The following is a 56708-nucleotide window of genomic DNA, read 5'->3' on the forward strand; positions in this document are numbered from 1 at the left end:
CAGGCAGTGGAGAAGAAGGCGTGCGGATGACGCAAGAGCTGCGCCCGGATGTCGTTCTGATGGATTTGGTCATGGAAGGCATCGGTGGTGTGGAAGCGACTCGGCGTATTCGTGAAAGCTGTCCTTCCAGTAAGGTTATTGTTTTGACTAGCTTTATTGATGATGAAAAGGTATATCCGGTCATTGAAGCGGGGGCATTCAGCTACTTGCTGAAGACTTCACGTGCGGCCGAGATTGCAAAGGCAATCCGCTCTGCTGCGGCGGGTGAGCCAGTTTTGGAATCGAGGGTAGCAGGAAAAATTATGGCCCGTTTCCGTCACGGTCAAGAGTCCCATCCCCATGAGCAACTAACGCCGCGTGAATTGGAGGTTTTGAAGCTGATCGGTCAGGGCAAGTCCAACCAGGAGATTGCAGATGAGCTGATTATCGGGATCAAAACGGTCAAGACTCATGTGAGCAACATTCTTGCCAAGCTGAATGTGGAGGATCGCACGCAAGCGGCTATTTACGTGCATACACATAGCTTAGGCTAATCACATACCATCATGAATAGGTAAACGCGCCAAAAAGCTCCTCGGGTAACAGGGGCTCTTTCGCGCGTTTACTTGTTTAAACCGTTTTTCTTATACACAAGCCGTGAGTTTTTTTCGCAGATGTGGTAAAGATAGTAAGTAACGAATGATAGATGACGGAAAGGAGGGACGGGCTATGAGGCACAAACCTCAAACACGCTCCAAGGTGCTTTCGGCTGACAATGGTGTGGATATCGTCGGCGATGTTCACGGCTGTTACGACGAATTTATAGAATTGCTCAAACGCTTGGGATATGAACAAACCCGAGACGGTACATATCGCCATCCCCACGGCCGAAAGCTCCTTTCCCTCGGTGATATCACGAGTCGTGGGCCTTACTCAATCAAGATGCTGCAATTTTTTCACCATCATATCACGGCAGGTCTGGCTGAGATGGTAGATAGTAACCACGGATGGAAAGTAGCTCGCTGGTTGGATGGCAGACCAGTGACATTGGCTCACGGAGATGAAAAGGTAGAAGAGGAGATTCGGCTGTATCAGCAAGAATACGGACCGAAGAAGGCCTCCTTGCTGCGAGAACAGAGTCGCAGATTGCTATTTTCTTCGCCTTCGCACATGATCATCAAACGGAATGAAAAAATAGTAGCGGTCGCCGTTCATGCGGGGATTCGCGATGATTACATAGGAATGGATTCGCCTGCGGTATACACGTTTTGCCGATATGGCGATGTGGCAGGGACGGGACCGGATGGGCGCCCGATCCGTAGAGAATGGGCAAAAGAACGAAAAGTGACTTCGCCCATAATCGTATGGGGACATGATCCGCATCCAGAGCCAAAACGAAAAAATGGCACCATCAACATCGACCAGGGATGTGTCTTCGGCGGAATGCTAACCGCCTATCGCTACCCAGAGGACGAATTGGTGAGTGTGCCAGCAAAAAGAAACTATTCGGGCTTAGCGGATACGCCACTTACCCGTTTTAAGGCAGACGATTAAAGGGAGACGTTACGTTTTAAGCTTTTCGAATAAACGCTTCAGGATGACAGCTTGTGCCCAGAGTGGCAGAGGTTGGTCAGGCTGTTGACGCCATTGTTCGTCGGTTAATAAGCCTTGATCATACAGCCAGTTGACGGCTTCCTGCTTCCAGTCAGGCACATTCCCTCCTCCGTTTCCAGGAGAAGTGGTGGGAGCAAGGGTCGGTGCTGCAGTAGGTTTTGGAGTAGAAGTAGGAGTCGTAGGGGGCTGGTAAGGAAGTTTAGCGTACGTGCAAAATGCCCGGATTACCCCTTCCGCGAGATCTCGCCAATCCTGTTGCAGTTTATTTGCGTCCAAAGCATTGTCAGCAAAGCCGTATTCGACGATTACTGTCTCCACGCTGCCAGTCTCCCGGTGCATGAAGTAGTAATCGAGTCGCGGATTATCTGGCAGTGTCCGCGTAAAAATGCGTCGATTCGGCATCCCTTCCGCTGCCAGGGCATCCTGGATCAATTGGGGAAAGGTTGGGGGGCCATAAATCGAGTAAATGACCTCGGAGCCTCGGCCGCCACCTGAGTTAATATGGTTGGATATACAGTAGCGAGCGCCGCTGTTTCGAACCAGGGCAGTCCGATCCTCACTCGTCAGAGTCACATCGGTTGTCCGTGTGATCGCGACAGGAATATTTAAATCCAAAAAGCGATTATATTGGTAGAGCGATATTTGCAAATTCATATCTTTCTCGGTAAATTGCGTGTTGTTGCCTCCGCCTGGATCACTGCCACCGTGTCCAGCGTCCAGAATCACAATTGGAGCCATAGTTGCTTCACCTCTTGCTATTAGAATATGCTTGAAACAAAGATGTTGTTGAGGGCAGTGTTCTCATTTTCCAAGTTTTCTAATCACAATTTACAGAAGATAGCCCAACTATGGTACAATAAAAGAGTTCATAATTACGTATAGAGGATGGTAATGTATTGATGGCTTGGTACAACTGGGTAATTCCAATTGTTACATTGTTAATCGGTCTCGCTGGTGGATTTTATGGAGGGACTTATTTATTGAAAAAACAAATGTCCAACATGCAAATGGACGAAAAGCAGCTTCAAGCCATGGCCCGTTCAATGGGGATGAATCTCAACCAAAAGCAGCTTAAACAAATGAGCCGTACGATGAAAAACATGAAAATGCCAAATAAATTCGGGAAGTAGCGTGAAAGGGAGTGTCGTTTAATGGGGGCGACCCGGCTGCGCTACACGATGATCGGTTTTATTGTTGGAGTGTTTATCGTGTATTTGAAAGACCTGCCGCTTGCTGAAGGAACTCGGTTTGCGGCCCCTTTTTACGGAGCGGGGATTGGACTGCTCATTGACGGCATCATTTTACGTATGAAAAAAAGAAAGCAAGAGTAGGGGAAGAGCCTGGCGAATGATGCCAGGCTTTTTTCTGTTGGAAAAGGGCTTTATTTTTCAAGAGATTCAGCAAAATACCGGATGATAAAATCACAGAATTTGCGTGCTGCCAGGGAGAGATATCTTTTTTCGTGCCGAATCATTTGAAAATGTCGCTGGCAGATCGGGTGTTCGATCGGAATCATGACAAGGTGAGGGTCTTCCTCCCGACTGATACAACCGTAGAGGGCGATGCCAAGACCTGCGCGGACCAGCTTTTGGATAGAGCCGGGATCATCTACCCGACAGGCGAATTTGGGGGTAATCTCTGCTTTTTGAAAGAACTGATCGTACAGCATTTGGATGGGAAAGTCCTCTCTGTAGCCGATAAAGGACTCTTCAGCCAGCTCGCTTAGTCGAATACTGGTTTGTTTGGCTAGGTGATGGGTGCGGGGGACAGCTACGTGAATATCTTCTTTCAATACGGGCGTAGTCAAAATATCCGGCACCCTGATCGGCAAATGCGTGAAGCAAATATCCACTTCGCCTGACTCCAGGAGGGTTGCCATTTCTTCAATGGAGGCTTGCGTGATTTGGAAATGAACATCGGGATGGAGGGCGAGAAACTTGCCCAACGGTTCTGATAACAAATCCAAGGTCGACGTTGCCAGATGAATACGACCATGCTCCATTCCGGCCAGATCCGATACGACTTTTTGACCTTCCTCCAAGAGGTTCAGTGCTTTATCTACACGCTCCAAATACGCCTTCCCAAATGTATTCAGCCGAATACGTCCTCGCTCGCGGTCAAATAACGGAACCCCGACATCCTCTTCCAACCGAGCAATCGTTTTGCTGAGAGCAGGCTGAGCAATCCGCAGCTCTTGGGCGGCTTTCGTCATATGCTGCCACTTGGCCACTGTTCGGAAATAGTGCAATTGCAACAATTCCATTTGATTCAACTCCATATACTCAGGTATATCAACTACATGTCAAAAGATATATTTTTGTTTATTTTAAAATCATTATAAACTACAACAACAAGCAAGGCCAACAATCACCTTCCCGGGAAGAATCGGTGATAACGAGAGGTGTCTTTCCAATATGCAAACCGAACCACAACAACAATCTGCTGAAAAAGTTCTTCGCGTACTCGTGTTTACCCTCATGATTACGGTGATGAGTGCTACGATGTTCAATATCGTGTTACCGCAAATCAGGACAGAATTTCATTTATCTTTTAGCCAAGTAAGCTGGGTGACGTCTGCCTTTTTGTTAATCTATGCGGTTGGAACCGTGATGTACGGAAAGCTAGCCGATTCCTACAAGCTCAAACATTTGCTTACATTCGGATTGATTCTATTTGCCATCGGCTCCGTTATCGGGTTTTTCGCTCAAAATTATGGCATGGTGTTATTTGGGAGAATTGTGCAGGCAGCAGGAGCTGCAGTTGTTCCGGCGACGTCTTCCATTATTCCGGTGCGTTATTTTCCCCCAGAGAGTAGGGGGCGAGCTCTAGGGATCTCCATGACCGGGATGGCAATCGGTAGCGCATTAGGTCCTGTTCTTTCCTCTTTGCTGGTCAGTCTGCTCGATTGGAGATGGCTGTTCTGCATGCCGTTGTTCACGCTTTTTGCCGTGCCTTTTTTCCGTAAGTATTTGGAGGAGGAGGAGCGGGAGGCTGTCAAAATGGACTGGATCGGCGGTGGGCTTCTCGCCATAACGATTGCGTTGCTTTTGCTATCTATTACGAATCAGAGCTTGTTGCTCGCACTGGGGTGCATCCTCGCATTCCTTCTGTTCTTGGTAAGAATTCGGACGACCGCAGAACCTTTTGTTCGTCCTGGCTTATTCCGGAGCAAACGCTATTCGCTCGGGCTGGTTATTGCCTTTTTGATGATAGGGAGTGGTTATTCGTTCGCTTTCCTTAGTCCACAGTTGTTGGCCAATGTGAATCATCTGGCACCAGGGCTCATTGGCTTTGTCATGGTACCGGGAGCAATTGTGACCGCGTTCTTGGGGAAAAAGGCCGGGATTCTTGCAGATAAGAAAGGGAATTCGTATTTATTTTACACAGCGTCTGCGCTACTTTTGAGCAGCTTTGTCCTCTTCTCTTCCTTTGCGGGAGTATCCCCGTTCCTCATTGCCGTTTTTCTGATTTTTGGTAATGTCGGACTATCGTTTATGATGATTTCGATGTCAAACGCAATCTCGCAGTCGCTACCAAAGGAACAGATCGGCGTCGGTATGGGACTGATGGCAATGCTGAATTTTATTGCAGGTGCACTTGCCGCTACCTTGTACGGCAAAACGATTGATGGAGGAGCTGCTGTGAGCTGGAATCTGTTCAATAGCTATCCAGGAGCGTCCGTCTATAGCAATATTTACTCCGCTTTAGTGCTCGTGATACTGGGTCTCGCCGTCCTATATTACAGACAGTTCGGCCGCAGCTCGGTGAGAGAGATCAATTAATTGGGTTATTAAAATTAATTTTATTGATAGCCTCCATTGACAATCAGATATAAACCGAATAAAATTTCAAACAATAATAACAATAACGCGAAGAACGGGAACAGTAAGTGGACTGATCTGTTTAGAGAGCTGCGGGATGGTGCAACGCAGTCAGAGAAGCCAGTGAAGCTCGCCCGGGAGCGGCAGGACTGAACGAGATGTAGCGCTGCATCGAGCAGTAAGTTCTGACGGTTAACCTCCGTGATCGGGTTGTGCTGATCGACTAGGATCAGTACATGAGGTGGACTTCTGGCGAGTAGCTGGGGTCAACGAGAGTGGTACCGCGATAGACAAGGTCTGTCGTCTCTTCGATAGAGACGGCAGGCCTTTTTGATTTTCACAACGACATAGAACAAACGCGAAGAACGGGAGCTAGTAAAGCAAATTTCTTGTCCAGAGAGCTGCGGGTAGGTGCGACGCAGTCAGGAAATGCTCGAATCTCACCCGGGAGCGGCAAGGTTGAAAACATACAGTAGACCTTGACGGATCGTCCCACGTCATCGGGACAGCGAGGTGGATTCTCTTTTGAAAAAGAGGGGATCAACGAGAGTGGTACCGCGGCAGCCAAAAGCTTGTCGTCTCTTGTATATGGAGACGGCGGGCTTTTTTTATTACGGAAAATACGACTAAAAAAATTGAGGAGGCATTACCCATGACAAAACGAATCCATATTTTTGATACGACACTGCGTGACGGAGAGCAAGCGCCAGGAGCGTCTCTTTCGCCTGAGCAAAAAATCGTGATAGCAAAGCACTTGGCAGACCTCGGCGTAGATGTCATTGAACCGGGCTTCCCAATCTCCAGCCCTGGTGACTTCATGGCGGTGCAACGTATTTCGCAAGAGGTGCACGGCGTGGAGATTTGTGGCTTTGCTCGTGCGGTGAAAGAGGACATCGACGCTGCTGTTCGGGCTACACAAGCGGCCGAGCGTCGCAGACTCCACATGTTTCTGTCATCCTCCAGCATTCATCTGGACTTCCAACTCCGCAAGTCAAGAGAGCAGGTGATTAAGATTGCCCGCGAGATGATTGCGTACGGAAAACAGTATGTAGACCGGATTGAATTTTCCCCGATGGATGCGACACGTACTGGCGATGAGTTTTTGTTTGAGATGATCGAAGCGGCAATTGAAGAAGGGGCGACCATTATCAACATCCCCGATACAGTAGGGTACGCACTTCCAGAAGAGTATGGGGCCATGTTCACTCGTGTCATGAAAAACGTTCGTGGCAGCGACAAGGTGGAGTTCAGTGCCCACTGTCACAATGACCTGGGACTCGCGGTTGCAAACAGTTTGGCAGCGATTCGAGCGGGGGTCACTCAAGTCGAGGTAACAGTCAACGGGGTCGGTGAGCGGGCAGGGAACTGCTCCTTGGAAGAGCTGGTGATGGCAATTGAGACGCGAAAAGAAGCATTGGATGCCGAGACTGGCATCAGACCGGAGCACATTTACACCACTTCGCAAAAGGTGAGCCGTGCCATGAGCTTCCCGATTGCTTTCAACAAACCAATTGTCGGTCGCAATGCCTTTCAGCACGAAGCGGGGATTCATCAGGACGGTCTCTTAAAAGAGCGCAGCACGTACGAAATCATGGACCCGGAGAGCTTGGGGGTACCTCGCAACATGATCATTCTCGGAAAGCACTCCGGTCGCCATGCGATCAAGCACCGCGTAAACGAATTTGGGATACAGCTGACCGATGAGCAGATGGAGACACTGTACGTCCAATTTAAAGAACTGGCTGACAAGCAAAAAGTTGTCCAGGATCATCAGTTGCTTGAGCTGGTAGGACATACGGTGAACGCGGTACTGGAGCCATTCACACTGGTCAATGCGCAAGTGCTCACCGGCACATCCGGACATCGTATGGCTTCCTGCACGATTACGAACAATGCGACAGGAGAAGAACAAGCATACTCTGGCACCGGAGAAGGACCTGTTGAGGCATTGGTAGCGGGCATCAAGCAGGCACTGCCGTTCGACGTGGAGTTTACGGACATGGAGCTGTATTCATTGTCGTCGGGAGAGCATGCGACAGGCGAAGCGATCGTGACGGTCAGCGCCAATGGAAGTTATTTTAAAGGAGTTGCCGAGCATCGAGATGTACTGATGGCGGTCGCGCAGGCGTTTATGGCGGCGAGCAATCAGGCGGTGCGTGATCATCAGGCCAAAGCTGTAACAGTCGGGGCCAACTAAGAGCCAAACATAAAAAGTCAGCCTGTAGATGTTTGCAGGCTGACTCATCACGTGCTTATGGCTGTAGTGGGGAGAAGAATATTTCCAGTCTAGGCTCCAGGCTCCGTCCTGCTGGGGGATAAGACTGCCCGCTCCGAAGGGATTCGCGGGGAAACGCAAAAGTGGTAGCCGCTCCGTCGTATGGGCACGGTTGCGTTTCTTTTGCCCGCGAATCCCTTCTCCGCTCGGTAGGACTCCACAAGTCGCTACGTCTGGAAATATTCTTCTCTAGCGTTGCTGATGACATTCTTTCGTTCTTTTAAAGTCTTTAAAACCCGTTCAAGAACGGGACAGCTTGTAGAGGAAACAGGAGAAATAAGCGAAGATCTTAGGGACGCCGACCGAGACGGAATGCAAAAAGCGAAACACGGTCTTAAGCGTCCACCTCTGAAATTACTTCGGTGAATGGACTACTTTGGACGCGGTTTCGCTTTTTGCATGGAGTCGTGCAGAGAGTCCCACAGGGGGTGGCCCTAGAATCTGAGCGTTTTCTCCTGTTTCCTCCCCACCACTACAGTAACGTACAAGAAGTTCTTTAAACTAAGCTGTAAAAATCAACTCATACACCATCTTCACGATCAAGGTAATGGATACGACCAAGAACAACGGACGGACATAACGTACTCCCGTTTTGATGGCCATTTTGGCACCAAGGTTAGCGCCCAAAAGCATCGCGATCCCCATGATGAGACCAGTCATGAAAACGACCTTGCCTTCCATTGTGAAGACAAAAAGCGCAGAAATGTTACTGGCCAGATTCAAAATTCGGCCATTGCCGGCTGCAATCACAAAATCATAGCCAAACAACAGCACCATCAGAAAAACAAAGAACGAACCGGTTCCAGGCCCGAAAAATCCATCGTAAAAGCCGATTAAAAAGGTAAAAGGAATCCCGATGCCGAGCGTAAATTTGGTCAGCCCTTTGTAATTGGAATCTTGACCAAAACGTTTGTTGAAAAGGGTGTAAACGAAAATGAGTGCCATCATGATAACGACAAGGATCTTCAAAAACTCCTGAGGAACGAACAGTACTGTTTTCGCTCCGAAATAAGCGCCGATCAGCGAGACGGGAAATAAGATCAGCATGAGCTTCTTGTCAAATTTACCGCTCTTGATAAAGGTGTAGGAGCTGGTGGCAGATGAAATTGTGCCAGCCAATTTGTTCGTACCAAGAGCAAGGTACGGTGGCATTCCTAGACCAAGCAGGGCGGGGAGGGAGATGAGTCCGCCTCCACCAACAGTACTGTCAATGAATGCTGCAACGAATCCAAAGACGGCGAGAAGTACGATCGTTGATAAGTCCATTTCCACTAGATATCACCTGATTCTCTTCGTTTGTAATAATCCAAGTCTAGCACGCTCTGTTTTGTTTTCAAGATAGAAATCTTTGAAATAATAAATAGATTAATATACTTTGCATACCGATTTGTTGAAAAACTGTTTGGGTTACAGTATAATGAAGTCGTAAGCTTGACCTACATAATTTGAGGAGGAATGTTACAATGGCACATCAACTTCCTGCATTGCCTTATGCACACAACGCTTTGGAACCACATATCGACGCGCAAACCATGGAGATCCACCACGGACGCCACCATGCTACTTATGTTAACAACCTGAATGCAGCTCTGGAAGCACACGCTGACCTGCAAGGTAAAAGCATTGAAGAGCTGATCAGCAATCTGGATGCTCTGCCTGAGTCCATCCGCACTGCTGTTCGCAACAACGGTGGAGGCCACGCTAACCACACACTGTTCTGGGAAATCATGAGCCCGAATGGCGGCGGCGCACCAACTGGTGAACTGGCTGACGCAATCAACGCGGCTTTCGGAAGCTTTGACAACTTCAAAGCTGAATTCGCAAAAGCAGCTACTACTCGTTTCGGTTCCGGATGGGCTTGGCTGACTGCAGAAGGCGGAAAAGTAGCAATCAGCTCTACTCCTAACCAAGACAGCCCAATCATGGAAGGTAAAACACCTATCCTTGGTCTGGACGTTTGGGAGCATGCTTACTACCTGAACTACCAAAACAAACGCCCTGACTACATCGGCGCGTTCTGGAACGTTGTAAACTGGGATGAAGTTAGCAAACGTTTCGCAGCAGCGAAGTAATTGTAACTTTACCTGTCAAAAGGCTTGTCGTTCTTTAGGAGCGGCAAGCCTTTTTTGTTCAAAGGAAAGAAACGGCATCGATTCTGGATACACTTGTAACTGTGATGATTATGAGATATAATACTTACTAAAAGTAACTAAGTTTAGAAAGTATAGAGGAGAGTGTACGCATATGATGCCGTCTTTTTTCATTGCACATGGTGCCCCGTTACTTGCCATAGAAAACAATGCCTATACAGATGCACTGAACCAATTGCCTAGCATGCTCCCGCGCAAGCCACGTGCTATCGTCATATTTTCCGCACACTGGGAAGCACATGATCAAATGGTGGGAACCATGGACACCTTTCCGACCATTCACGATTTTGGCGGTTTCCCGCAAGCGTTATACGAAATCGAGTATCCGGCAAAAGGAGATCGTGAAGTAGCGGATGAGACAATCCGACTTCTTCAGGAAGCTGGTATTCCTGTCGCTTTGAACACGACAAGAGGCTTGGACCATGGCCACTGGGTTGTTTTGCGCCATATTTATCCGGATGCAGATATTCCTGTTGTTGCCTTATCGGTTAATCCAAACCTGACTGTAAAGGAGCAATATCAGATCGGCAAAGCACTCAGTCCGCTCCGCGAAAAAGACATTCTAATCCTCGGCAGTGGCGGAACCGTCCATAACTTTTCCTATATGAACCTGAGAGAGTCTGATAGTGAGACTTTTGAGTGGGCGGAACAATTCGAAGACTGGCTGCAAAAAACATTGACTGACTGGAATGTCGAGGATCTCGCCAACTATCGCGAGGTTGCTCCACATGCCGAAAAAGCTGTTCCCGCGTATGGAACTGAGCATTTTGTTCCGCTTGTGTACGTCATGGGAGCTGCCGATGATGAACGTACAGCGAAGCGTCTGCATATGAGCATCCGCTACGGAAGTCTCAGTCACACCCTTTGGCAGTTTGGTGATACGAAATAATGACCGTGCACATGGAGGATGTTTATCGGGAGTATAAATCATTATTGTTTTCCCTTGCGTACCGGATGACTGGTTCGGTAACGGAAGCGGAGGACATTGTTCAGGATACTTTTCTTGCATTGGCAGGTACCGACATCCAAGACATTCACCATGTAAAAAGCTATCTGTGCAAAGCTGTGACCAATCGCTGTCTGGACTTATTAAAATCAGCCCGTTGGAAGCGGGAGCAGTATGTAGGGGAATGGTTGCCGGAGCCGATGCTGGACGCTTCAGAAACCAATGATCCCCTGCAAACGGTGATTTCCGAAGAAGCAGTCTCGTATGGCTTGCTTGTTCTATTGGAGAATCTACCGTCGATGCTACGGGCCGTTTTTGTGCTCCGAACGGTACTCGACTACGAATACAGCGAAATTGCCGCGATGCTCGAAATGACCGAAGTAAATTGCCGGAAGAAGTTTAGTCTTGCGAGAAAAAAGCTTGCTGAAGCAGGATATCAGGCGATCGTCCCTCAGCCGAATCGGACTTCGGGCTTGGTAGAACAGCTAATGCAGGCCATCTCCAAGTCAGATGCGAAGTCGTTGATCGGCCTTTTGACAAAAGATGCTGTGTTTGTCAGCGATGGTGGCGGGAAAGTCCGTGCGGCTATTCATCCCATTTTCTCAGACGAGCGGATTACTGCCTTCTGGATGGGGGTATGGCCGAAGTGGGCTTCTCATGCTACCATGCAGATTCGCTCGATGAATGGCCAAGATGGAATCGCCGTCTACTCCGAAGGTCAGTTGAAAATGATCATCCAGATCACAATGAATGAAGAAGAAGATCGCATTGCACGCTTGTACATGATGGTCAATCCAGATAAGCTTGCCCATTTGCAAAAAGAAAATGAATGATTCGTCACAAGAAAGACGCTTCACTCGTCTTTGAGGTTGAAAGCAAATTCGAGTGGAGAGGACAGATGAATGATGCAAGCTAGACTCAATCATCGTGCAGCAAATCCCGAGGCGTATCAAACCATGCTCAAGCTAGAAGGTTTCGTGAATGGGAGCGGCTTGGACAAAAAACTAATTGAGCTGATCAAAATTCGTGCTTCCCAAATCAACGGCTGCGCTTTTTGCATGGATAGGCATACCCAGGATGCGCGCAAGCTCGGTGAAACAGAGCAACGCATTTATTTGCTCAGTGTATGGAGAGAATCCGCGGTTTACACAGAGGCAGAGCGCGCTGTCCTTGCTCTGACAGAAGCGGTCACGGTCATTACGGCAAACGGTGTTTCTGAAGAGCTCTACCAGCAGGTTCGCGAGCATTTTGACGAGAACCAGTACGTTGCCTTGATTATGGCAATCAATACAATCAACTGCTTGAACCGAATCGCGATTTCCACAGGAATGAGTGCTCCGTATAATAAGTAAAGATCAGTCAAGCAAAAGACACGCCTCTTATGAAAAGGAGCGTGTCTTTTTGCGTTGCTATACATCCATCTCGACTTTTCTGCCTGGATAGAACTGGTTCTCTTCGGAAAGAGGATTGCCTTTGGCGGTCAGCGCAGTAGGCGTAATCCGGAAAATGGCGGTTGTACTGCCCATCGAAGAACGATACTTGATGACATGCTGCAAAGGCAACGGTTCAGAATAGTAGCCGGGGACGTACTTGTCGATCATGGATTGCATCGCATCGCGCATCTCCTCAGGTTCAGAAACACGCTCAATGGTCCCTGCGATAAACACACTCATGTAAGCCGTATCGATATGGGCAGGCACAGGTGAGGCGACTGTGCCGTACTCCTCACAAACACTGAAGCATACGCGGTTGTTGCCATTGATCATTTCGATTTTTCTGCCAGAATCCGCGCCGTGAAAATAAATGCAGCCGTTCCACCAAGCAAAATTCAAAGGCAGGATGTACGGCTCGATTTCATTGGACAAGCCGAGATGGCCGACCTTTGCCACTTGCAAAAACTGGTCAATTTGCTGCTGATCAGTAATGGTACGTTTGGAATAACGAATTGGTATCATGTCGAGTCCCCCAGTCTGTCGTTGTTATTTTGATCGTAATGGGTAATTGACTAGGAGAACAGGTGCAATTTCGGTAAAAATGAACGGGTCAGATGACGAAAAATAACCGCCCTCTACTGGCAAGGGCGGCAGTCTCGTCGATTACGAGCGTTTGGAATCCAATTTTTTGGTAAGCTGGTCTTCTCCGCGGTGGATCCAGCCGACGAAGGAATCGCGAATGGTCAGATCAAAATCGAGGTAGACCACGGCGACGAACATGTAGTGACTTTTCCCTTGAAAACGGGAGCGGTAGCGCAGATCAATCCATTTGACCTCATAGCCAAAGGAACGCTCCTTTGTTTCTACATGCACATGATGGGTAAAGGCGAGGAAGGATTGGACTTTGTAACTTTTTTTGGCTGCCGCAATCCGCTCATTTTCCGGTTTGATGGAGAAGGTGTCCAGGATGACGACGTCCCCCGAAATGACTTCACCTACATACCAATGCTGGTCTGTCTTGGCTACGAAGGTCCAATACGTCCAGGAAAGAGTAGGGATGATGGTGAAGGTACCAGCTTTGCCGATTCGCTGACGAACCAGCTCGGTGGTTCGTTTTTGCGTCTGATAGCGCCAGTAGTAGTAACCCGCAATGATCACGTATATCCATAAAAAGACGTGTCCAGGATGCGCGCCTGCTGCCCATAGCATAAAGCCGACGAGATGAGCAGCGAAAATGAACGGATCGAAAATGAAAATGGCGTTGAGCGCCACCCATTTATCGCGAAACGGGTACAGGCCCTTTGTGCCATAGGAATTGAACAAGTCAACGAAGACGTGTAAACAGACGGCCAGGAATATCCAGCCGAGCAAATGCAGCCAATGGGGCTGTGGCATCATGGCCTGGATGAGAACGAAAATGGCTCCAGTCCAGAGAAATAGAGCGGGAACCGAGTGAGAAACGCCTCGGTGGTTGCGAATGTAGGCAGCGGTACCACGAAGGCGGACTAAGCCATCCAAATCAGGTGCCTGCGAGCCAATGACCGTACCAATCATGACGGCCACTGCAAGTGACGGAGTAGAAGCTACGACAGGATCAAGATAGGCGAGCCCGGCCAATCCAAAGCCCATGGCAAAATGTGTGGCTGTATCCATGGAATCGTTGTCTTCCTCCCTTCCTTCCACTTTTATTGTTTATTATAGCGTTTGCCTACGGTTAATTCCCGCCCGTTCTGAAAATATTTGTGTGCTTGTTCGCACGGGGTGGGAAGGGTATGATGAAAGCGTTGAATCGTTAAAGGAGGAACATGTCGCATGCTAACGGTTTTCATTGAATACAAGCTGGATATTGAAAAACGGAGTCACGCTCTGCAATTGCTCACCTCGATGGCTCAGCGAATGGAAGCGATGGGTGCACATCAGTATCGCTTAATGGAGGGCTTGGATCAGCCCGGTCTGTTCGTCGAAACGTTTGAGGTCGAGACTGTTCACGTATACGAAGAAATCAAGGCAAACCGATTGGCAGACCAAGACTTTTGCGACTGTATTTCCGGTGGAGCTGCGAAACTGCATGTGTGGGCGTTTCGTCCCGTGGAACTGGGTTGAAAAGGAGTAGAGTAAACGGAAATGGCAAGAAAAAAAGAAAGCTTGAAATATACACTTCCTGAACAATTTCATGTGTTTGGCTTTGCCCAGGATTTGCTGGCCTGGTACGACTCACAAAAGCGGGATTTGCCTTGGCGGATCAACAAAGACCCATATCGCATCTGGGTATCGGAGATCATGCTTCAGCAAACACGTGTAGAGACCGTTAAACCTTATTATGCGAATTTCATGGAGAAATTTCCGACGGTGAGTGATTTAGCGAAAGCGCCCGAGGATGATGTCTTAAAAGCGTGGGAAGGACTCGGTTATTACTCCCGCGCGCGCAATCTTCAAGCCGCAGCCCGCGAGGTAACGGTTCGCTATGGAGGAGTTGTGCCGGATACACCAGAAGAGATCGCTACACTAAAAGGTGTTGGTCCGTATACAGCAGGTGCCATTCTTAGCATTGCCTATGAAAAGGCGGAGCCGGCTGTGGATGGAAATGTTATGCGTGTTTTTTCACGCCTGCTGTATTTAACCGATGACATTGCCAAGCCTGCCACAAGAATCAAAATCGAGCATCTCGTACGCCAAGTCATTCCAGAGGGAAGAGCGGGAGATTTCAATCAGGCTTTAATGGAGCTGGGAGCGATGGTCTGTGTGCCGCGCACTCCGCAATGCTTGACCTGTCCGGTGTTTGACTACTGTATGGCGCGTCAGGAGGGAGTGGCAGAAGAGCTGCCGGTCAAAGGCAAAGCCAAACCTCCACGTCCTGTTGATCTGCAAGTAGGCATTATCATTCGCGACGGCAAAGTATTGATGAACAAACGCCCCGATCAAGGGCTTCTCGCTGGCATGTGGGAATTCCCTACTGTTGAAACCGAACAGGAAAGTGATGCTGCCAAGCAGGAGGCACTTGCAATCGGTTTGCGTGAACGATTCGGAATCGATGTAGAAGTCATGCAGCCGCTAGGCACGGTTCAGCACGTCTTCTCCCACTTGCAATGGAACATGCAAGTATGGTCCTGTGACTGGATCGAAGGGGAAGAGCTCCCCGCTCATGCAAGATACGCAGCTTGGGAGGAATTAGATGCTTACACCATTCCAATGGCGCATCAAAAAATTCGCGAGCTGTTGGGACAAAAATAACAAGTAGGCAACGCTGTCGAGCATTTCTCGGCAGCTTTTATTTATTTCATCAAACCGATGTGACGCAAGCCGTGAGATATCCCTCCATCATCGACGCGGCGCGTTACATAATTGGCATGCGGCAGCAAAGCCTCATGCGCATTGCCCATCGCGATCCCCATCCCGACATAGGAGAGCATTTCTTTGTCATTCAGACCGTCTCCAAAAGCAACTGCCTTGCTTGGCGCAAGCCCGATATGCGAGAGGAGCGCTTCAATACCGATGGCTTTTGAACCGCTTTTCGCAAAAACATCCATACAATATTCATGCCAGCGTATAAACGAGAGAGCAGGAATCTCTTCTCTGTACTGTCGTTCGTGTGTATCTGGTGTAAATAACAGTGCTTGATAAATATTTTCAGAATGGGCAAAGTCCGCATTGTGATCGGGGGAATCAAGCTTCAATTGCTGAAAGGTCCAATCCAAATACGGATGCTGCTTATGGGTAGAAAAGCCCGCCGTACTGCCTTGAAACACGATGGGATGGTCGTGCTGAGTCGCAATCTGCTGCAACTGTTCGAGTGTTTTGGTCGGGATGGGGCGATCATAAATGGTTTTTCCTTGATAGACGACATATGCGCCATTGCAACTGACATACGAGTCGATGCCGCATTGCTGGGCAAGCTCGTCAAAATAATAATGAGCTCTGCCTGTTGCTAAAACGACCTCGATCTTGTTTCTTTGCAGCTCTTGAATGGCTTCGAGTGTATCCGGTGGTATGATTTTCTCTTCATTGACAAGTGTTCCATCAATGTCTAAAAAGACGATTTGATACTCCATGATTTCACTCCCCACTTTTCTCTTTTGAATCCATTATAGAGCTTCGAGAGAGGGGAAGAGCAGTGGAAAATAAAAAGATCATGCCCCCGCAGACATGATCTTTGTAAAACTGTTTCTTTTTATCGAATCAAAAACTCTGGAAATTGTGTGACGATCTGATGCTTTTGTTCTTCGAGGCGTTTCAGCGCTTGTTGTTGCATGTATTTTGCTTCCATTTGCTTCGGTGTCAATTTCCGTCTCTCAATAATGATTGTGAAGAAAATCATTGGAATGTACATGAGTGTATCCCTCCCATCCCGTTAGTTTGGTGCAGTCAGCTGCCATCTATCGCTTTGACTCCTGTAAACCTCATCATCTGACGCCGTTGTTTGTTTTTCATACCAAAATCCCTCCTGTAGTCAAGTAATCGTGTTTCGTCCATTAAATGCGGCTCACAAATTGTGCTGCTTGAAAAGCATGTTCTTCGGCGCGTTCTTCGAGATAGCGACAGCGTGCAGATTCTGCGAAAAGTGTCTCCGCTTGTTCCTTGTTGCGTTCAATCTTGACTGTGAAAAGCAAGAAGTTCAGTACCATTACCAATCACCCCCTTTCAAGGTGGAAAATGTTAATTGATGAGAAAGAAAAAGACCACGGGCGAAAGCCTGCGGTCTTCTGGCAACAAAAACGGACATGCCGTTTTGAAGGACATAGAAAGACCACAAGCAACAACGCCTGTGGTCGGTAATAGACGAAATGGAATGTTGAAGAGTACGAATACTACTAGAATTCGTCGACCCAGGAGGCGCTGCTATATTTAGTTGGAACATCCACAAGACGATCAATAAGAGCTGGATTTAGATTCATTGCTATCATCATCATGGTGCTGCCTCCTTTCTTTCCGTAGTAGTAGTGTGTGGAACGTACTCTTAGAATATGGCATTTTTTTCTTGTTGTAAAGCGATTTTTTACCTATTTCTAGAAGAAAGTATATTCTGAATATAATAAAAAATAATAAATAATAAACGAATGTGCAGTTTGGTGGGTAAATGAAGGTTTGCAATGAGCATATAGCGGGTATCCATATAGGACAATCATGACAAGTAGAAAGGTGATGCTAGCGAATGAAAACACCCAGACTGACTGTAAAAACCAAGCTAATCGCTACATTTTCCACAATATTAGTGATCCCCATGCTCTTGCTCGGGTTGCTTTCTTACCAGAGTGCCAAGGCTGAGTTGTCAGATGAATTGCTTACGACTGCCTCTGAAAATGTTCGGCTGATAGATGCGCTTTTGAATCACACACTGATGGAGCAATCGAGGAATGTGGAATGGATTGCTTCTGATATTGTACGCCATGACATCTTAGAAGAGACCAAAATGGAGACGAAAAAGAAATTCAAGCGTTTTCTCGCAATGAACCCGGAAGTGAGTGAAGTGTATATTGGGGACGAAAATGGTGGCATGCTGACTGCGAATGATTCGAAGCTTCCAGAGGGATACGACCCGCGAAAGAGGGATTGGTACATAGCAGCCATGAAGCAACCAGGCAAGAGCATCATTGTGGACCCATACATTGATGCCATAACCGGAAAAATCGTGTTGGGAATGGCGATGTCCTTGCCAGATAAATCCGGTGTTCTGGGAATTGATATTCAACTGACAGCTCTGGACGCGACGGTCAAGCAAGCGAAAATCGGTACCCAAGGATATATGGCGATTTTGGATAAAAACCGAAAAATGCTAGTCAATCCAAATGGAGAGTCTGGTGTTGAGATTGCAGAGTCTTGGGTAGATACTGTATATGCAGAAGAGTCAGGTCGCTTACAATTTCAGCACGAAGGAAACCCTGTCCAAGCCGTGTTTACTACGAATGAAAATACGGGCTGGAAGCTGGTTGGCGTGATGTATGAAAGTGAAGCAGCAGAAGCAGCAAATCCGATTTTTTACACGATGCTCGTGATTATAATCGCTGCGTTGGTGGTAGCTGGCGGAGTCATTTACCTGATTTTGCGCTCCTTACTCCGTCCTTTGCGCATGTTGACAGAAGCAGCGGAAAAAATAAGCCAAGGCGATGTGACACAACAAGTAGATATACGAAGTGACGATGAGTTGGGTACGTTGGGCAAAGCCTTCAATCATATGGCGGTATCTCTTCGTTCCTTGCTCCATTCTGTGAATGATTCTGTTCAGCAACTGGCTTCATCGGCAGAGCAGCTCGCTGCAAGTGCGGATCAGACAAGCAAAGCGACAGAGCAGATTGCAGAGACCATGCAAGAAATGGCGGAGGGAACCGAGCAGCAAGTTTCCTATACGCAAGAGGGGAACGCAGCAGTCGAGCAAATGTCGGCAAGAATTGGTCAGATCGCAGAGCATACACAAAACGTATTCACTGCAGCCCAGGAATCGTCGGACTTGGCAGTGACCGGAAACAAAGCCATTCAATCTGCTGTGTTGCAAATGAACGCATCCAGCGAATCGATTCACGGACTGGCAAACGTCGTGGATAATCTGGGGACGCGTTCCCAAGAGATCGGAAACATCGTGGATGTGATCACTGCCATCGCAAACCAAACCAATCTGCTCGCACTAAATGCAGCAATTGAGGCGGCACGAGCAGGGGAGTATGGACGAGGCTTTGCTGTGGTGGCTGATGAGGTACGCAAGCTGGCAGAGCAATCCGCAAGCTCGGCACAGCAAATTAGTCAGCTAATCACCGCGATCCAAGCGGAGACAAATCATGCTGTGATTGTTATGGATCAGAGCAAGCGTGAAGTAACGGAAGGTATCGAAAAAGTGAACGAAGCTGGCCAGTCCTTCGAACAAATTCAATCAGCCGTCAATGAAGTGGCAGAGAAAATCGGTCAGGTATCTGAAGCGACGCGTGATTTCTCCACAAGGGCACAGCAAGTGGTTGAGATTATTGGTCATATTTCCGAAGTGACACTGCAAGCGTCTGATGGAACACAAAGTGTATCCGCAGCTGCCGAGGAGCAGCTAGCTTCTATGGAAGAGATCGCTTCTTCAGCCGTTTCTCTTGAACACCTCGCGGAGGAATTGCAAAACCAGATCGGCAAATTCCGTATCTAAAAATAAGCCCGGCGCCGTGTTTATATACACGAGCAGCCGGTTTTTTTAACTTAATCGTAAATAGGTGACGAGGAATGATCCCATCCCCCGCTATCTCCATTCACTGGCCCACGGGATTCAAGCTCATGGATGACTTTGACGTGAAGAGAGGCTCCTTCTGCACTGAGATAAGCTGCCAACTGTGAAAAACTGTGATGGTAATAAAGCAGCTCATTCATTTCCCAATCAGCCAGTGGCACCATGGTTAATTCGGACAATTCCCGACCTATGTACACCCTGCCATTCCTCCTTATGTGGTAGTGGCTTGCCTGATACTGCGAGCTTAGTATGGCTATAGTCGAGAGGATCAAGTCATGCCGGGATTTTTTCCGCAGGTAGAAAAAGCGCAGGTGGAGTTGTATAATGAATAAGTGATTTTTACTTATTAGTACCTGCTATTAATAGTTGGTCAGGTTGGGAGGTAATCTTTTTATGAATACAACGAAAAAAGTAGCACTGGTTACTGGCGGAACGCGAGGAATCGGAAAAGCGATTGCGCTTCAATTGGCAGAACAAGGCTATGACCTGGTACTGAACTATTTGCGTAACCGCACTGCGGCAAGAGAAGCGGCAGCAGAGCTGGAAGCAAAGGGCGCTCGTGTCCATCTGATCAAAGCCAATGTAGGGGATGTAGCAAAAATCAAAGAGTTGTTCGCAGAAATTGACCAGGAGTTCGGTCGCTTGGATGTATTTGTGAACAATGCGGCATCGGGTGTACTGCGTCCACTGATGGAGCTGGAAGAAAGCCATTGGGACTGGACCATGGAAATTAACAGCAAGGCGCTGTTGTTCTGTGCGCAAGAAGCGGCAAAACTAATGATCAAGGGTGGTAACGGCGGAAAAATCGTGAGCTTGTCCAGCCTTGGGTCCATTCGCGTTCTCGACAACTATACAGCGGTTGGCGTATCGAAGGCAGCTGTAGAAGCGATTACTCGTTACTTGGCAGTCGAGCTCGCACCGCATAATATTGTAGTAAACGCTGTATCAGGCGGAGCGGTGGATACGGATGCACTCAAACATTTCCCGAATCGTGAAGAATTACTCGGCAGCTCAGCAGAGCGTACGCCAGCAGGACGCATTGTGGAGCCTGAAGATTTGGCTAATGCCGTGATGTTCTTGCTCTCCGACAAAGCATGGATGGTTCGCGGACAAACATTGATTGTAGACGGCGGTATTTCTCTTTTGACATAATGATTTATGGTAGATGGAGTATGGAGTTGGAGACTTTGTGGTGTTGCGACACAAGACAAAGTTGTCCATGTGTTGTACAATAGAGGAAGAAGGTTACGAAGGAGGCAACACATGCTGATTCGTCCGTTTCGACTCGGTGACTATTCGGCTATCACACGTATTTGGCAGGAGACGGGGTTGGACCAATCGGACAAAGAGTCATTGAACGATTTGGCCCAGCATTTGGCTTGGGACAGCGATCTGGTAATGGTTGCAGAAATTGAAGGCAGAGTGGTAGGGGTCGTGGTTGGCACGATCGACGGAGCACGTGCCTATTTCTACCGATTGGCTGTACTTCCAGAGATGCAAGGCTCAGGTATTGGTCGCGAACTCGTTGAAGCAATTGAAAAGCGTTTCAAGCAACGAGGTGTCAATAACGTCTTGATCATGGTCAATCAATCAAATCCGGAAGTCCTTCCGTTTTACCTTTCACTTGGCTATGAAGTACAAAAATATGTTACACTTTCCAAAAAGCTCTCTTCTTAAAGGAGGCTTGTCCCCATTCAAATAGAGAAGAGAAGAAAGGGGAGAGTCATGTCACCAACTCCGGGCTCCAATATCCGCATAGAAAGTTATAAACATGACCATTCGTTGCACCGCATATGGGACAAATCCACGTTGATTCATACCAGTGATGCGGTGGTGATTGGGGGAAATGATCGGGTCAAGGTGACAGAAGCAGACGGGCGGGAATGGCGTACGCGTGAACCGGCCATTTGTACATTTGGTAGAGGCCAGTGGTTCAATACCATTGCCATGATTCGTGATGACGGTATTTATTATTATTGCAACATTGGTTCGCCCTTCAGCATGAAGGGACAATTGCTAAGCTACATAGACTATGATCTCGACGTAAAAGTGTTTCCTGATATGACGTACTCAATTCTCGACGAAGAGGAGTTTCTTTTGCATAGCAAACAGATGAACTATCCTCCATTTGTTGTGGAAAGAGTGCAGACAGCATTGCGAGAGGTGCTGGATTGGGTAAGCGCACGACGTGGCCCTTTTCAGAACGGTTTTGTCCAACGTTGGTACGAGCGTTATCTTTTAGTACGAGATGATGAGGAATAATCCCTTTCCCGAATGACCGGGGGAGGGATTTCCTTGTTTGCAAAGGAGGTATGATGGTTGAGCATACGCCGCTATTTGGCTTATGTCCTGCCCTATTGGAAACAAATATTGGGCACTATATTCATTGGTATTATTAAGTTTGCGATCCCACTTGCTCTGCCGCTTCTTATCAAATACGTCATTGATGACCTGCTGCCAAGTCCGCTTCCTCAAGAGGAAAAACTGAAGCAGTTATTTTGGCTGATGCTCGGGGCCTTTTTGTTATTTACCGTCGTTCGCACTCCTGTTGAGTACATTCGGCAATACTATGCACAGTGGGTATCCAGTCGTATCCTGTTTGACATCCGCAATCAATTGTTTTCTCATTTACAACGACTGTCGATGCGATACTACAACAATACAAAAACCGGTGAGGTCATCTCTCGCGTCATTAACGACGTAGAATCCACCAAAAGCTTCGTGGAAACGGGATTGATGAATCTCTGGTTGGACCTGATTACGATTACGCTGACGATGGGGATCATGCTCTACATGGACGTGGAGCTGACGATTGTTGCGATTATCGTTTTCCCTTTGTACAGCATCTCCGTCAAGTTTTTCTACAAGCGCTTGCGTCAACTGACGAAGGATCGTTCTGCTGCACTGGCGCATCTGCAAGGCTATTTGTATGAGCGCGTGAATGGCATGTCGCTGATCCGCAGCTTTGCTTTGGAAAAGCAGGAGAGCAAGGAATTTGCCAAGGAGAACAATCAGTTTTTGGATAAAGCCCTGGCACATACCCGTTGGAACGCCCGAACCTTCGCCGTGGTCAATACGGTGACGGATATCGCACCGCTTCTGGTCATTGCCTATGCTGGCTACCAAGTCATCGGCGGGAGTATGAGCGTGGGGACGCTCGTTGCTTTTTATGCTTACTTGGAGCGTCTGTACACGCCCTTGCGTCGCTTGGTGAATTCCAGCACGGTGCTGACTCAGGCCATTGCCTCGATGGACCGGATGTTCGAGTTTATTGATGAATCGTATGATATCGTCGACAAGCCAAACGCGGGGGAGCTTCCTGTCGACCCTGCAACCAATCGCATTCGCGGCGAAATTCGCTTTGAGAACGTGTCCTTCCGCTATCGGGAGGAAGGCCCGCTTGTCTTGAACAATGTGAATCTGAGCATCTCTTCTGGTGAAACCGTTGCGATTGTCGGGATGTCAGGCGGAGGAAAATCTTCGCTGATTAGCTTGCTACCGCGTTTTTGGGACGTGACAGAGGGGAAAATTACGATTGATGGCATCGATATCCGCGATGTAAAACAGCAAAACTTGCGGCATCACATCGGAATGGTGCAGCAAGATAATATTTTGTTTAGTGAATCAGCAAAAGTGAATATTTTAATGGGCAATCCTGACGCAGATGACAGTGCTGTGCAAGAAGCTGCGAAGGCTGCAAATGCCCATGACTTTATTAGCGAATTACCGAATGGCTACCATACTGAGCTGGGAGAGCGCGGCGTAAAGCTCTCTGGCGGGCAAAAGCAGCGAATCGCGATTGCGCGTGTTTTCTTGCGTGACCCGGGTATTCTGATTTTGGATGAGGCGACGTCAGCACTCGATTTGGAATCAGAGCACACGATTCAGGAGTCTTTGTCCAGATTGGCAAAAGGAAGAACCACCCTAATCGTAGCCCATCGACTTTCGACGATTACCCATGCGGACAAAATCATTGTCATGAAAGAGGGACAAATTGTTGAGGAAGGCAGGCATGAGCAATTGCTGGAGAGAAAGGGCGTATACTATGGCCTGTGGAGTGTGCAAGATTTAGGAAGTACATCCGACCCGCAACTGGGATAAGCAGATGGGATTGGAGGAAATCCGATGGAGATATGGCGCCGTAATTTATATGTCCTCTGCGGATCGTTGTTTTTCGTCATGGTGGCGATGAGCATGATCATGCCTTTTTTACCGCTTTACATTCAGCAGGATTTCGGAATTGAAGATCCTCATCAAGTCACGGCTTGGGCAGGGATTATTTTTGGAGCCAACTTTTTGACGGCGGGCCTCGTCTCGCCTATTTGGGGGAATTTGGCCGATAAGCACGGGCGCAAGATCATGATTTTGCGCTCGGGATTTTTCATGTCCATTACCATGGCACTGACCGGTTTTGCGGGAAGCCTGTGGCAGCTTTTGGCCCTTCGTCTGCTCAATGGACTGGTAGGGGGAATCATCCCTGCCAGTACCGCATTAGTAGCATCCTCTGTACCAAAAGAACGAATTGGCTATGCAACCGGGTTGCTTCAGTCTTTTATTACGGCCGGAACCATTATGGGACCGCTGTTTGGCGGCGTCCTCGCGGAGAAGATCGGCTTTCGGATGATTTTTGTGATTACCGGTTGCGTATTATTACTGGCGACCTTGGTCATTACGTTTACGGTGAAAGAGAATTTTGTTCCACCTGAAAAAAAGGAACGGTCGAGTCTACGGGAAGATTTTCAGATGATCTTTTCTTCCAAAGAGCTCCCGGCGCTCTTTTTTGTAACGGTAATGATCCAGTTTGCATTGTTTAGCATTATCCCTGTGTTGCCGATCTACATATCGCAGTTGCTCGGTTCGGAAGGGGCAAAGGTAGCGCTGTGGGCCGGAATTGTCCAAGCATGCATGGGGGTAGCCAACGTCTTTGCCTCGCCACAGTTGGGGCGTCTAGGAGATCGGTTTGGTTCGCAAAAGGTGCTCTTGTTCTCGCTTTTGGCTGCCGCAATCATCTTTATTCCACAAGGTCTCGTACATACGGTATGGCAATTGGTCGCGCTTCGGTTTTTGTTAGGCTTGTCGCTGGGAGGATTGCTTCCATCCGTCAATGCTTTGCTGCGACGAGCAACACCTGTACATATGGTCAGTCGCGTTTATGGCTATAACAACAGCTTCGTCAGTATCGGCAGTATGCTTGGACCGATGATTGGTGGCTTTTTGGCAGGCTATGTGAATATTAGTGGAGTCTTTTACATGACGAGTGCTTTCTTGTTTATTAACGCAGGCTGGGTGTACTACAGCTTTTTCCGAAACAAATCTGTACAGCATCCTGATTCTGGAATAGAATAATAGGTAATTTTCGCGAAGAGAGGTGCACCTCCATTGTGATGGCGAGTCGGTGTGAATAACTTCATATTCCATCAGGACGTATAGGCTGGTCCTGAACCGACAGGAGGTTGTGCTTTATGTGGCAGCGACGCTTTATTTGCCTCTGGGCGGGTCAGACATTGGCCAACCTTGGGGATGTATTTTATATTGTCGCGTTTATTTCGGTCATCTACGCTGCAACTGGCTCCGTCATGTACACGGCGTTTATACCGGTTGTCATCGTAGCTTCGCAGTCTGTGAGCAGCTTGTTGGCTCCGTTAGTGTTTCAGCGATTGTCGTTGACGGGCATGCTCGTGCTGTCGCAAGGCTTGAAGACGATACTTTTGGCTACGGCCTCATTAGCTGTCAGCAGCGGTGTAGGAGAGATCTGGCTATTGTTCGGATTGGGGGCTGCCATCGCCTTTATGGATGGCTGGGCAAACCCTGCACGCAATGCCATGGTGCCGCAGTTGGTAGGACGAGAAGACCTCATGCGAGCGAACGGTTTGCTTGCCACCTCGGATCAAACTGTTCATTTTGCTGGCTGGGCCGCAGGGGGATTACTCGTTTCTTGGTTAGGAGCGGGTATTGTTCTGTGGGGAACGGTCGGTGCCTATGTTGTGGCAACGATCGCCATGACAGGCATTGCACCGGCAAGCCAAAAGCTGCGTGAAGAACAGGCAGCTCGGGCGACAACAAACTGGCTCACTGGATGGAAAACAATTCGCGATGTACCTATACTGCGACTGCTGGTCGCGATGGATGTCGTGATCGGCTTGTCCGGGGGTGTATGGATCGCTGCGATTATGCTGCCATTTGTCCTTGATGTGCTTGGGCAAGGAGAAGAATGGTGGGGCTACATCAATGCCGGTTACATGCTTGGAGCCATTGCAGGTGGGACGTTGCTATTGATGTATGCGGAGCGGATGCGTCGCCATTTATTTCGCTGGATCATTTGCGGTACGATTAGCGTCGGATTCTTTACCTTTTGTTTTGGCAGCAGTACAAACGCGCTGGTGGCACTGTTGTTTTCCTTTGCGCTGGGCCCGTTTTTGGAGATGGTGCATGTAAGCAAGCAGACACTTTTGCAGCAAGAGACGGAAGAATCAGCACTGCCCTATGTTATGTCAGCAAAGGGGACGATTGATTTACTCGTTTTTGGCGCTTCTGCTCTGATGATGGGGGCTATCGCTGAATGGCAGGGAGTCCGGGCTGTTTATTATGTATCTGCTGGATTGTTACTGATTGCTTTCCTTTTGGCGTTGCGCTTGCAAAAAAAGCAGACGGAGCATACGAGTGGGGTTTCCGTAAATTAAAACACGAACAGGCTGTCTTATCTGTAGACTTTTCTACTGGTAAGGCAGCCTTTTTTGATGATATGCTTCTTGATCATAAGAAGGTATACGTATTTTTTATCTATTTCCATAAAGTGAATTTATCGAAGTACTTACATCAGCTTCATCTCTTTAATAAAATCAACAAACGCTTTTAATAGAGAGATTTGCATCGATTCCTTCCGATAAATCATCCACGATTTGCGCAAGATCGGCTCGCCGTGCTTCGTCCGCAATTGAATCCGGTAAAAGTCTTCACTGCCCGTCAACACAATCTGCGGGATGATCGCATAGCCGAATCCGCTCAGGACCATCTCCTTGCACGTCTCCATGTGATCCACTTCCATCGTGATCGATGGGGGCTTGGAAAACGTCTCCTTCCACCAGTTGTCAAACAAGTTTTCGAGCGAAATATCGGTTTTGTACATGATTCTGGGGAGTTGGGGCAGCTCATGCAGCGAAATCTCCCGCTTGGATACGATCCAGATGTTTTCCGTCATGATGAGATGTTTTTCCTCCGGCCAGTTGTAGTCTCCGCGGATGAAGCCGATATGGACGTCTTGCTTGTACACGGAATTTGTCAGCTCCGAGCTGCGGCTCGATGTTACCTTGAACTCCACGTCCGGGTATTGCGTATGGAATTGCTTTAAGATATGCGGTAGCTTATAGCGGGCCAGGCTGCTCGCTGTTCCGATTTTTAATGTTCCTGATATTTTGTTGTCCATGCTTAACAGAAATTCTTTTGTCCGCTGCAACTGCTGGAGCATCTCGATCGCATACTTCACCAAATACTCGCCTTGCGGGGTGAACTCCACGCCTCTCCTGCCCCGGTGCATGATCGTAATCCCGAACGCTTTTTCTAGCTGCTGAATGCGATAGCTGAGCGAGGGCTGGGATACATACAAAACCTCCGCTGTTTTGGTCATATTTTGCTGCTCGTAGAGTGTTTTTAAAAGCAGCCAATCCTTTTCATCCACGTCTTTTTCACTCTCCCTGCACGCTTTCGTTCTGTACCTTTATTGTAGTAAAAATTGAATGAATCGTACAAAAATTTTATGGAAAATGATAAAACATTCGTATTTCTTTTTATATTCACTGATGTGGTACCTTAATGGCACAGAATTAAAAAAACATTCATGGAGGCAGCAGATGTACGATTTTGGCCAAATTCACAAAATCCCAACCGTGATCATGAGGGGCGGCACCAGCAAAGGATTGCTTTTACGAAGATCGGACCTTCCTTCAGATCCAAAGCTGCGCGATGAAGTCATTTTACGCTTGTATGGAAGTCCTGACAGCACACAGATCGATGGGTTGGGCGGAGGCACCTCGCTATCCAGCAAGCTCGCCATTGTCGGACCGTCCCTTCAGCCTGATGCGCATATTGACTACACATTTGGTCAGGTCAGCCTGGAGAAAAAAGTCATCGATTACCACGTAACATGCGGTAACTTTGTCACAGCAGTTGGCTTGTATGCAGCAGAGGAAGGATATGTGCCGTTACAGGAGCCGGTTACCTACGTACGGATTTACAACACCAATATTAACAAGATGATCGTGGCCGAAATTCCGGTAAAGGATGGGCAAATCGAGTACGAAGGAGACTTTGTCATCGACGGTGTCCCCGGCTCTTCAGCAAAAATCATGATCAATTTCCTCAACTCCGGCGGTACTTTTACAGGAAGAACTCTGCCAACCGGACATGCTACTGATATGATCCATTTACAGGATGGACGTCAGTTCGAAGTGTCGATAGTCGATTGCGCCAACGTTGTGGTGTTTGTGAGAGCAGGGGATGTGGGCATGCAGGGAACTGAGCTGCAAGCAGAGGTCAACAACAATAAAGGACTCATGTCTACATTAGAATCCATTCGAGTGGAGGCGGGCATTTTAATTGGAATGATTCAGCCAGATGACAGAGAGATTGTCTCACCATCGTCACATGCTCTGCCAAAGATTGCGATGATTGCTCCGTCCCAAGCGTATAGCACTTCCGATCATCGCACGATTGAAGAGAATGAAATCGATTTGATTTCACGCTATATTTCCATGGGGAGTCTTCACCGTGCATATGCGGTAAGCGGAGCTATTGCAGTGGCAGCGGCGGCCAAAATCCCGGGAACCATCCCGAATGAAGCGGTCGCCACACAAAAGAAAGGAATTCGCATTGGGCATCCGTCAGGGGTGATCTATGTAGAGTCTACAGTGGAACAGGATGGAACCAACTGGATTGTGAACCGGGCAGCGAATGGAAGAACGGCGCGCAGGCTGATGGAAGGCTATGCACATGTGCCCATATCCGTTTTACGCGAAAAATGACTGATTATTCAGCCTTTTATTGGGGAAATGAAGAAAGTCTGTGCAGTGGCGAAATACCCTTTACGGGCTTTGCCACTCACAGAATAATGTAAGCGTTTTACTATACGAAACAGTAGGAGGAATTGTCATGCAAAGAAAATCGAAAAAATGGATGTTGGCTGTTTTGTCTACAGCACTGACGGTCAGTTTGGCTGCCTGTGGGGGTGCCAAGGAGACTGGTAAAGATCAAGCGACTGCGGCTGCATCCAACTATCCGGAAAAAGCGATCACGCTCGTTGCTCCCAATGGGGCAGGCGGTGGTTTGGATAAAACGGCAAGACTTCTGGCAAAAGGTTTGGCTGACACGAAATTGGTAACGGAAACGGTTCTGGTCGAAAACAGACCTGGCGGGGGAGGTAGCGTCTACATGGCGGAATATGCCACCAAGGAAACCAAAAATCCGTACAAGCTGCTAGTGAACTCACCGCCAGTGCTTTTGAACAACCATAAAAAAGAGGGAAATAGCCCATATGGCTACAAGGATACAACTCCACTGGCGCAGTTAACAAGAGATTACGGCGCGATCTCCGTGCCTGCTGACTCCAAGTATCAGGATCTTAAGTCTCTCCTGGATGACATCAAGGCAGACCCTACACAGGTGACAATCGCTGGTGGTTCCTCACCGGGCAGCATGGACCATGTGATTGCGATGCTTCCAATCTACAAGTACGGTCTTGATCCGACAAAGGTGAAGTATGTCGCGTATGAGGGTGGTGGAGAATCGATCACCGCGCTGCTCGGAAACCATGCACAAGCTGCTGCCAAGCCTGTATCACTGGTACTGCCTTATTTGGAAGCGAAAAAAATCCGTGTGTTGGCTGTGACTGCACCTGAGCGTCTGGGCGGAATTTTGAGCGACGTGCCAACTATGAAGGAACTCGGTCTGGATGCGGAATTTACGATCTGGCGCGGCGTATTGGGTCCAAAAGAGATGGGAGAAGCCGAGATTGCGTACTGGGACAAAACCTTCAAGGCATTGAGTGAAAAAGAAGAATGGAAACAATTGCTGAAGGCGGATGGCGTAGAGGGAGATTACAAGAACTCGAAGGATTTCAAAGCATTCCTGGACGAGCAGGATAAACAGATCGAGGAACTGTTGAAGGCGATCGGTATTCATAAATAAAGCGGGAAACAGAGGGAAGGGGCAGGACCTCTTCTCTCTTTCGCTCGCTTCGCAGCAGATTTTCAACAGGGAGGAAGAACAGCAATGAGTAAAACATTTGATCGCTATGCCAGCCTGGCTTTCCTTGCGCTGGGTACCGGATTTGTCTACCAGAGCCAATATATTAGCCAAAGCGCTTACGGAAGCAATGTCGGGCCAAACATTTTTCCGATGGGGCTGGGAGTTATCCTGATTTTATTGAGTCTTCGTCTGTTTTTTGAAACCTTCCGCTACAAGGCTGAGGATGGTAGGGAGAAGGAAGTTCTTGATTATAAGCGATTTTCTATCATACTGATCGCAGCGATTGGCTACGTGCTGTTGCTTGAGCTGCTCGGGTATATCATTTCTACCTTTTTCTTTCTACTGGTTGGCTTTCAAACCATGGATAGAGGAAAGCCACTGGCAACGATACTGATCGCCGCTGCTTTCGCCAGTGGAATCTATATCGTGTATGTGAAGCTGCTAGAGGGAACATTGCCAGGACTACCTGTATGGTTAGGCTTATAGGGAGGGAATAGGAAGATGGATACCTTGCAATATTTGATGAGTGGATTTGCTGTTGCACTCCAATGGCAAAACATCCTGTTTGCGTTTGTCGGCGTCTTGATCGGTACAATGGTGGGCGTACTACCAGGAATCGGTCCGATCAGTGGTGTAGCGCTTCTGATACCAGTCACAGCATCGTTGACAGGTGGTTTGCCACCTGAGGAGGCCGCGACCAGTGCGATTATTTTGCTGGCGGGTGTGTATTATGGCGCGATGTACGGCGGGTCGACTACTTCGATTTTGCTCAATACACCGGGCGAATCATCCTCGGTGGTCACAGCGCTGGATGGTTATCCGATGGCAAAGCAGGGACGAGCAGGTGCTGCTTTAGCGATTGCTGCGATCGGTTCATTTGTAGCGGGGATTATTTCTCTGATCGGATTGGTTCTGTTAGCCAAGCCGTTGTCTGAGGTCGCCTTAAAGCTGGGACCGGCTGAAGAGTTTTCTCTGATGATTCTCGGGTTATGCGCCTTGAGCGGATTCGCAGGCAAGTCGATTACGAAGGCCTTGCTCATGACGACAATTGGCTTGATGATGGCGACGGTCGGGATGGACACGATCTCGGGTGTAGCTCGTTTTACCTTTGACCTGCCCGAGCTGTACCAAGGGCTGGAGTTTCTCACGGTTGCTGTAGGGATTTTTGCGCTGGGAGAGGTTTTTAAAACGATTCTGGACAGAGAGAGCAACAGTGGAGAGATTGCGAAAATAACCCGCATTTTGCCGACGAAACAAGACATGAGGGATAGCGCTGGACCAATATTGCGAGGCTCGCTGCTCGGCTTTTTCAAAGGAATCGTACCTGGCTCAGGAGCTACGCTGTCGTCGTTTCTCTCGTATTTGCTGGAGAAAAAAATCAGCAAGCATCCAGAGAAGTTCGGGAAAGGCGCTATCGAGGGTGTTGCAGGACCAGAAGCAGCCAATAATGCTGCCTCTGGAGGAGCGATGATTCCGCTTCTGACGTTGGGAATACCGGGAACAGGCACCACGGCCGTCCTGATGGGGGCGTTAATCATGTATAACGTCCAGCCGGGTCCCTTGTTATTTGAAAATCATCCGTCTATTGCTTGGGGATTGATTGCCAGCATGTTTATCGGAAATCTGATGCTGTTGCTGCTGAACATGCCTTTGGTTAAGGTGTTTGCCAAAATTATTGAAACACCGCCAAAGTACCTGATTCCGATGATCGTCGCGATTTCTGTCTTTGGGGTATATGCGGTGAAGGTTTCGACGTTTGATTTGTTGCTGCTGATCGCTTGCGGGATATTCGGCTATTTTATGTCCAAGCATGACTATCCAATGGCACCGCTCGTTCTCGGTCTTGTACTTGGACCAATGATCGAAAATAACTTGCGTCGGGCGCTGACCATTTCCAACGGTGATCTCATGATCTTTGTCGAACGCCCTGTTTCCTTTGTCTTTTTGCTGATTGCCGTGCTGTGGGTAACGGTGCCGCTCATCATGAAAATGAAAGGGAAAAAAGTGATTGTCAATGAAGAAGTGTAAATAAGGGATGGTTGTACTGTTTTGTAAGAATTTTTTAAAATTTTTGTTTTGATTTGCTAAAAGTAGGGAATTCGATACATGTCTTTTTATTTTGAAGCATTGGAAAAGAGGTGTATCCATGAATTTGTTTACACGGTTTCTAGCAGCTTTTATGATCATTACACTGCTCAGCGTCGGCGGAGTAGCAGGGACAAATTATTTTTTTCTTGAGCGTCTGGTCATGGAAAATAAATCTTCTCAGCTCGAGGATTCCCTGAATTATGCGGGTGACAAGATTCGTACATGGGCACAAGAGAGGCATGTATCGCTGGCACAGGTTGCCTCTTTGCCGAATATAAACAACATTCCGTTTCCCGAGACAGCGGACAATTTGCCTCCAGAGGTCGAGTACTGGGCGCAGACGGTGAAAGGGCTGGCAGAAGCTAATCCTACGACAACCACAGCGATCCTGCGACCAGATGGCAAAGCGATCATCAATCCGTCGAGGGGGTTTCGTCTTGAGGATTTGTCCTCCCGTGATTACTTCAGCAAAGCCGTTAAGGAACAAAAGCCAGTGATTGGTTCCGCTTTTGTGTCTACAGGGGATGGAAAGGTGAAGCTGCCATTTTCTACACCGGTCTACGATCAAAACAAAAAGCTGTCCGCTGTAGTCCAGCAAGCAGTGACGCTCGATTCCATTGCAGCGTTTATTAACGGCTTTACTTTGGGAACGTCGGGTCGTGCGTACTTGATCGACCAAGACGGGCAACTGATCGCCGGCTCTACTGAGCTCAAGGAGAGCAATTGGTACAAGGAGCAGCTGGATGCGCATGTAAAGCCGCTCGAAGCAGAAGTGGAAAAGGCCAAGCAATCAGGTGATGCCAAACAAATCGAAAAGGCAGAAAAAGAGCTGAAAGCGGGTCAACTTTTCCCGAACATTTCGATGAAGCAATTTCCTCCGGCTGCCAAAGCTATCGAGACAAAAGCGACAGGCCTGATTATGGAACCATATACAAGCTATAACGAACAAGAAGCGATTACAGCTTACACTTACTTGGAAGAGCTGGGCTGGGCGCTAGTAATCGAGGAAAATTACAGCGATGTGTTGGCTAGCATTTACGAGAGTCGTAACATCAGCCTGGTGACGGTACTCGTTAGCCTGATAGCAGCAGTAGGGCTGAGCATTTTCCTTGCACGCTCCCTGATTAAGCCAATCCAGACAATCGTCACAGCGCTCGATCAAACGGCAAAAGGCGATCTTACCTGTACGCTGGCATTGAATCGTTCGGACGAACTGGGTACGCTCAGCAAGGCATACAGCCTAATGACGGAAAACCTGCGCTCCATCATCAATCAGCTCTCGGCTTCGGGAGAGGAGCTGCAGCAGTTTTCCCAGTCCTTGATGCAAGCAAGCTCGGTGACCAGCACGGCCATGACGGAAGTGACTTCGACCATTGTGGAAATTACCAAGGGAGCCGAGGAAACCAGCGGAAATATGGATCAAATCGCGAATGACATCAATGACTTGAACAGCTTGACAGTCGATATTCAGCGATTTACGGAGCAGACGCGAACGGCTTCTCTTGATATGATGGATGCTTTTCAGGAAGGGAAGGAAGCTGTCTTACAGGCGTCTACTAAAATGAATATGGTACAAAATTTGATGAACCAGAGCATGGAGTCTATGACAGAGCTGCATGTCCAATCAGAGCGAATCGGGCAAATCTCTACCATGATCTCGTCGATTTCCAATCAGACGAATCTTTTGTCGCTAAATGCGGCGATCGAAGCAGCGAGAGCGGGTGAAGCAGGCAGGGGATTTGCGGTGGTAGCTGATGAAATTCGCAAGCTGGCTCAGCAGACAGCAGATTCGACGCAAGACATTCAAGGGATCATTGATAACATCCAGTTGCAAATCAATCAGTTCATGAAGCGCTCAGAGGAAGGGCACGGCGTGATCGAGGAGGGCGTTCGAATCGTCGGACAGACTGGAGAGACGTTGGGTGATTCCGTGGAGCGAGTACAACAGACCGTTGCTTCGATTGACGATATTAAACAGCGGATGGATGAGCAGGCCAAGCTGTCCAGGCAAATGGTCGATGCTGTTTTGGAAGTAACGGCTCTTTCCGAGGAAACATCGGCTGGCTCCGAGGAAGTACGTGCTGTGGCGGAAACGACGCTGGGCGATATGGACAGGCTGACGCAGTCTGTGACAGAACTGGATAAAATGATCCGACAGTTTGAAGCGTTGGTGAAGCATTTTAAGCTTTGAGAAAGGCAGATTTTTGCCGCACACCAGTATCCATCTGCGTGAAAAAAACATTCGCCCGATTCACGACCAAAGGCATGACGAGGGAGGCTTCGATGCAGTCGCGGATGATTACGATGAAGTGACAGAAGCGGAGCTCGCCCATGATTTTCTGATTTTTTCTACACCGATCTATTGGTACGGCATGTCGGGGCAGATGAAAAACTATGTGGATCGCTGGTCGCAGAGCTTGCGTGACAAGCGTTATTCCTTCAAAGAACGGGCAGTAGAGGAAGCAAAGATTTTTAATGCGTGGCTGAAGGACAAACAATAGCCTGAAAGACCGGAGAGAATTCCGGTCTTTCTTTTCTTTCAAACGAGCTCCTCATTCATCTAATAAAAGCGCTGCGTAATGAACTGCTTATAGCCCGGCTACCTAAGTGTTAGTAGTTACAAGATAATGGTCAATAAGTAGGTAGGGCAATTGGATATTTCCAAAAACAGGGTAAAAAGCACTAGGTTGTAAATAAAAAAAGGACTTTGTGCTTATTTATGGTAATGGAAACAACTACTACCATTAATTTATCTATAAAGAATGGTCTATTTTGGTATAAGAGATAGAACATTGGATATATCCACGGAGGGAGTAGTCTACGTGAGTAATCGGGTTTTAACCTATGGAAATATTCAAGTGACACCTTACAACTTCACGCATTTGCAATCACTAAAAGTGGTTAAAAAGATGAACGAACACGCGAAGGTAACGATCACGGGCATTATTCCAGATGAGCTGAAAGACAGCTATGTGAATCTAACAAATGAACAAACGCATATCAAAATAGCTTTGACGGACGAGAAGGGGCAGCCGAAGCCATGGTTTCAAGGCATCGTGACGAATGTAAACATCCAATCCGTCAGGGGCATTTATTACCTAACAGTGAAGGCTGTTTCACATAGCTACTTATTGGATGTCAAACCGAGAAAACGCTCATTCCAAAATCCAGCGATGACTTATGCGGCGCTAGTCAAAATGGTGCTGTCCGCATATGGGAAAGCGGATTTTATCGATTCGGTCACGAACGGCAAGGCGATCAATACGTTTGTGATGCAATATGAAGAAACCGACTGGCAGTTTCTCCAGCGGATGGCATCGCGATTCTATACGGGCTTGGTGCCTGCAACGGCTTTTGATCTACCCAAATTTTATTTCGGTCTGCCCAAAGGGAAGGACAAAGGCAAGCTAGAGGTCGCGCATTATACGGTACAAAAGAGGGTGGGGGAATATCAGAGCGCTGCGGAAAACCGAGTGCCAGGAATTGATGATCAAGATTTTACGGTATATGAAGTGGAAAGCCCGCAGATCCTCGAAGTCGGTGATGAAGTGAGCTTCAAGTCCAAGAAGCTTGTCGTCGGAGAAGCTGTCACTGAAATGAAGGAAGGAATACTGACGCATACCTACAAGCTCTTTCCACATAAGGGACTCTCGCGCAAGAAAATGTATAACAACGCGATCATAGGTGCCTCTATCCAAGGGCGCGTTCTTCAGATTCAAAAAGATAATATCAGAGCCAAACTAGACATGGATGATCAACAGGATGAGAGTACTGCTTACTGGTTCCCTTATTCGACGATCTATACGTCCGAGAACAATACAGGTTGGTATGTCATGCCGGAAATAGGCGACCAGATACGAATCTACTTCCCGAGCAAAAAGGAAGAGGACGGTATCGCCATCAGCTCGGTGCTCCGAGATAACCCAGGTGCCGAATCTCCGGCTCCCCAAAAGTCCTCCGCTCCAAGTAGCTCAAGACCGAGCGCGGGCCCCGATCGGATGAAAGATCCGGCTGTGAAGACCTTCCGCACGAAATACGGCAAGGAGATCATGCTGGCGCCAGATAAGATCGTGATATCAGCAGGCGGTATGTCTATCACAATCAGCGATAATACCGGAATCGAGATCGTGAGTGATAAAAATGTGAGCATTAGTGCTAGTAACGAGGCGTATCTGATCGGGCAAACGCTACGAGTCAAGGCCGATAAGATCGAGCTGATTGGAAAAGGAAACACCATTTCATTAAATGAAAAGATCGAGATCAAGGGAACGGAGATAAAAATGAACTAATGGGAGGAACACACGGTCATGATGAAAGAAGAAGCACTCCAGCATCTGCACGACCAGGTGTTTTTGCCTGCTTTGGCAGAACGGGTGGCGGCAGTCCAGCTATTTTTCCATCAACATCAAGCCCAGCTCGTCGATGAGTTTGTGGAGTCGTTTCGACAGATCGCAAGTCGGATCAAAGTCATGCAGGATCGTGAGGAGCTAGCACCTGTTGGATTTATTCATTACTCCATGCTGAGGACATCTATTCTGGAAGGTACTTATACCTACCTCATTGAGGCTTATACAGATCAGTGGTATTGGGAACCTGTCGAATGCTATGCCAGATACGACGCCAGTTGGGCTTTTCAAGAGATTTCATCGTTGATTCGTCTTCTAGATGAGCAGCGTAAAAAGTACATCGGTGTTCTACACACAGCGGATGTGGAGCATATGGTATGGAAGCGTTTGGATTGTTTTAGTCAAATGGTGACGGATCTGATCCGGATAGCGATCCAAGAAGCCATAAAACTCCCAGAGTATTCGGAGATAAATAAGGCGAAATGTTTGCGCATCAGGGTCGGGGAGTTTAAGGACTTTAGCGAAGATGTGCATATTGATGATGGTTCCACACGAGATCAAATCAAGGGGGCGGGATGACTTGAGAGATTACTACCAACTCATGGATGACAGTCGAATCGCTCAAAAGGTGAAACCGCAGGGTCTACGAAAGGAAGACAGCTTCGCACAGCTCCCGCCTGTCTCGATTTTAGATGTCGCTGAACATAGCTTCAACGAGTACACAGACTGGCTGGAAAAGCCTGTGCCTATGATGTCACAACAGATGAAGTCGATTATCGAGAAATACAATCCGAGAATTCAGTGGAAATGTGTCCATTTGATAGACAAGCGATCTGGCTCACAAAACGTGTACTGGGTCATGCAAATACCTACCTTGGATTGTCTTTCACAGGATAGCGAGTTTTATCTAAATGGAACCGTAAAGAGACTTGTGTTAGACCACGAAAAGATCAAGGCGCATCATTTTTTTGCCATTGAAGGAATTTTGGAGCCGTATATCGTGGTGAGTCTCGATGTAGCAGAAAGCTTACTGCGTAGAAGCTATACGGGCTTTGTTTTACAAAAAGTAGAGCAGGCGTAACGGAGGGAGTCATGACCGTTTACTGGGATGAGAAGATCTTGGATGCCTGGAATGACATCCTGAAACGACGTGAAATCAAGGAAGTAGAAGAGAAGATGGCACAAATGTCACCTGAAGAATGGCTGGCAGGAGTGCAGCGTGGTGTCATTGAGTACGAAGGGCAAACGATTTATTGCGAAGAGAAGCTATTTTTCAACGAGCAGATGACGATTCATCTCCCAACGTCTATGTGGCTGATTCCTAGAGGGATCGAATCAAAAGGAAATACAACTCACCAGCATGATCAGATGACTTACAAAAATGAAAAAGGCACAGTCATGTTTGGTCTGACACATATGACGCACCTCATACAGATGGACGATGTAGAGCAATTTTTGAGTACAATGACGATTCAGTTGAAAAAAAAGCAAGCGGGCTTGCAAGTCGTACATAACGAAGTGATTGAGCTCAGTGAAGTGAAGGTGGCGAGTAGCGAATTCGTCATACCGATAAAGAACGGGAAGTATTATCAAATCTTGTTTGTTACTGCACTAGAGGGGAGATTGCTGCTCGGTAGCTTCCATTTCGCAGCTGACGAAGTGATTGTATGGCAGCCATTAGCTAGAGCCTTGATTCGAACGATGCGACTGGTATGAGTTATTGCAACGTTATGTAACGAAAGGGGAGTAGGGAGATGCTTTTGTCTTTGCTTCAACTTCTGGCTCCGAAGGCACACGGTGAGTATTCCTATGTTGTACGTGGGGCAACCGTAAAATGCAGTGAGGGAACAGACACCAGCTTTTTAAATTTGCCGCAATGCCACGGAGTATACGCGCGTGGTAAACCGGTCATGAATATTGCCGATAACGTTGTCGATGCCAATATTGGGTGTTTTGGTATTTGCAGGGAAACAGGAACCGTATGTAGACCAATGATAGCTAACAAGTGGACGGAAGGAAAGCACGATGTACTGGTAAAAAACGAGCCAGCCTTACTCAGTAAGTCGGAGCTGATTTGTACTGTCAAAGGGATTATTACGATTGAAAAGGATGGGCAGGATTGATGTGATTGAAGGAGAGGAGTTTATGCAGGGAACGGATGGAGTCATGACCTACCAGGATATACAGATTGTCTGGCCCTATGGAACGATCCGACTTGATCGGTTGGAATTTGTCCATCAAACTGGCGAACATGCAAAATTACGCTTTACAGGTATTGTTCCCGAAGAAAAAGAAGATGAGATTATACATAGAGCAAGCAGCCACGACGTTATTGAGCTGTGTCAGAAGGTAGGAAAGCAGAAGAAGTCGATATTTATCGGACGACTACATCATGTGGAGATCAAGGTTGTCCGTGATGTCCACTATGTGACGGTGGAAGCTGTATCGCATACCTATGCCATGGATATGGGCGTGAAGATGCGTTCTTTTCAAGACGAGAGCCGATTGTACTCAAGTATTGTAGATGAGCTCGTGTCGAAGTATCCTGGTGGAGATATGATCGATAATGCCTTCAATGATCTCAAACAGGGCAAATACATCATGCAGTACGAAGAGACGGACTGGGTGTTTTTAAAACGAATTGCCTCTCACGTAGGGGCTGTCCTCGTACCAGATGTGAGTGCAAATAAGGTGCGCTTCTGGGTCGGTCTACCAGAGGGAAGAAAGCAGATCAAGCTGAAAGACAGGCCATACGAGGTTAACCAGTCCATCGCACCATATAGGACCTACACGTTTGAACACGACGATGTTTTAGAGCTTGGGGATGAAGTGTTACGAGAGGGGCAGACCTTCGCTATTACCAAGCGAATAGCAAGCATGGCAGATGGTCTATTCAGGTGGACGTATGTTTGCGCAACTCGCAAAAGTGTGAAACAAAAGAAGTTCTATAACAAAGCCATCATCGGTGCCGCTATCGACGGGAAAATCATTCAAATCGGACGAAACCAAGTCAAAATCCATCTCACTATCGATAAAACGCAAGATAAGAGCAAGGCACAGTGGTTCCCGTATGGGGCGGAAGGCAACCAAATCCTATACCTCATGCCGGAGATCGGCTCTAAAGTAAAATTGTATTTCCCAGGTGCCGATGAGGACGATGCGATGGTCATCAACTCCGTCCGTCATGCGCCACAGGGAAGCTTTGTCGAGAAGAACGACAAGCGAATGGTGGACCCGGGAGTCAAATCGTTTGGCATCCCACAAGGAAAAGAATTCACCATGGGAGACACCGAACTGAGGATGACCGCCAAAGAAGGTGCGTTGGAAATCTCGATGAGTAGCCTCTGGGGTGTGAGTCTGAACAGTACCACGAATGTAAACATTCAAGCGTCAGGAGAGCTGAATGTAAATGGTGCCGCTGTCTACATGGTGGGTTCGGGAGGGATGTACCTCGATACAGCTACGGATACGATCGCATTAGTAGAAGAGAACGACACGAGTAGCGATCAGATTCTTCTGGATGCGGAGAAGAGTCATTCTTTTGCACCAATCTTGAGTCCGTTTGAACAAGATATTAAGAGTCTAGGCTGGCAGGGCGCGGTAGATAAACGACTCGTAGATCACGATGCGGCCGAAGCCAAAGGGGAAGGGGAAGTCGTTGAAGAGACCCTGTCGTCGCTATGGAACTTTGCCGTAGATGTTGCCGATGTTGCCTACACGGGCGTACAATTGTTAGCGAGTGATGAGGGTGAGACGGTCACCAACATTAGGGGAGCTAAGGTTAAGTCGTTAACCGAGGGGAACAACTTAGCAAAAGAAACAGAACAAAAAGCTACGAGTGCGGCAAACTATGTAGGAGATGTGTTTCAGGGCGAGAAGTCGTTCGGTGAAATCGGTCAAGATATAAAAGCGGCTGGTGTAAAAGTCGGAGAGAGCGTCATGCAAGACTACGTTATTCCAGTCGGGGTGAATTGGCTACACCATATAGAAGACAAGTATGGAGGTGAAGAAGCAAAGCTAAAAAGAACACTGGAGGAAAGCTACCAACGAGGTAGGAATAGGGGAAGAGTAGATGTCATAGGTGCTGAGGTAATCGCGAGTGGACTGTCAGGTGGAATGGGTGGAGCCGCTATGAAGACAGTGACTACAACCGCCAAACTGACGCCAGATGGACCAAATAGGGATCGTACGCCAGATGGTAACGGCAGAGATGGAAGCAACGGAAGCAATAGAAGCGACGGAAATGAAACTCCATTATTCGGACTTTTTGACTCGATTAAAAAAGATATGGAAACGCTGGATGGGAAGTTCAAAACGAAGGCGAAGACTGTTGAAGATGCGTTGAAAGAAATGCAAGAGATGGTTAATAGTTTTGTAGCTGCTATGCAAGGATTTTCCAATCTGGTTCCCGATACAGGTACGCCGAAGTTATTTTCGTTGGACGGGAATGGTGGTGGCGGGCATAACCATAATACTGGGAATAATAGAAATAATAAGCGAGATAATGAGGGGACGGGTGATGCTACTAAGTTTAAATTTCCTGATGACCCAATGAGAGATGTTAGTGGTTCTGGTAGAATTTCAAACCCAACAGAATGGAATGATATACTAAAAGATGTAGAATCTCAAGGTGGAAAAATTAACTACACAACTGATTCAACCACCATGGGATATGGACCAAATGGCACAAGAGGAAATCCAGGTACTATATCAATAGATCCTGATGCATCTTTTAGTGCTTTGAAACATGAATATCAACATTTTCTTGATGACAAAGCAAGTGGTTGGGAAGGTTGGAGAGTAAAATTAACTGATTATGATGAAGCTTATCGATGGGAGGTAAATGCTTATCAAATAGAAATTGATATGGCAAAAGAGCTAGGAAGAAATGATGTAGTTGAGCATTTACTAAAAAATTTAGAAAAAGAAAAATCCAAAATTTATAATCCATGGGGTGATTAAGATAATTAGCAAAAATGAATTAGATGAAAAAATTCGCCAAATAAAGCAAAATGAATTATCAGTACAAGAGTTAATTGATTGTTTGGATTCGAAACAAATGTATATTATCAGCAACACTATTATTCAATTGGTGAAACTAAAAATTAATAATTCGTTAGTTATTGCTAAGCTTCAAAATTTAACTCAATATATGGGTGAACGTTATGCTTTTGCAGAGGGAATTGGAATTGGACATTTTGCTATGGCAACACTATCAATCTTTAATACCTCTGACTCTTTATATGTGTATCATGAAACTTTAAAAAATTTAATGGATATAGATATAGAGAGGATTAAAAAGGCAACTCTAATCCTGAATGACTTAATTGATAATGATATTAAGGAGGATAAAGGATAGAAAGTTTTATTTCGGTGGGGCCACCCAGTACGGAATGAGCCCATCATTCAACCAATTACAGACTTAACCCATGTAATACCCGTACACAGATTTCTTCATTTTCCTTGTACGCACATGAAGCTTTAATTTTATACCCTATTTAACGTAATAGTATTGCATCGAACAGGTCGATTATGGTCAGATACCACCATGATTGACCTGTTTTTTGTTATGTTCGTTTTCTTGCGGTTTTTTCAAAAATAATTGGTGAAGGGGCGGTCAGAGAAATATTTACTGCAACTAATTGGGAGCATGAGCGACAAGAGTCAATGCTATCGACCACTGAAATGATGGCTAGAAACATCGGGTGTAGTTCTAAGTCAGTAGAACGTCACATCAAGGAATTGGCAGGCAAGAAGAGTCCGGTAACGACGACACATAAGAAACCCCCACTTCAACCGGTAGGTAAGTGGGGGGAGTATTATTCATTTTCCCTCGAGATGACGCAGGATCGCCATCAAATCCAGCTCGCCCAAGCCTTCTTCCAATGCATGACGATAGGTCGCATTTACGGATTCAGCCAATGGGGTAGAGACGCCTGCTTCATTCGCAAGGCGAAGGTCCTTGGCCATATGCTTTAGGGCAAAGGCAGCCGGATAGTCGTCAGCGAGGATGGAAGCGGCCTTTCCGCGAATGAGTGGCGTTCCTACGGCGCTCTCGGAAATGATGTCCAGCATTTGCTCCGTACCAATGCCGAGGGATCGTGCGAATAATAAAGTTTCAGACACACCTTGTACTGTAATGCCGAGCAGCAGGTTGATCGCCAGCTTCGCAGATGTACCCGCTCCGTTTGGTCCCAAATAAAAAGCGGCTTTGCCCAGCTTGTCCAGCATAGGCTTGGCTACCTCAAAATCCGCCTCTTCGCCGCCTACCATGATGACGAGCTTCCCTTCTTTTGCAGGTCCTACACTGCCAGATACAGGCGCATCGAGAAAGCGCAGCCCAGCTTGTTTGGCGTGCTCGGCAAGAAAACGGGAAGTATCTGGTGAAATGGTGCTCATGTCCACGGCCAGCTTTCCTTGCACGGGAAGACTCAAGAGACCACCTGAGCCCGTATAGATTGCTTTTACGGCATCATCGTCACTTACCATCGTGAACAGTACATCGCTTTGTGCTACCAAATCTGACAGAGTGGCTGTCTCCTTCGCTCCCAGAGCCACTAATGGTGCAGCTTTTCCCGGTGTACGATTCCAGACACGTACGTCGTAGCCAGCAGCTAGCAGATTGCTAGCCATTGGAATGCCCATATTCCCCAAACCAATCCAACCGATGATCATCGTCTTGTTCTCCTATCCGTGATTTATGCTTTTATTTGCTGTTGGACAAGTATCTTTAAAGCAGCGTGCTTGGATTCTGTCATTGCAAACAACTCGTCAAATCCGGAAGGAAGCGTCTTGTCAAGAACACGCAAGCCTTCCTCGGTAATGCCACCTTTGGTAGCAACACGCTCGATTAGCTGGTCGAAGCTAAGCTGTTCATTTTTGAGCAAAAGAGCGGTTCCCAGCATCGTTTCCACCAGCATGCTTCTCGCAGTATCCAAGTCAAGCTCTGGTGTTTTGCGAACGGCTGCCTGGGCGAACAAGTCAAGAATCCCTGCGATCAGTCCTGGTGCGCTACTGGTGAGGATCGTTGCTGTTTCGATCTCGACCTCGGACACTTCCTGTGATTGACTAATGGAAGACAAGAGCGTGAGAAGGTCATTGCGATCCTCTGCACTTGTTCGACTGCTACATGTAAACAACGATACACCATGCAACTCTTGCGAAGTGACGGTAGGAATTACCTTGCTTACGGCTCCAGCATGGACGGTTTCCAAATCATCGATGCTAACGCCTGCTGCCACAGAAACAATATGTACACTTTCAGGGATAGACAACTCACGCAGTAGAGGCAGGATATCCAGTGGCTTTGTGCAGAGAAAGACCAGCTTTGCCTGGTCGCACACCTCTTGCGCACTTTCGGCTATGAGAATGCTATGTGATGCTTGCAGATTTTCAGCCTTTTCTCTTGTTCGATTGAAGACGCTGATATGCTCGGGCTGGATCACACCGCTTTTACAGAGTGATTTCACCAGCATTTGTCCCATACTGCCTAATCCAATGATTCCAATTCGCATGTGCAAACCCCCCGTCTTATTGTAACGTAGCCTCATGAAAAAAGGTACAGCCTCCCATGTGAGAGCACTGTACCTTTGCAGTTTCGTTAAAGAGATTAGTCGTCAGAGCTACGGAAAATCATGATGTACTTCGCCAACTCGAGAACAGAGATCAGAGCGGCAGCTACGTAAGTCAGAGCGGCTGCGCCCAGTACTTTGCTTGCTCCACGCTCTTCTTCATTGCGGATGAAGCCCATTTTGAGCATCAGTTCTTTCGCACGGCTACTTGCGTTAAACTCGACAGGCAGTGTCACGAGCTGGAAAGCAACTGCTCCGGAGAAGAAGATAATCCCGATGAGCAGGAGTCCAGCCATTTTAAAGAAGAAACCAGCCAACAGCAGCAATGGCGCCACACCGGACACCAGATTGACTACTGGGAAAATACGATGACGTGCTACCAGCATCGGGTAGGAGACCTTGTGTTGAATCGCATGGCCGACCTCGTGACAAGCAACGGACAGGGATGCAATCGAGTTTCCGAAGTATACAGGATCAGACAGGCGTACGACACGGTCAGTCGGGTCGTAGTGGTCAGTCAATGTACCTGGGATGTGCTGAACAGGAACGTTCGTCAAGCCGTTCGCATCGAGCATGCGGCGGGCAGCCTCTGCACCGGTAAGACCGGAGGAGGTAGGAACTTCGGCGAATTTGTTAAAAGTTCCTTTCACACGGAACTGTGCCCAGAGCGACAGTCCGAATGCAATCAGAATCAGGAAATCCATAGGATGGAAAAACATTCCACACTCACTCCTCGTTGTAATCTATGAAAACGAAATGTTGCTAAGCCATACATGTAACCCTACTACTTCATTCTGTCCCATATTCATGTATACGAATAAGTCCTGTGACAGTTTCACTATTTTATTGTACAATCTCTGACTATTATTGACAATGTTGCTGCATGCGAAAAAAACAGACACATTCCTCGTCATTATGATTGGGAATGTGTCTGTTTTGATGCTCATCTGTCGTGATTTTGGGTTTTGTGATGCTCGGTTTTGCGTGGGTTTTGAAAGCCGGTCACTTCGAGCATTTTACTGCTCATTTTGGAATCCAACGTCTTTTCAGGAGCCTGCGGATATGATTTTTCACCTTTGGACACCGGGATATCCTCCTCGAAAACATAATCGCGAACAGGCTTATTATTTCCTTGGACGGATGCGAAAGGACGTGGGAATGGTTTACAGCTGAGAAAAGGCGCGGTCTACAGCTGCGATGGTGTATTGAATGTCTTCTTCTGTATGAGCTGTGGTCACGAACCAGGCTTCATATTTGGATGGTGCCAGGCATACACCTTCATTCAGCATCAGTTGGAAGAAGCGGGCAAAAATTTCTCCATTCGCTTTCTGAGCAGCATCATAATCATGAACAGGCTCGTCCGTGAAGTAAACAGCCAGTGCCCCTTTTACACGATTGAGCTGAATGGTTACGCCGTGTTTGTTGGCTGCTTCGGTGATTCCGTTCGCAAGCATGGCGCCCAATCGTTCGAATTCATCGTACACGCCCGGCTGTTTCAATACTTCCAGGCAGGCAATTCCCGCACGGATGGAAGCAGGATTACCGGCCATTGTTCCTGCTTGATACGCAGGTCCGAGTGGAGCGACTTGCTCCATGATTTCCTGACGTCCGCCATAAGCGCCGATTGGTAGACCGCCACCGATAATTTTGCCCAATGCAGTCAGATCAGGCTCGACTCCGAGGAGGTTTTGTGCTCCGCCATAGCAGAAGCGGAAGGCCGTGATCACTTCATCGTAGACGACAAGGGCGCCAGCTTCGTGCGTAATGCGGTTAACCTCTTCCAGGAAGCCAGGCTCAGGTGCCACGATACCGAAGTTACCGACAATCGGCTCAACGAGGACGCAAGCCGTTTCGCTTCCCCATTTGCTCATAGCATTTGCGAATGCTTCGACATTATTAAAAGGTACCGTAATGACTTCGCTGGCAATGCTTTGTGGAATACCTGCACTGTCCGGAATCCCCAAGGTAGATGGACCGGAGCCCGCAGCAACGAGCACCAAATCAGAGTGGCCGTGGTAGCAGCCTGCGAATTTGATGATTTTGACACGACCGGTATAGGCACGCGCTACACGAATGCAGGTCATGACTGCTTCTGTACCGGAGTTATTAAATCGAATGCGCTCCATCGAAGGGATTGCTTCGCGGATCATGTTTGCGAAGGTAATTTCCCATGGAGTAGGAGTACCGTACAGGGTTCCGTTGGCAGCCGCTTCGCAAATCGCTTTGGTTACATGTGGATGGGCATGGCCAGTAATGATGGGGCCATATGCTGCTAAATAGTCAATATATCGATTGCCGTCCACGTCCCAGAAATACGCGCCCTGGGCACGTTCCATCGTTACGGGTGCTCCCCCGCCTACAGCCTTGAAAGAGCGGGAAGGGCTGTTTACCCCGCCCAGAATGACGTCGAGTGCTTCCTCGTGCAGTTGCGCGGATCGTTCACGTTTCATGCATATTCCCTCTTTTCTTTTGGAACTACCTCTTTTGGAAAAAGTCCTTCATTATCTTACCACAGCTATTCAACAACTGGATATGAACGGAGAGCTATAGATGAAGGAAAGGAAAAATGATACAATTTTCAAGCAAATCACTCCATGCGTAAAGGCGGGGTCATCATGAAACTTGAGTGCATTTCCATGAAAGGAAGCGGCAAAAGCAATGAGGACGCCTACGTGATTCAGCAGGTTAAGCATGTGTATGCAGTTATCGACGGCATTACGTCGCTGATTCCGTATGAGAATGCAACAGGACAGACAGGTGGAGCTATCGCGGCTGAGCTCGTTAAAAACCAGCTGGAAGCAATGCCGGAGGATGCAGCTTTGCACGATTATTTGGAGACGATAAACGAAACTCTTCAGGAACGTATGTAGCAGAGTGGCATCGATCTTGAGAAAAAGGAAGCATTGTGGGGAGCGGCCTGTGCAGTCGTCCGTGTAGGAGATGCCCATATCGAGTACGCGCAGTTGGGAGATTGCATGATATTTGCCGTCTATGAGGATGACGCTGTGCGACCCCTGACGCATACGCAAGTCAGCCATTTGGAACAGGCCGCCTTGGCGAAGTGGGAAGAAGGAATTCATGAAGGATTGTGTACGCGAACAGAGCTGTACGAACGATGTATGGACATCCTGATCCATAACCGCTATCAGGCGAATGGACCAGGAGGCTATGGCGTGTTGAATGGCGATGCTGCCTGTCGTGATTTTATTGAGTATGGACGCATGAATCGAATTGGCGTGAAGGCATTGGTTCTCATAACGGATGGCCTTTTCATGCCGAGAGCTTTAAGTGGATCACAGCCGAAGTGGGAAGAGACGGTGCTGCCGATCGTACATAAAGGGTTGCAACGTTATACAGACGAGCTCATCTCTCTGGAAAACAACGACCCCGAATGCATCCGCTATATCCGCTTTAAAAAGTCAGACGACAAAACGGGCATGATCCTTTATCTTCATTAACAGTTTGGTGCAGTTTGCCTTTTGCACAAATCGATTGGCTCATATACACTACAAATGGTATTTAAGCGAAGAAAAAAGGACGGTTTTGCATGATTCAGGTAAATCATTTACAAAAGGATTTCCGCATCCATCAGGCCAGACCGGGCCTTGGTGGTGCGTTTCGTGATTTGTTTAGTCGGGAGTACAAGACGGTAAATGCGGTGGATGACCTTTCTTTTACAGTAGAGGAAGGGGAAATGTTCGCACTGATTGGGGAAAATGGTGCCGGAAAATCGACCACGATCAAGATGCTGACCGGTATCTTGACCCCGAGCGACGGCGAAATCGTCATTAACGGCTATGTGCCCTTCAAGCAGCGGGAAGAGTACGTTCGTTCCATCGGAGTTGTTTTCGGGCAGCGCTCTCAGCTTTGGTGGGACCTATCGCCGCTAGAGTCCTTCCGCCTGTTGAAAAGTGTTTATAAGGTTGACGAAGCAGAAGGAGAAAAGTGGCTGGAGCGTTTGATTGAGGAGCTGGAAATTTCCCCGTTCGTCAGTCAGCCAGTGCGCAAGCTGAGTCTCGGACAGCGGATGCGCTGCGAAGTGGCTGCTTCGTTGATTCATAAGCCGCGCCTGCTGTTTCTCGATGAACCGACAGTTGGACTCGATGTGCTCGTTAAGCAAAAAATCCGTGAGTTTCTCCGCAATCTGAACGAGACGGAAAATATGACAATCTTGTTGACGACTCACGATGTGTCAGACATCGAAGCCCTCTGTAAACGCGTGCTTGTCATGGACAAAGGGAAGCTGATCTTCGATGGCTTGCTGAATGATCTCAAGGAAAAATGGGGCAATGGCACAGAGGTGTCCTTCCAAATGAAAAAGCGCACTTCAGCAGCCGCACTCCGTCAAGCATTGGGAGAGATGCCTTGTGAGATCGAGCAAATCAACGATTTTACCCTCAGTGTAAAGGTAGCGCGCAGTCAGGAAATGCTGCCCTTTGTTTTGTCGACAGTCATGTCATCCTTTGAAGTCAGTGACGTGAAAATCGAGGAGACGAGCACAGAGGATATCGTTCGCAACATTTATTCCTCAGACCAAGAGGTAGCCAGCCATGCGTAAGCTTTATATGGAACTCATCCGCATGAGGTTTTTGACGATGCTTGCCTATCGTGTGAACTATTACAGCGGGATCATTATTTACGCGATTAACATCGGTGCGTACTACTTTTTATGGGGAGCGATCTACGGAGGCCAGCAGCAGTTGGGCGGGCTTACGGTGGAACAAATGACTTCCTACGTTGCGATTGCTTGGATGTCGCGGGCGTTTTATTTTAACAACATCGATACAGAAATAGCCCAAGACGTCCGAGAAGGCAAGGTCGCGATCGAAATGATACGCCCTTATAATTACTTGTCCGTGAAAACGGCGCAGGCGTTTGGGGAAGGGATCTTTCGCTTTCTCTTTTTCGCGGGTCCAGGGATATTCCTTATCAGCCTAATCATTCCGTTCAGCTTCCCGGCGACAGCGACTGGATGGGGGCTGTATTTGATCAGCTTGATGTGTGCGTTTTTGATCAATACACAAATTAATCTGGTAACCGGCTTGCTGACTTTCTTCTTGTTCCGAAACGATGGCATGATGCGAGCCAAGCGAGTCGTGGTGGATCTGTTATCTGGTCTCGTGCTGCCGATCAGCTTTTTCCCGGGCTGGGCGCAAACGGCAATGGGGTATCTTCCATTTCAGGCGGTCAACTACTATCCGAGCCTGATCTTCACAGGTGCGATTACAACGGAACGTTCCTGGGAATTGATCGGTTTTCAGGTCATCTGGATGTTTGTCATACTGGTTCCCATCTTGGTGATGTGGCGTCTTGCCCGCAACAAGCTGGTTGTGCAAGGAGGGTAGAGTAGAGCATGCAAAACATGAAACATATTTTTAGTATTTTTGCCGACTACCTGAGCCAGTACTTCAAGACGAGACTTGCCTATCGAACGGATTTTCTCGGGGATTTTGTGTCCAATCTGGTTTCTGAGCTGATCAATCTCATCTTTATTATTGTCGTGTTCACGCATGTTCCGCTGATGGGGGATTGGACGCGTGACGAGATTATCTTTATCTATGGTTTCTTTTTGGTTCCATACGCGTTGTTCTCGATGTTCTTCGGTTTTTGGGACTTCAACGAACGGTATATTATCCGAGGTGAGATGGATCGCATACTGACGAGGCCGATTCACAATCTGGCGCAGGTGTGTCTCGAATCGATTGCGCCAGACCGCATTTTTGGAGTCATAACCGGGATCATCATTATGGGGTATGCTGCCATTCAACTCGATTTGTCGTTTTACTGGTACGACGTGTTCATCTTTATCGGGCTCTCGATCAGCGGGGCACTGATTTACGGTGGCGTGTATACCGCGATTGCTGCGGTTAGCTTCTTTTCCGACTCGCGGACAGGGATTGCCCCGATGATTTACAACATCCAGCAATATGGGCGCTATCCGGTAGACGTGTACAATAAGGCTATTCGCTTTGTGCTCACCTACGTGCTGCCGTTTGCCTTCGTAGGTGTTTATCCGGCGGCATACTTTTTGCGCAAGGAAGTCTGGTACACATATGCGGCAATGACGCCAGTAGTGGCTGTTATTTTCTTTGGGATTGGGCTTCTCGTTTGGAACTGGGGTGTCACGAAGTATCGGGGAGCGGGTTCTTGATGATTTATAATCTGAAGTCGTTGTGGTAATATTGGATGTAACGAGATCGAAAAGCATAAGGTAAAAAAAGACCGTCCCGGCGGCAACCGGAACGGTCGGTACAATAGGCGCTTCCCCCTAAAGGGGTGCGGCTCAATACTATGTTGTGAAATAGACCGCAGAGCTGTCAACTCAAGGGCGGTCTTTTCTTTTTGGTCAAGGTAACAACCAAGCCGATTAAAGCGACCAGGAACAACCCAAACTGGAAAAGTAGTCCGAGTGTTTCATTCGTTACCACAGGCCTCACCCCCTTTCAAATGGGGATGAGCCGCGACCACCCTTGAGGAGCCGATTCTATTGTACAAGCGAATGATAGCATGGAATGCTCTCTATTTAGTAAGTGTCTTTTTTTATTCGTTATTCACACTAAACTCATCGGAAAAATAAACAAGAAGTGTCGCTTTGGCAGTTTCCTCTATTGTCAAATCAAAAAACAACAGTATAATATGCTGTATACAACTACACATTCCTTCGGGGCAGGGTGAAATTCCCGACCGGCGGTGATCATGCTTTGTGCATGTTAAGCCCGCGAGCCTCCCGAGCTGTAAGTAGCGACGGAGTGCAGGATCTGGTGTGATTCCAGAGCCGACAGTACAGTCTGGATGGGAGAAGGATGACGACAGTACGTTTATCACACGTGCTTGTTTGCCTGTGCAAACGGGATGAGAAGGTAGAGGCCAGCCCTCTTGTTTCTTGTACCTTTTATTTGCGCACGGTTTTGTCATACGCTTGCAAATGCCCTGTGGAACTTATAGCCACAGGGTTTATTCTGTTTGTGTAACAAGACGTGTGAGCTTACAACGACTGTTGCCATTCCTCAAGAAGGAGTAGAAAAATGAGGAGATGGTAAACATGAAAGAAACAGCGCTGCATTCTTCGCGCACACGTGCAACCCAAAAGCTGGTGACGATTCCCATGCTGGCGGCCGTTGCATTCATTTTGCAGTATCTCGAGGTTCCCGTACCGCTCATGCCAAGCTTTTTAAAGCTCGACTTCAGTACACTCCCCGCATTGATCGGGGGACTCATGTACGGACCAGTAGCTGGCGTTATTATCGAGGTACTGAAAAATACACTGCACATGCTCTTTAAAAATACAGACGGTCTTTTGATCGGTGAGCTCGCAAACGTTGTAGCAGGATCAAGCTTTATTTTTGCGGCTGTCTACATGCAGCGTCTCGGTCAAGGTAAAAAAGGCTTCCTGACTGGTCTTGCTCTGGGTACGATTTTGATGACGATTGTCATGGCTGTGGCCAATGCTTATGTGCTGTTGCCTGCGTACGCTGTGCTTTATCAAATGCCGCTTGAACAGCTCTTGACCATGTTCAATGCGACAAGTATCTGGTCATTGGTTCTGTACGGAATCGTCCCGTTCAATCTCTTCAAAGGTGTTATGATTTCAGTGGTTGCGTATCCGATCTACGTGAAGCTCGGCTCCAGAATCGCTGCGCGTACCAACAATTGACAAGCACGATGTGACTCGCTAATATGTTTAGTTAATAGATAGTCACAAGGCTATGAAAGGACCCGCAGCTATTCCCACGTGACAGAGAGTCGGCCCTGGTCTGGAAGGCTGATACGTAAAGGATACCTGCACCCCATCCTGAAGCCGCTGGTGAAGAGCTAAGCCGGACGCCCACCGTTATCGGGTTATCGAGAGGACTATGGCGTATGCTGTAGTCAATCAGGGTGGTACCGCGGAAGTTAATCCTCCGTCCCTTTTTGGGATGGGGGATTTTTTGCATTTTACGTAAGAACAAAAAGGAGCGTAGACGGATGAAAGAGGACAAAGCGTTTGTAAAAGAAATTACACCGCAATCGGAGGATTTTTCGCGTTGGTACATCGATGCCATTAAAAAGGCGGATTTGATGGACTACACACCGGTACGCGGCTGCATCGTGTTTAAGCCGGATGGCTTTGAACTATGGGAGCGAATTCAAGAGGCGATGAATAAGCGCTTCAAGGAGACAGGGCATCGCAATGCCTATTTCCCGATGCTGATCCCCGAGTCCTTCTTTCAAAAAGAAAAAGAGCATATCGAGGGCTTCAATCCAGAGTTGCCTTGGGTAACAGAGGCTGGGGGCGAGCCGCTAGAGGAAAAGCTCGCGCTACGTCCAACCTCCGAGACGATCATCGGACATATGTACAGCCAATGGATTCAAAGCTACCGTGACCTGCCTGTATTAATCAACCAATGGGCAAACGTTTTTCGTTGGGAAAAGCGGACGATGCCGTTCTTGCGGACATCAGAATTTCTCTGGCAGGAAGGCCACACGGCACATGCGACAGAGGAGGAAGCTCGTCAGGAAACGATGCAAATGCTGGAGATTTACCGAGAGGTCGTCGAGCAAGAGCTGGCTATTCCGGTTTGGAAGGGACAAAAAACACCGAGTGAACGCTTTGCTGGTGCTGTTGACACGTATTCCATTGAAGCGATGATGAAGGATGGCAAAGCAGTGCAAGCGGGCACCTCGCACTATTTGGGCGATAAATTCGCGCGCGGCTTTGAAATCAAGTTTTTGGATCGTGACAATCAGTTCAAGTACGTTCACACCACATCATGGGGAACCTCTACGCGACTGATTGGTTCAATGATCATGGTGCATGGCGATGACCGCGGTCTAGTGTTGTCGCCTCGCATGGCTCCGACACAGGTTATCATGATTCCAGTCGGTCCGATGAAGCTGCGAGAGAAAGTAATGGAGGCGTTTGATCCTCTCTTTGACGAGATTAAGGCCGCAGGAGTGCGTGTCCGTGCTGATCTTCGGGAAGAAACACCAGGCTGGAAGTTCAATGAGTGGGAAATGCGTGGGGTTCCTCTGCGTCTGGAGCTCGGACCGCGTGACGTGGAAAATGGTCAAGTAATTCTGGCTCGTCGTGATACAGGGGAGAAGGTGACGGTTTCACTTGAAGGTATCGCGCAGACAGTTGTTCAACTGTTGGAAGAGATTCAGCAAAATATGTTCCAAAAAGCACTAGCCTTCCGTGATGAAAACTCACATTTGGGGATTGATACACTGGAGCAGCTATCCGCTCATATTGCCAAAAACGAGAGCGACAATAAAACGAGTGGATGGGTGTTAGCTGGCTGGTGTGGGGATGATGCTTGTGAATCGAAGATCAAAGAGGAAACTAAGTTCACCTCTCGCAACATCCCGTTTGAGCCTCCTGTAAAAAAGAAAGCCTGCATTTGCTGCGGCAAAGAGTCACAGCATAGCGTCTGGTTCGGTCGGGCTTATTAATCAAAAAAAGGGTGTGTCCACGCTTCGGCGGCAGGGCACACCCTTTTTTCATCTAGCGTCCGAGTATCCAATCGGTAAAAGCTTGCACATCCGTAAAGTGGTAGTCAGGCTCGGGATCGAATTTTCCCGACTTTTGTGTAACCAAAAGCCAATCCACACCGACTGTTCGCAAACCAGCGGCTCGACCAGCCAACACGTCAGCATCACTGTCACCTACGAAAATGGTTTCCGCAGGCGTAGCGCCTAGCTGTTTCATAGCGGTCAAAATACCTTCTGGATGAGGCTTTGGTTGTGTAACCTCATCCCCTGTGATCACGACGGAAAAATACGAATCTAATCCCCATTCTCGAAGGGAAATGTCAGCGCTTTTGCGTCCTTTTCCTGTTACAATTCCCATTTGGATACCTGCTGCGTGAAGTTCATCGAGCATGCTTCGGATATTTTCCGGGTTTTGTACGCGGGAGTGTTCGTCTGTGTATACACGATAAAAATGAGCGAGGGCGTTGTCATGGGCATGTGAGGGAAGCTTGTTTTGCAAAATGCCTGTCTCTGTGGGGCCAAAGAGAGCTACAATCTGCTCGTCGGTATAATGCTCTTGTAAAAACTGCTGAAAGGTAGAGCGAAAAGCGGTGAAGATCAAGGGGAGGGTATCGGCAACTGTGCCGTCGAAATCAAACAAGATCGTCCGCATTGGAGTCCTCCTTTGATTAGAAAATGAAAGAAAACCATCGTATCTGATGGTTTTCTAGGTGACTTACTCATCCGAATCATCAAAAGGATCATCTGCATCATCTGTTGGGTCAGCTGGAGTCAATGGGAACAGGGTGTCGAAAAACTTGAATTTTCGACGGCCAGATTCCTTTTTGAACCCTTTGTACTTTTGCAACAGCTCAGAGATGTCTTCCACAAATTGATTACGTTCATCTTGACTCAAATAAAATTCAGTCAAATTATAAGCGAACGTATTCTGATACTCTTTCCTAACATCTTGGTCGCTTGCGACGAAGCGATTGAGAGTTCGCATGAGGTCCTTTTCCGTAGTACGAAACGGAGTAAACATGACATCACTTAATTGTTGAGCGTTTTCTTCAATCATCAATTGGAGCTTGACCTGAATGACCTTGGCAACAGGCTCATAATATTTCTCCACAATAGAGCCTTTTACCCGGGTATCCACTTGCTCGAGCAGCCCAACACGCACGAGCTCCTTCACATGGTAATGTAGCCGTGCTGCATTTTCGCCTAGTTCTGTAGCGATTTGTTTGGCCGTTCTGGGCTCCAAATCTTCAAAGAGTTCCAAAATTTTAACCCGTTCCGCTATAGCAAGCGATTTTAGCGCTTCTGGATCTGTTACTTCAAAAAACTCTTTCATGCGAATTCACCATCCAACTGACTAGGCCAAATTTTATTTTTTTTAATTCTATCCTTTTCTGAATCAAAGCGCAACTTGTATGCGGATGAAGTGACTACTAGATTGTGGTAAAATGGGACCAGCAAAAACAGGATATTATCGAGAGGAGGGAAAAGTTTGACGGCAGTAGGACAAGCTGCACCTGCATTTACTTTGCAGGCGAGCGACAATCAGACCCTCTCACTTTCCCAATTTCATGGTCAAAATGTAGTGCTATATTTTTATCCGAAGGACCAAACACCGACATGTACCACAGAAGCATGTGATTTCCGTGACTTCCATTCGGGCTTTGCTGAGCTGAATACAGTTGTTCTTGGAATCAGTCCAGACTCTGTGAAATCGCATGACAAGTTTATCGCGAAGCACGAATTGCCTTTTCCACTTCTGGCAGACCCGGATCACCAAGTGGCAGAGGCTTATGGTGTGTGGGTGTTGAAAAAAATGTACGGAAGAGAGTACATGGGCATAGAACGCACGACGTTCGTCATCGACAAAGAAGGCAACATTGCAAAAGTATGGCCAAAAGTAAAGGTAAAAGGGCATGTGCAGGAAGTGCTTCAATTTATTAAGGAAGAGCTTCAATCCTAACGTTTGTTTCGCAATGAGTGAATGGAGGAACATACAGATGAGTGTATCTACGGAATATGTTGTACAAAGTTTTTGCCAATTGGCGAACATCCCAAGTCCATCTGGCAATACGGAAAAAGTAATGGCCTGGGTTGCACAAGAGTTAGAAAAGCTTGGCGTTTCATATAAACGGACAAACAAAGGAGCAATCGTTGCAACAGTAGCGGGGGCCAGTAATGAAAAGGCAAGACTCTTGACCGCTCATGTCGATACGCTGGGCGCGATGGTAAAAGAAATAAAGAGCAACGGACGCTTGAAGCTGACCTTGATCGGCGGCTTTGCATTCAATGCGATTGAAGGGGAGCACTGCGTTGTAGAGACAAGCAGCGGTCGTCTTGTAACCGGTACCATTTTGTCCACTAAAGCTTCCGTACATGTTTACAGCTCAGAAGCGGGGAAAGCTGAGCGCAATGAGGCGAACATGGAAGTTCGACTGGATGAAAAGGTCACCAGCAAAGAGGAAGTCCTTGCGCTTGGGATTTCCGTCGGAGATTTTGTCTCCTTTGATCCGCGCGTGACGGTTACAGATAGCGGCTTTATCAAGTCTCGTCATATTGACGACAAAGCGAGCGTAGCTGTGCTGCTGGGAGTTCTGAAAGAACTGAGTGAATCAGGTGTGAAGCTGCCTTACACCACGCACTTTTTTATCAGCAATAATGAAGAAATCGGCTACGGTGGCAACTCCAGCATTCCTGACAACGTGGTGGAGTATCTGGCTGTCGACATGGGCGCGATTGGGGACGGACAGACGACAGATGAGTATTGCGTGTCCATTTGTGCGAAGGATTCCACAGGACCTTACCACTACGGATTGCGCAGCCATCTGACCAAGCTCGCACAAGCGAACGGTCTGAACTACCAAGTAGACATTTATCCCTACTATGGTTCTGACGCAAGCGCTGCACTGAGGGCCGGATATGACGTTGTCCATGGTTTGATCGGACCGGGAGTAGATGCATCCCACTCCCATGAACGTACACATAAAGAAGCGCTCGATAACACGGCAAAGCTCGTTATGGCCTACCTTCAATCAGATGAAATGCAAGCATAGGAGGACCAGATGAGCAATATGTATCAATGGGCTGATTACTATGACCTTACTCAACGCGGTGTTGCGGGTGATGTTGAGTTCTATCTGGAACAAGCGAAGCTGGCAGGGGGAAAAGTGCTGGATCTCGCTTGCGGCACCGGAAGAATCAGCATTCCGATGGCGCAGGCTGGCATCGACGTTACCGGAATTGACCTATCCCAAGATATGCTGGCAAGGGCTCAGGTAAAGGCAGAGGAACAAGGTGTAACATCCGGCTTGAAGCTATTGCAGGGAGATATGCGCTCCTTTGACCTGCAAGAGTCATTTTCGCTGATTATGATTCCTTTTCGGTCGTTTTTGCATCTGTTGCATGTTCAAGAGCAAATGAAGGCATTGACGTGCATTCGCAAGCATATGGCTCCAGGCGGGAAGTTCATCATGAACGTGTTTGTGCCCAAGATTCATCATTTTTACGAGGAAAATGAAAAAATGTCCTTGCGTGGCACCTATCCACTGCCGTCGGGGGAAGAGGTTGCCATGTGGGATTACAC

Annotated in this window: 59 protein-coding genes, 1 pseudogene, 1 riboswitch and 2 other annotated features (2 of these 63 running past the window's edge); of the genes and pseudogenes, 42 read left to right on the top strand and 18 right to left on the bottom strand. The window is 47.8% G+C overall.

Translation table 11 applies throughout. The features are described 5' to 3' along the window. On the top strand, positions 1-533 hold the 3' portion of the coding sequence (locus AB432_RS05575) for a response regulator (RefSeq protein ID WP_007721557.1). 97 nt of this gene lie to the left of the window's left edge; only the last 533 of its 630 coding nucleotides appear in the window; the start codon falls outside the window, past its left edge; its stop codon occupies positions 531-533. Between the two features lie 175 nt (positions 534-708). Then, entirely contained in the window at positions 709-1533 is an 825-nt protein-coding gene (locus tag AB432_RS05580) for a bis(5'-nucleosyl)-tetraphosphatase PrpE (RefSeq protein WP_048031411.1), read from the top strand. Positions 1534-1542: 9 nt separating this feature from the next. On the opposite strand, the gene AB432_RS05585 is transcribed toward AB432_RS05580, so the two are convergent. Further along, on the bottom strand, positions 1543-2331 hold the full coding sequence (locus AB432_RS05585) for an N-acetylmuramoyl-L-alanine amidase family protein (RefSeq protein WP_048031412.1): 789 nt from the start codon (positions 2329-2331) through the stop codon (positions 1543-1545). Positions 2332-2492: 161 nt separating this feature from the next. On the opposite strand from AB432_RS05585, the gene AB432_RS05590 reads away from it, so the two are divergent. Both AB432_RS05590 and AB432_RS05595 read left to right on the top strand, forming a co-directional pair. Beyond that, entirely contained in the window at positions 2493-2723 is a 231-nt protein-coding gene (locus AB432_RS05590) for a YneF family protein (RefSeq protein WP_047073685.1), read from the top strand. Between the two features lie 21 nt (positions 2724-2744). Beyond that, positions 2745-2924 (top strand): hypothetical protein, encoded by a 180-nt coding sequence (locus AB432_RS05595; protein WP_012684743.1) that lies wholly within the window; start codon positions 2745-2747, stop codon positions 2922-2924. Between the two features lie 50 nt (positions 2925-2974). Here the strand turns inward: AB432_RS05595 and AB432_RS05600 are convergent, their stop codons facing one another. Beyond that, positions 2975-3856 carry a LysR family transcriptional regulator gene (locus AB432_RS05600; RefSeq protein ID WP_048031413.1) on the bottom strand — a complete coding sequence of 294 codons (882 nt, stop codon included), beginning with the start codon at positions 3854-3856 and terminating at the stop codon, positions 2975-2977. Between the two features lie 151 nt (positions 3857-4007). On the opposite strand from AB432_RS05600, the gene AB432_RS05605 reads away from it, so the two are divergent. Together AB432_RS05605 and AB432_RS05610 are read left to right on the top strand one after the other, a co-directional pair. Then, positions 4008-5375, top strand: coding sequence for an MFS transporter (locus tag AB432_RS05605; protein WP_048031414.1), 1368 nt, complete (start codon positions 4008-4010; stop codon positions 5373-5375). Positions 5376-5456: 81 nt separating this feature from the next. Beyond that, positions 5457-5725: a binding site (T-box leader), on the top strand. Between the two features lie 41 nt (positions 5726-5766). Beyond that, positions 5767-6000 (top strand) — a binding site (T-box leader). Positions 6001-6066: 66 nt separating this feature from the next. Continuing rightward, positions 6067-7611: a 2-isopropylmalate synthase gene (locus AB432_RS05610; protein ID WP_048031415.1), complete on the top strand. Its 1545-nt coding sequence runs from the start codon at positions 6067-6069 to the stop codon at positions 7609-7611. Between the two features lie 579 nt (positions 7612-8190). Here the strand turns inward: AB432_RS05610 and AB432_RS05620 are convergent. Then, positions 8191-8961: a sulfite exporter TauE/SafE family protein gene (locus AB432_RS05620; protein WP_047073690.1), complete on the bottom strand. Its 771-nt coding sequence runs from the start codon at positions 8959-8961 to the stop codon at positions 8191-8193. Between the two features lie 191 nt (positions 8962-9152). On the opposite strand from AB432_RS05620, the gene AB432_RS05625 reads away from it, so the two are divergent. The 4 genes from AB432_RS05625 to AB432_RS05640 all read left to right on the top strand — a co-directional run bounded on the left by AB432_RS05625 (position 9153) and on the right by AB432_RS05640 (position 12137). After that, positions 9153-9761 (top strand): superoxide dismutase, encoded by a 609-nt coding sequence (locus AB432_RS05625; protein ID WP_012684750.1) that lies wholly within the window; start codon positions 9153-9155, stop codon positions 9759-9761. A 172-nt stretch (positions 9762-9933) separates the two neighbouring features. After that, positions 9934-10728: a dioxygenase family protein gene (locus AB432_RS05630; RefSeq protein WP_048031416.1), complete on the top strand. Its 795-nt coding sequence runs from the start codon at positions 9934-9936 to the stop codon at positions 10726-10728. Beyond that, positions 10728-11618 carry an RNA polymerase sigma factor SigJ gene (gene sigJ, locus AB432_RS05635; protein ID WP_048031417.1) on the top strand — a complete coding sequence of 297 codons (891 nt, stop codon included), beginning with the start codon at positions 10728-10730 and terminating at the stop codon, positions 11616-11618. The genes AB432_RS05630 and sigJ overlap by 1 nt, the downstream gene beginning before the upstream one ends. A 72-nt stretch (positions 11619-11690) precedes the next feature. Further along, a complete protein-coding gene (locus AB432_RS05640; protein WP_173630458.1) occupies positions 11691-12137 on the top strand; it encodes a carboxymuconolactone decarboxylase family protein in 447 nt (148 codons plus the stop codon). Positions 12138-12194: 57 nt separating this feature from the next. Here the strand turns inward: AB432_RS05640 and AB432_RS05645 are convergent, their stop codons facing one another. Beyond that, entirely contained in the window at positions 12195-12740 is a 546-nt protein-coding gene (locus tag AB432_RS05645; RefSeq protein ID WP_048031419.1) for a pyridoxamine 5'-phosphate oxidase family protein, read from the bottom strand. 141 nt (positions 12741-12881) lie between these two features. Then, on the bottom strand, positions 12882-13871 hold the full coding sequence (locus tag AB432_RS05650; protein ID WP_048031420.1) for a metal-dependent hydrolase: 990 nt from the start codon (positions 13869-13871) through the stop codon (positions 12882-12884). A 159-nt stretch (positions 13872-14030) separates the two neighbouring features. Here AB432_RS05650 and AB432_RS05655 point away from each other — a divergent pair, with 159 nt between their 5' ends. Beyond that, positions 14031-14321 (top strand): MFS transporter, encoded by a 291-nt coding sequence (locus AB432_RS05655; protein WP_048031421.1) that lies wholly within the window; start codon positions 14031-14033, stop codon positions 14319-14321. 21 nt (positions 14322-14342) lie between these two features. Beyond that, complete coding sequence (gene mutY / locus AB432_RS05660) at positions 14343-15449, top strand: A/G-specific adenine glycosylase (RefSeq protein WP_048031422.1); 1107 nt, start codon at positions 14343-14345, stop codon at positions 15447-15449. A 41-nt stretch (positions 15450-15490) separates the two neighbouring features. Here the strand turns inward: mutY and AB432_RS05665 are convergent, their stop codons facing one another. The 3 genes from AB432_RS05665 to AB432_RS30660 all read right to left on the bottom strand — a co-directional run bounded on the left by AB432_RS05665 (position 15491) and on the right by AB432_RS30660 (position 16840). Next, on the bottom strand, positions 15491-16267 hold the full coding sequence (locus AB432_RS05665; protein WP_048031423.1) for a Cof-type HAD-IIB family hydrolase: 777 nt from the start codon (positions 16265-16267) through the stop codon (positions 15491-15493). 119 nt (positions 16268-16386) lie between these two features. After that, complete coding sequence (locus AB432_RS05670) at positions 16387-16545, bottom strand: YrzI family protein (protein ID WP_113732260.1); 159 nt, start codon at positions 16543-16545, stop codon at positions 16387-16389. A gap of 142 nt (positions 16546-16687) precedes the next feature. Continuing rightward, positions 16688-16840 (bottom strand): hypothetical protein, encoded by a 153-nt coding sequence (locus AB432_RS30660; protein WP_017250143.1) that lies wholly within the window; start codon positions 16838-16840, stop codon positions 16688-16690. A gap of 527 nt (positions 16841-17367) precedes the next feature. Here AB432_RS30660 and AB432_RS05675 point away from each other — a divergent pair. After that, a complete protein-coding gene (locus AB432_RS05675) occupies positions 17368-19335 on the top strand; it encodes a methyl-accepting chemotaxis protein (protein ID WP_048031424.1) in 1968 nt (655 codons plus the stop codon). Between the two features lie 50 nt (positions 19336-19385). Here AB432_RS05675 and AB432_RS05680 read toward each other — a convergent pair whose 3' ends face one another. Next, positions 19386-19610 carry a hypothetical protein gene (locus AB432_RS05680; RefSeq protein WP_007729801.1) on the bottom strand — a complete coding sequence of 75 codons (225 nt, stop codon included), beginning with the start codon at positions 19608-19610 and terminating at the stop codon, positions 19386-19388. Positions 19611-19806: 196 nt separating this feature from the next. Between AB432_RS05680 and fabL the strand changes: the two genes are divergently transcribed. The 6 genes from fabL to AB432_RS05710 all read left to right on the top strand — a co-directional run bounded on the left by fabL (position 19807) and on the right by AB432_RS05710 (position 26093). Continuing rightward, positions 19807-20565 (top strand): enoyl-[acyl-carrier-protein] reductase FabL, encoded by a 759-nt coding sequence (fabL, locus tag AB432_RS05685; protein WP_012684763.1) that lies wholly within the window; start codon positions 19807-19809, stop codon positions 20563-20565. A 111-nt stretch (positions 20566-20676) separates the two neighbouring features. Beyond that, positions 20677-21090 carry a GNAT family N-acetyltransferase gene (locus AB432_RS05690; RefSeq protein WP_016742780.1) on the top strand — a complete coding sequence of 138 codons (414 nt, stop codon included), beginning with the start codon at positions 20677-20679 and terminating at the stop codon, positions 21088-21090. Between the two features lie 48 nt (positions 21091-21138). Then, on the top strand, positions 21139-21675 hold the full coding sequence (locus tag AB432_RS05695; protein ID WP_007729805.1) for a DUF402 domain-containing protein: 537 nt from the start codon (positions 21139-21141) through the stop codon (positions 21673-21675). Positions 21676-21732: 57 nt separating this feature from the next. Beyond that, positions 21733-23514 carry an ABC transporter ATP-binding protein gene (locus AB432_RS05700; RefSeq protein ID WP_048031425.1) on the top strand — a complete coding sequence of 594 codons (1782 nt, stop codon included), beginning with the start codon at positions 21733-21735 and terminating at the stop codon, positions 23512-23514. A 24-nt stretch (positions 23515-23538) separates the two neighbouring features. Continuing rightward, on the top strand, positions 23539-24759 hold the full coding sequence (locus AB432_RS05705) for an MFS transporter (protein WP_048031426.1): 1221 nt from the start codon (positions 23539-23541) through the stop codon (positions 24757-24759). Positions 24760-24875: 116 nt separating this feature from the next. Beyond that, positions 24876-26093 (top strand): MFS transporter, encoded by a 1218-nt coding sequence (locus AB432_RS05710; protein WP_048031427.1) that lies wholly within the window; start codon positions 24876-24878, stop codon positions 26091-26093. A 131-nt stretch (positions 26094-26224) separates the two neighbouring features. Here AB432_RS05710 and AB432_RS05715 read toward each other — a convergent pair whose 3' ends face one another. After that, entirely contained in the window at positions 26225-27088 is an 864-nt protein-coding gene (locus tag AB432_RS05715) for a LysR family transcriptional regulator (protein ID WP_048031428.1), read from the bottom strand. A gap of 172 nt (positions 27089-27260) precedes the next feature. Here AB432_RS05715 and AB432_RS05720 point away from each other — a divergent pair, with 172 nt between their 5' ends. The 13 genes and pseudogenes from AB432_RS05720 to AB432_RS05780 all read left to right on the top strand — a co-directional run bounded on the left by AB432_RS05720 (position 27261) and on the right by AB432_RS05780 (position 41445). After that, positions 27261-28430, top strand: a complete 1170-nt coding sequence (locus AB432_RS05720) for a 2-methylaconitate cis-trans isomerase PrpF family protein (protein WP_048031429.1) — start codon at positions 27261-27263, stop codon at positions 28428-28430. A 127-nt stretch (positions 28431-28557) separates the two neighbouring features. Next, positions 28558-29592 carry a Bug family tripartite tricarboxylate transporter substrate binding protein gene (locus AB432_RS05725; RefSeq protein ID WP_048031430.1) on the top strand — a complete coding sequence of 345 codons (1035 nt, stop codon included), beginning with the start codon at positions 28558-28560 and terminating at the stop codon, positions 29590-29592. A gap of 84 nt (positions 29593-29676) precedes the next feature. Continuing rightward, on the top strand, positions 29677-30138 hold the full coding sequence (locus AB432_RS05730) for a tripartite tricarboxylate transporter TctB family protein (RefSeq protein WP_048031431.1): 462 nt from the start codon (positions 29677-29679) through the stop codon (positions 30136-30138). A gap of 15 nt (positions 30139-30153) precedes the next feature. Further along, on the top strand, positions 30154-31680 hold the full coding sequence (locus AB432_RS05735) for a tripartite tricarboxylate transporter permease (protein WP_048031432.1): 1527 nt from the start codon (positions 30154-30156) through the stop codon (positions 31678-31680). A gap of 118 nt (positions 31681-31798) precedes the next feature. Next, the gene (locus AB432_RS05740; protein WP_048031433.1) at positions 31799-33931 is read left to right on the top strand and encodes a methyl-accepting chemotaxis protein; all 2133 of its coding nucleotides are present in this window, start codon (positions 31799-31801) and stop codon (positions 33929-33931) included. Positions 33932-33959: 28 nt separating this feature from the next. Further along, positions 33960-34190: pseudogene (locus AB432_RS05745) on the top strand (flavodoxin family protein); the annotation flags it as partial. A 372-nt stretch (positions 34191-34562) separates the two neighbouring features. After that, positions 34563-36029: a contractile injection system protein, VgrG/Pvc8 family gene (locus AB432_RS05750; RefSeq protein WP_048031434.1), complete on the top strand. Its 1467-nt coding sequence runs from the start codon at positions 34563-34565 to the stop codon at positions 36027-36029. An 18-nt stretch (positions 36030-36047) separates the two neighbouring features. Beyond that, positions 36048-36665 carry a hypothetical protein gene (locus AB432_RS05755; protein WP_053079552.1) on the top strand — a complete coding sequence of 206 codons (618 nt, stop codon included), beginning with the start codon at positions 36048-36050 and terminating at the stop codon, positions 36663-36665. A gap of 1 nt (position 36666) precedes the next feature. Further along, the gene (locus AB432_RS05760) at positions 36667-37167 is read left to right on the top strand and encodes an imm11 family protein (RefSeq protein WP_048031435.1); all 501 of its coding nucleotides are present in this window, start codon (positions 36667-36669) and stop codon (positions 37165-37167) included. An 11-nt stretch (positions 37168-37178) separates the two neighbouring features. Further along, the gene (locus AB432_RS05765; protein WP_048031436.1) at positions 37179-37802 is read left to right on the top strand and encodes a hypothetical protein; all 624 of its coding nucleotides are present in this window, start codon (positions 37179-37181) and stop codon (positions 37800-37802) included. 38 nt (positions 37803-37840) lie between these two features. Then, positions 37841-38209, top strand: coding sequence for a DUF4280 domain-containing protein (locus AB432_RS05770; RefSeq protein ID WP_048031437.1), 369 nt, complete (start codon positions 37841-37843; stop codon positions 38207-38209). Further along, positions 38196-41048, top strand: coding sequence for a phage late control D family protein (locus AB432_RS05775; protein WP_235617624.1), 2853 nt, complete (start codon positions 38196-38198; stop codon positions 41046-41048). The genes AB432_RS05770 and AB432_RS05775 overlap by 14 nt, the downstream gene beginning before the upstream one ends. Further along, a complete protein-coding gene (locus AB432_RS05780; protein ID WP_048031438.1) occupies positions 41041-41445 on the top strand; it encodes a hypothetical protein in 405 nt (134 codons plus the stop codon). The genes AB432_RS05775 and AB432_RS05780 overlap by 8 nt, the downstream gene beginning before the upstream one ends. Positions 41446-41909: 464 nt before the next feature. Here the strand turns inward: AB432_RS05780 and AB432_RS05785 are convergent, their stop codons facing one another. The 5 genes from AB432_RS05785 to AB432_RS05800 form a co-directional block, all read right to left on the bottom strand. Then, the gene (locus tag AB432_RS05785) at positions 41910-42761 is read right to left on the bottom strand and encodes an NAD(P)-dependent oxidoreductase (RefSeq protein WP_048031439.1); all 852 of its coding nucleotides are present in this window, start codon (positions 42759-42761) and stop codon (positions 41910-41912) included. A gap of 23 nt (positions 42762-42784) precedes the next feature. After that, positions 42785-43600, bottom strand: a complete 816-nt coding sequence (locus AB432_RS05790; RefSeq protein ID WP_048031440.1) for a pyrroline-5-carboxylate reductase family protein — start codon at positions 43598-43600, stop codon at positions 42785-42787. Between the two features lie 95 nt (positions 43601-43695). Then, entirely contained in the window at positions 43696-44376 is a 681-nt protein-coding gene (locus AB432_RS05795) for a zinc metallopeptidase (protein ID WP_048031441.1), read from the bottom strand. Between the two features lie 224 nt (positions 44377-44600). Further along, positions 44601-44741 (bottom strand): hypothetical protein, encoded by a 141-nt coding sequence (locus AB432_RS30665; RefSeq protein WP_007729817.1) that lies wholly within the window; start codon positions 44739-44741, stop codon positions 44601-44603. A gap of 79 nt (positions 44742-44820) precedes the next feature. Next, entirely contained in the window at positions 44821-46107 is a 1287-nt protein-coding gene (locus AB432_RS05800) for a glutamate-1-semialdehyde 2,1-aminomutase (protein WP_048031442.1), read from the bottom strand. 165 nt (positions 46108-46272) lie between these two features. Between AB432_RS05800 and AB432_RS30960 the strand changes: the two genes are divergently transcribed. From AB432_RS30960 to AB432_RS05820, 5 genes are all read left to right on the top strand, one after another. Continuing rightward, complete coding sequence (locus AB432_RS30960) at positions 46273-46527, top strand: hypothetical protein (protein WP_235617625.1); 255 nt, start codon at positions 46273-46275, stop codon at positions 46525-46527. A gap of 33 nt (positions 46528-46560) precedes the next feature. Further along, on the top strand, positions 46561-47115 hold the full coding sequence (locus tag AB432_RS30965; RefSeq protein WP_268811847.1) for a protein phosphatase 2C domain-containing protein: 555 nt from the start codon (positions 46561-46563) through the stop codon (positions 47113-47115). Between the two features lie 89 nt (positions 47116-47204). After that, on the top strand, positions 47205-48215 hold the full coding sequence (locus AB432_RS05810; RefSeq protein WP_048031443.1) for an ABC transporter ATP-binding protein: 1011 nt from the start codon (positions 47205-47207) through the stop codon (positions 48213-48215). Continuing rightward, a complete protein-coding gene (locus AB432_RS05815) occupies positions 48208-49002 on the top strand; it encodes an ABC transporter permease (RefSeq protein WP_048031444.1) in 795 nt (264 codons plus the stop codon). Before AB432_RS05810 ends, AB432_RS05815 begins: the two co-directional genes overlap by 8 nt. Before the next feature lie 8 nt (positions 49003-49010). Continuing rightward, positions 49011-49808: an ABC transporter permease gene (locus AB432_RS05820; protein ID WP_048031445.1), complete on the top strand. Its 798-nt coding sequence runs from the start codon at positions 49011-49013 to the stop codon at positions 49806-49808. Between the two features lie 166 nt (positions 49809-49974). Here the strand turns inward: AB432_RS05820 and AB432_RS30970 are convergent, their stop codons facing one another. Then, on the bottom strand, positions 49975-50085 hold the full coding sequence (locus AB432_RS30970) for a putative holin-like toxin (protein ID WP_235617626.1): 111 nt from the start codon (positions 50083-50085) through the stop codon (positions 49975-49977). Between the two features lie 225 nt (positions 50086-50310). After that, positions 50311-50465, top strand: a riboswitch (FMN riboswitch). A 234-nt stretch (positions 50466-50699) separates the two neighbouring features. Here AB432_RS30970 and AB432_RS05825 point away from each other — a divergent pair. Continuing rightward, positions 50700-51311: an ECF transporter S component gene (locus AB432_RS05825; RefSeq protein ID WP_048031446.1), complete on the top strand. Its 612-nt coding sequence runs from the start codon at positions 50700-50702 to the stop codon at positions 51309-51311. A 311-nt stretch (positions 51312-51622) separates the two neighbouring features. Further along, a complete protein-coding gene (gene proS, locus AB432_RS05830) occupies positions 51623-53089 on the top strand; it encodes a proline--tRNA ligase (RefSeq protein WP_048031447.1) in 1467 nt (488 codons plus the stop codon). Between the two features lie 52 nt (positions 53090-53141). On the opposite strand, the gene AB432_RS05835 is transcribed toward proS, so the two are convergent. Both AB432_RS05835 and AB432_RS05840 read right to left on the bottom strand, forming a co-directional pair. Then, positions 53142-53780, bottom strand: a complete 639-nt coding sequence (locus AB432_RS05835) for an HAD family hydrolase (RefSeq protein WP_048031448.1) — start codon at positions 53778-53780, stop codon at positions 53142-53144. A gap of 63 nt (positions 53781-53843) precedes the next feature. Next, positions 53844-54461 (bottom strand): winged helix-turn-helix domain-containing protein, encoded by a 618-nt coding sequence (locus tag AB432_RS05840; protein WP_048031449.1) that lies wholly within the window; start codon positions 54459-54461, stop codon positions 53844-53846. 156 nt (positions 54462-54617) lie between these two features. On the opposite strand from AB432_RS05840, the gene bcp reads away from it, so the two are divergent. The 3 genes in view from bcp to AB432_RS05855 are tightly spaced (at most 37 nt apart) and all read left to right on the top strand, a layout consistent with a single transcriptional unit that may run on beyond the window. Further along, complete coding sequence (gene bcp, locus AB432_RS05845) at positions 54618-55088, top strand: thioredoxin-dependent thiol peroxidase (protein ID WP_048031450.1); 471 nt, start codon at positions 54618-54620, stop codon at positions 55086-55088. Positions 55089-55125: 37 nt separating this feature from the next. Then, a complete protein-coding gene (locus tag AB432_RS05850; protein WP_048031451.1) occupies positions 55126-56178 on the top strand; it encodes a M42 family metallopeptidase in 1053 nt (350 codons plus the stop codon). 9 nt (positions 56179-56187) lie between these two features. After that, positions 56188-56708 carry the 5' portion of a class I SAM-dependent methyltransferase gene (locus tag AB432_RS05855; RefSeq protein WP_048031452.1) on the top strand. Its footprint extends 241 nt past the window's final position, so the window shows 521 of its 762 coding nt (coding positions 1-521); it begins with the start codon at positions 56188-56190; its stop codon lies beyond the right edge, outside the window.

The organism is Brevibacillus brevis, from assembly GCF_001039275.2.
In the GTDB taxonomy this organism is placed as follows: Bacteria; Bacillota; Bacilli; order Brevibacillales; family Brevibacillaceae; genus Brevibacillus; species Brevibacillus brevis_C.

Coding starts and splice junctions, on each gene's coding strand:
- AB432_RS05580 (WP_048031411.1), top strand. CDS start 709: ATGAGGCACAAACCTCAAACACGCTCCAAGGTGCTTTCGGCTGACAAT.
- AB432_RS05585 (WP_048031412.1), bottom strand. CDS start 2,331: ATGGCTCCAATTGTGATTCTGGACGCTGGACACGGTGGCAGTGATCCA.
- AB432_RS05590 (WP_047073685.1), top strand. CDS start 2,493: ATGGCTTGGTACAACTGGGTAATTCCAATTGTTACATTGTTAATCGGT.
- AB432_RS05595 (WP_012684743.1), top strand. CDS start 2,745: ATGGGGGCGACCCGGCTGCGCTACACGATGATCGGTTTTATTGTTGGA.
- AB432_RS05600 (WP_048031413.1), bottom strand. CDS start 3,856: ATGGAATTGTTGCAATTGCACTATTTCCGAACAGTGGCCAAGTGGCAG.
- AB432_RS05605 (WP_048031414.1), top strand. CDS start 4,008: ATGCAAACCGAACCACAACAACAATCTGCTGAAAAAGTTCTTCGCGTA.
- AB432_RS05610 (WP_048031415.1), top strand. CDS start 6,067: ATGACAAAACGAATCCATATTTTTGATACGACACTGCGTGACGGAGAG.
- AB432_RS05625 (WP_012684750.1), top strand. CDS start 9,153: ATGGCACATCAACTTCCTGCATTGCCTTATGCACACAACGCTTTGGAA.
- AB432_RS05630 (WP_048031416.1), top strand. CDS start 9,934: ATGATGCCGTCTTTTTTCATTGCACATGGTGCCCCGTTACTTGCCATA.
- sigJ (WP_048031417.1), top strand. CDS start 10,728: ATGACCGTGCACATGGAGGATGTTTATCGGGAGTATAAATCATTATTG.
- AB432_RS05640 (WP_173630458.1), top strand. CDS start 11,691: ATGCAAGCTAGACTCAATCATCGTGCAGCAAATCCCGAGGCGTATCAA.
- AB432_RS05645 (WP_048031419.1), bottom strand. CDS start 12,740: ATGATACCAATTCGTTATTCCAAACGTACCATTACTGATCAGCAGCAA.
- AB432_RS05650 (WP_048031420.1), bottom strand. CDS start 13,871: ATGGATACAGCCACACATTTTGCCATGGGCTTTGGATTGGCCGGGCTC.
- AB432_RS05655 (WP_048031421.1), top strand. CDS start 14,031: ATGCTAACGGTTTTCATTGAATACAAGCTGGATATTGAAAAACGGAGT.
- mutY (WP_048031422.1), top strand. CDS start 14,343: ATGGCAAGAAAAAAAGAAAGCTTGAAATATACACTTCCTGAACAATTT.
- AB432_RS05665 (WP_048031423.1), bottom strand. CDS start 16,267: ATGGAGTATCAAATCGTCTTTTTAGACATTGATGGAACACTTGTCAAT.
- AB432_RS05670 (WP_113732260.1), bottom strand. CDS start 16,545: ATGTACATTCCAATGATTTTCTTCACAATCATTATTGAGAGACGGAAA.
- AB432_RS30660 (WP_017250143.1), bottom strand. CDS start 16,840: ATGGTACTGAACTTCTTGCTTTTCACAGTCAAGATTGAACGCAACAAG.
- AB432_RS05675 (WP_048031424.1), top strand. CDS start 17,368: ATGAAAACACCCAGACTGACTGTAAAAACCAAGCTAATCGCTACATTT.
- fabL (WP_012684763.1), top strand. CDS start 19,807: ATGAATACAACGAAAAAAGTAGCACTGGTTACTGGCGGAACGCGAGGA.
- AB432_RS05690 (WP_016742780.1), top strand. CDS start 20,677: ATGCTGATTCGTCCGTTTCGACTCGGTGACTATTCGGCTATCACACGT.
- AB432_RS05695 (WP_007729805.1), top strand. CDS start 21,139: ATGTCACCAACTCCGGGCTCCAATATCCGCATAGAAAGTTATAAACAT.
- AB432_RS05705 (WP_048031426.1), top strand. CDS start 23,539: ATGGAGATATGGCGCCGTAATTTATATGTCCTCTGCGGATCGTTGTTT.
- AB432_RS05710 (WP_048031427.1), top strand. CDS start 24,876: ATGTGGCAGCGACGCTTTATTTGCCTCTGGGCGGGTCAGACATTGGCC.
- AB432_RS05720 (WP_048031429.1), top strand. CDS start 27,261: ATGTACGATTTTGGCCAAATTCACAAAATCCCAACCGTGATCATGAGG.
- AB432_RS05725 (WP_048031430.1), top strand. CDS start 28,558: ATGCAAAGAAAATCGAAAAAATGGATGTTGGCTGTTTTGTCTACAGCA.
- AB432_RS05730 (WP_048031431.1), top strand. CDS start 29,677: ATGAGTAAAACATTTGATCGCTATGCCAGCCTGGCTTTCCTTGCGCTG.
- AB432_RS05735 (WP_048031432.1), top strand. CDS start 30,154: ATGGATACCTTGCAATATTTGATGAGTGGATTTGCTGTTGCACTCCAA.
- AB432_RS05740 (WP_048031433.1), top strand. CDS start 31,799: ATGAATTTGTTTACACGGTTTCTAGCAGCTTTTATGATCATTACACTG.
- AB432_RS05755 (WP_053079552.1), top strand. CDS start 36,048: ATGATGAAAGAAGAAGCACTCCAGCATCTGCACGACCAGGTGTTTTTG.
- AB432_RS05765 (WP_048031436.1), top strand. CDS start 37,179: ATGACCGTTTACTGGGATGAGAAGATCTTGGATGCCTGGAATGACATC.
- AB432_RS05770 (WP_048031437.1), top strand. CDS start 37,841: ATGCTTTTGTCTTTGCTTCAACTTCTGGCTCCGAAGGCACACGGTGAG.
- AB432_RS05775 (WP_235617624.1), top strand. CDS start 38,196: ATGGGCAGGATTGATGTGATTGAAGGAGAGGAGTTTATGCAGGGAACG.
- AB432_RS05785 (WP_048031439.1), bottom strand. CDS start 42,761: ATGATCATCGGTTGGATTGGTTTGGGGAATATGGGCATTCCAATGGCT.
- AB432_RS05790 (WP_048031440.1), bottom strand. CDS start 43,600: ATGCGAATTGGAATCATTGGATTAGGCAGTATGGGACAAATGCTGGTG.
- AB432_RS05795 (WP_048031441.1), bottom strand. CDS start 44,376: ATGTTTTTCCATCCTATGGATTTCCTGATTCTGATTGCATTCGGACTG.
- AB432_RS05800 (WP_048031442.1), bottom strand. CDS start 46,107: ATGAAACGTGAACGATCCGCGCAACTGCACGAGGAAGCACTCGACGTC.
- AB432_RS30960 (WP_235617625.1), top strand. CDS start 46,273: ATGAAACTTGAGTGCATTTCCATGAAAGGAAGCGGCAAAAGCAATGAG.
- AB432_RS05810 (WP_048031443.1), top strand. CDS start 47,205: ATGATTCAGGTAAATCATTTACAAAAGGATTTCCGCATCCATCAGGCC.
- AB432_RS05815 (WP_048031444.1), top strand. CDS start 48,208: ATGCGTAAGCTTTATATGGAACTCATCCGCATGAGGTTTTTGACGATG.
- AB432_RS05820 (WP_048031445.1), top strand. CDS start 49,011: ATGCAAAACATGAAACATATTTTTAGTATTTTTGCCGACTACCTGAGC.
- AB432_RS05825 (WP_048031446.1), top strand. CDS start 50,700: ATGAAAGAAACAGCGCTGCATTCTTCGCGCACACGTGCAACCCAAAAG.
- proS (WP_048031447.1), top strand. CDS start 51,623: ATGAAAGAGGACAAAGCGTTTGTAAAAGAAATTACACCGCAATCGGAG.
- AB432_RS05835 (WP_048031448.1), bottom strand. CDS start 53,780: ATGCGGACGATCTTGTTTGATTTCGACGGCACAGTTGCCGATACCCTC.
- AB432_RS05840 (WP_048031449.1), bottom strand. CDS start 54,461: ATGAAAGAGTTTTTTGAAGTAACAGATCCAGAAGCGCTAAAATCGCTT.
- AB432_RS05850 (WP_048031451.1), top strand. CDS start 55,126: ATGAGTGTATCTACGGAATATGTTGTACAAAGTTTTTGCCAATTGGCG.